The organism is Priestia endophytica, from assembly GCF_026790145.1.
In the GTDB taxonomy this organism is placed as follows: domain Bacteria; phylum Bacillota; class Bacilli; order Bacillales; family Bacillaceae_H; genus Bacillus_I; species Bacillus_I endophytica_A.
In genome coordinates this window covers 1-40,787 of the sequence record NZ_JALAMS010000021.1, presented here as the reverse complement: position 1 = coordinate 40,787, position 40,787 = coordinate 1, and the positions used below count along the sequence as shown (strand labels likewise).

At 34.2% G+C, this 40,787-nt stretch carries 45 protein-coding genes and 7 pseudogenes; 24 read left to right on the top strand and 28 right to left on the bottom strand.

The genetic code is table 11. The features are described from left to right. Positions 1-611: 611 nt before the first annotated feature. Positions 612-761 (bottom strand): YvrJ family protein, encoded by a 150-nt coding sequence (locus MOC86_RS17735; RefSeq protein ID WP_268585333.1) that lies wholly within the window; start codon positions 759-761, stop codon positions 612-614. A gap of 3,464 nt (positions 762-4,225) precedes the next feature. On the opposite strand from MOC86_RS17735, the gene MOC86_RS17730 reads away from it, so the two are divergent. The 4 genes from MOC86_RS17730 (at position 4,226) to MOC86_RS17715 (ending at position 7,610) form a co-directional block, all read left to right on the top strand. Beyond that, on the top strand, positions 4,226-5,014 hold the full coding sequence (locus MOC86_RS17730) for a hypothetical protein (protein ID WP_268585330.1): 789 nt from the start codon (positions 4,226-4,228) through the stop codon (positions 5,012-5,014). Between the two features lie 417 nt (positions 5,015-5,431). Further along, entirely contained in the window at positions 5,432-5,665 is a 234-nt protein-coding gene (locus MOC86_RS17725; protein WP_268585329.1) for a hypothetical protein, read from the top strand. A 1,292-nt stretch (positions 5,666-6,957) separates the two neighbouring features. Next, the gene (locus tag MOC86_RS17720) at positions 6,958-7,221 is read left to right on the top strand and encodes a hypothetical protein (protein WP_268585328.1); all 264 of its coding nucleotides are present in this window, start codon (positions 6,958-6,960) and stop codon (positions 7,219-7,221) included. A gap of 65 nt (positions 7,222-7,286) precedes the next feature. Continuing rightward, complete coding sequence (locus MOC86_RS17715; protein WP_268585327.1) at positions 7,287-7,610, top strand: hypothetical protein; 324 nt, start codon at positions 7,287-7,289, stop codon at positions 7,608-7,610. A gap of 120 nt (positions 7,611-7,730) precedes the next feature. Here the strand turns inward: MOC86_RS17715 and MOC86_RS17710 are convergent. After that, positions 7,731-8,252, bottom strand: a pseudogene (locus tag MOC86_RS17710) (DDE-type integrase/transposase/recombinase). Positions 8,253-8,713: 461 nt separating this feature from the next. Here MOC86_RS17710 and MOC86_RS17705 point away from each other — a divergent pair. Then, a complete protein-coding gene (locus MOC86_RS17705; protein ID WP_268585326.1) occupies positions 8,714-8,947 on the top strand; it encodes a hypothetical protein in 234 nt (77 codons plus the stop codon). Between the two features lie 276 nt (positions 8,948-9,223). Here the strand turns inward: MOC86_RS17705 and MOC86_RS17700 are convergent, their stop codons facing one another. Beyond that, positions 9,224-9,601, bottom strand: a complete 378-nt coding sequence (locus MOC86_RS17700; RefSeq protein ID WP_268585324.1) for a hypothetical protein — start codon at positions 9,599-9,601, stop codon at positions 9,224-9,226. A 516-nt stretch (positions 9,602-10,117) separates the two neighbouring features. Continuing rightward, positions 10,118-10,762: pseudogene (locus MOC86_RS17695) on the bottom strand (IS6 family transposase). 602 nt (positions 10,763-11,364) lie between these two features. On the opposite strand from MOC86_RS17695, the gene MOC86_RS17690 reads away from it, so the two are divergent. Then, positions 11,365-12,249 (top strand): hypothetical protein, encoded by an 885-nt coding sequence (locus tag MOC86_RS17690; protein WP_268585323.1) that lies wholly within the window; start codon positions 11,365-11,367, stop codon positions 12,247-12,249. A gap of 522 nt (positions 12,250-12,771) precedes the next feature. Here the strand turns inward: MOC86_RS17690 and MOC86_RS17685 are convergent. The 5 genes from MOC86_RS17685 to MOC86_RS17665 all read right to left on the bottom strand — a co-directional run bounded on the left by MOC86_RS17685 (position 12,772) and on the right by MOC86_RS17665 (position 16,352). Then, positions 12,772-13,806 (bottom strand): alpha/beta fold hydrolase, encoded by a 1,035-nt coding sequence (locus MOC86_RS17685; RefSeq protein ID WP_268585321.1) that lies wholly within the window; start codon positions 13,804-13,806, stop codon positions 12,772-12,774. Beyond that, a complete protein-coding gene (locus MOC86_RS17680) occupies positions 13,803-14,294 on the bottom strand; it encodes a hypothetical protein (protein WP_268585320.1) in 492 nt (163 codons plus the stop codon). Before MOC86_RS17680 ends, MOC86_RS17685 begins: the two co-directional genes overlap by 4 nt. Next, positions 14,281-15,048, bottom strand: a complete 768-nt coding sequence (locus MOC86_RS17675; protein WP_268585319.1) for a glucose 1-dehydrogenase — start codon at positions 15,046-15,048, stop codon at positions 14,281-14,283. Before MOC86_RS17675 ends, MOC86_RS17680 begins: the two co-directional genes overlap by 14 nt. Before the next feature lie 184 nt (positions 15,049-15,232). Further along, on the bottom strand, positions 15,233-15,571 hold the full coding sequence (locus MOC86_RS17670; protein ID WP_268585318.1) for a hypothetical protein: 339 nt from the start codon (positions 15,569-15,571) through the stop codon (positions 15,233-15,235). Positions 15,572-16,196: 625 nt separating this feature from the next. After that, entirely contained in the window at positions 16,197-16,352 is a 156-nt protein-coding gene (locus MOC86_RS17665) for a hypothetical protein (protein WP_268585317.1), read from the bottom strand. Between the two features lie 195 nt (positions 16,353-16,547). Between MOC86_RS17665 and MOC86_RS17660 the strand changes: the two are divergent. Further along, a pseudogene (locus tag MOC86_RS17660) lies at positions 16,548-16,907 on the top strand (transporter). A 432-nt stretch (positions 16,908-17,339) separates the two neighbouring features. Here the strand turns inward: MOC86_RS17660 and MOC86_RS17655 are convergent. After that, the gene (locus MOC86_RS17655) at positions 17,340-17,513 is read right to left on the bottom strand and encodes a hypothetical protein (protein ID WP_268585315.1); all 174 of its coding nucleotides are present in this window, start codon (positions 17,511-17,513) and stop codon (positions 17,340-17,342) included. A 407-nt stretch (positions 17,514-17,920) separates the two neighbouring features. On the opposite strand from MOC86_RS17655, the gene MOC86_RS17650 reads away from it, so the two are divergent. Next, complete coding sequence (locus MOC86_RS17650; protein ID WP_268585314.1) at positions 17,921-18,310, top strand: hypothetical protein; 390 nt, start codon at positions 17,921-17,923, stop codon at positions 18,308-18,310. 195 nt (positions 18,311-18,505) lie between these two features. Here the strand turns inward: MOC86_RS17650 and MOC86_RS17645 are convergent, their stop codons facing one another. The 3 genes from MOC86_RS17645 to MOC86_RS17635 form a co-directional block, all read right to left on the bottom strand. Continuing rightward, positions 18,506-18,658, bottom strand: a complete 153-nt coding sequence (locus tag MOC86_RS17645; RefSeq protein WP_268585312.1) for a hypothetical protein — start codon at positions 18,656-18,658, stop codon at positions 18,506-18,508. A gap of 294 nt (positions 18,659-18,952) precedes the next feature. Next, positions 18,953-19,708 carry a phosphatase PAP2 family protein gene (locus MOC86_RS17640; protein WP_268585311.1) on the bottom strand — a complete coding sequence of 252 codons (756 nt, stop codon included), beginning with the start codon at positions 19,706-19,708 and terminating at the stop codon, positions 18,953-18,955. A 507-nt stretch (positions 19,709-20,215) separates the two neighbouring features. Then, complete coding sequence (locus MOC86_RS17635) at positions 20,216-21,553, bottom strand: S8 family peptidase (RefSeq protein WP_268585310.1); 1,338 nt, start codon at positions 21,551-21,553, stop codon at positions 20,216-20,218. Positions 21,554-21,962: 409 nt separating this feature from the next. On the opposite strand from MOC86_RS17635, the gene MOC86_RS17630 reads away from it, so the two are divergent. The 3 genes from MOC86_RS17630 (at position 21,963) to MOC86_RS17620 (ending at position 23,319) form a co-directional block, all read left to right on the top strand. Next, complete coding sequence (locus MOC86_RS17630) at positions 21,963-22,199, top strand: spore coat protein (protein ID WP_268585309.1); 237 nt, start codon at positions 21,963-21,965, stop codon at positions 22,197-22,199. A gap of 137 nt (positions 22,200-22,336) precedes the next feature. Then, positions 22,337-22,870, top strand: coding sequence for a spore coat protein (locus MOC86_RS17625; RefSeq protein WP_268585307.1), 534 nt, complete (start codon positions 22,337-22,339; stop codon positions 22,868-22,870). Positions 22,871-22,893: 23 nt separating this feature from the next. After that, on the top strand, positions 22,894-23,319 hold the full coding sequence (locus MOC86_RS17620) for a spore coat protein (RefSeq protein WP_046218543.1): 426 nt from the start codon (positions 22,894-22,896) through the stop codon (positions 23,317-23,319). 341 nt (positions 23,320-23,660) lie between these two features. On the opposite strand, the pseudogene MOC86_RS27515 reads toward MOC86_RS17620, so the two are convergent. Next, positions 23,661-23,840 (bottom strand): annotated as a pseudogene (locus MOC86_RS27515) (hypothetical protein); the annotation flags it as partial. A 507-nt stretch (positions 23,841-24,347) separates the two neighbouring features. Here MOC86_RS27515 and MOC86_RS17615 point away from each other — a divergent pair. Beyond that, positions 24,348-24,542, top strand: coding sequence for a hypothetical protein (locus tag MOC86_RS17615; protein WP_268585305.1), 195 nt, complete (start codon positions 24,348-24,350; stop codon positions 24,540-24,542). Between the two features lie 574 nt (positions 24,543-25,116). Then, positions 25,117-25,783: pseudogene (locus MOC86_RS17610) on the top strand (IS6 family transposase). Between the two features lie 470 nt (positions 25,784-26,253). Here MOC86_RS17610 and MOC86_RS17605 read toward each other — a convergent pair. The 9 genes and pseudogenes from MOC86_RS17605 to MOC86_RS17570 form a co-directional block, all read right to left on the bottom strand. Next, a complete protein-coding gene (locus MOC86_RS17605) occupies positions 26,254-26,454 on the bottom strand; it encodes a hypothetical protein (protein ID WP_268585304.1) in 201 nt (66 codons plus the stop codon). A gap of 226 nt (positions 26,455-26,680) precedes the next feature. Further along, a complete protein-coding gene (locus MOC86_RS17600; protein WP_268585303.1) occupies positions 26,681-27,013 on the bottom strand; it encodes a hypothetical protein in 333 nt (110 codons plus the stop codon). Positions 27,014-27,166: 153 nt separating this feature from the next. Beyond that, positions 27,167-27,586, bottom strand: coding sequence for a hypothetical protein (locus MOC86_RS17595; protein WP_268585302.1), 420 nt, complete (start codon positions 27,584-27,586; stop codon positions 27,167-27,169). Continuing rightward, entirely contained in the window at positions 27,583-27,864 is a 282-nt protein-coding gene (locus MOC86_RS17590) for a hypothetical protein (RefSeq protein ID WP_268585301.1), read from the bottom strand. Before MOC86_RS17590 ends, MOC86_RS17595 begins: the two co-directional genes overlap by 4 nt. A 392-nt stretch (positions 27,865-28,256) precedes the next feature. Continuing rightward, on the bottom strand, positions 28,257-28,514 hold the full coding sequence (locus tag MOC86_RS17585) for a hypothetical protein (RefSeq protein WP_268585300.1): 258 nt from the start codon (positions 28,512-28,514) through the stop codon (positions 28,257-28,259). Positions 28,515-28,550: 36 nt separating this feature from the next. Then, entirely contained in the window at positions 28,551-28,733 is a 183-nt protein-coding gene (locus MOC86_RS27510) for an IS110 family transposase (protein WP_419146654.1), read from the bottom strand. 655 nt (positions 28,734-29,388) lie between these two features. Then, positions 29,389-29,761: pseudogene (locus tag MOC86_RS17575) on the bottom strand (MarR family transcriptional regulator); the annotation flags it as partial. A gap of 324 nt (positions 29,762-30,085) precedes the next feature. Continuing rightward, positions 30,086-30,157, bottom strand: coding sequence for a hypothetical protein (locus MOC86_RS27505; RefSeq protein WP_419146653.1), 72 nt, complete (start codon positions 30,155-30,157; stop codon positions 30,086-30,088). A gap of 38 nt (positions 30,158-30,195) precedes the next feature. Then, positions 30,196-30,588 carry a hypothetical protein gene (locus tag MOC86_RS17570; RefSeq protein WP_268585296.1) on the bottom strand — a complete coding sequence of 131 codons (393 nt, stop codon included), beginning with the start codon at positions 30,586-30,588 and terminating at the stop codon, positions 30,196-30,198. 173 nt (positions 30,589-30,761) lie between these two features. Here MOC86_RS17570 and MOC86_RS17565 point away from each other — a divergent pair, with 173 nt between their 5' ends. Further along, complete coding sequence (locus tag MOC86_RS17565; RefSeq protein WP_268585295.1) at positions 30,762-31,103, top strand: S-Ena type endospore appendage; 342 nt, start codon at positions 30,762-30,764, stop codon at positions 31,101-31,103. Between the two features lie 20 nt (positions 31,104-31,123). Here the strand turns inward: MOC86_RS17565 and MOC86_RS17560 are convergent, their stop codons facing one another. Beyond that, positions 31,124-31,375 carry a hypothetical protein gene (locus MOC86_RS17560; RefSeq protein WP_268585294.1) on the bottom strand — a complete coding sequence of 84 codons (252 nt, stop codon included), beginning with the start codon at positions 31,373-31,375 and terminating at the stop codon, positions 31,124-31,126. Between the two features lie 406 nt (positions 31,376-31,781). On the opposite strand from MOC86_RS17560, the gene MOC86_RS17555 reads away from it, so the two are divergent. After that, positions 31,782-31,967 (top strand): hypothetical protein, encoded by a 186-nt coding sequence (locus MOC86_RS17555; protein ID WP_268585292.1) that lies wholly within the window; start codon positions 31,782-31,784, stop codon positions 31,965-31,967. Positions 31,968-32,018: 51 nt separating this feature from the next. Next, complete coding sequence (locus MOC86_RS17550; protein ID WP_268585291.1) at positions 32,019-32,216, top strand: YjcZ family sporulation protein; 198 nt, start codon at positions 32,019-32,021, stop codon at positions 32,214-32,216. Positions 32,217-32,394: 178 nt separating this feature from the next. On the opposite strand, the gene MOC86_RS17545 is transcribed toward MOC86_RS17550, so the two are convergent. Further along, on the bottom strand, positions 32,395-32,598 hold the full coding sequence (locus MOC86_RS17545; protein WP_268585290.1) for a hypothetical protein: 204 nt from the start codon (positions 32,596-32,598) through the stop codon (positions 32,395-32,397). A gap of 259 nt (positions 32,599-32,857) precedes the next feature. Between MOC86_RS17545 and MOC86_RS17540 the strand changes: the two genes are divergently transcribed. From MOC86_RS17540 to MOC86_RS17520, 5 genes and pseudogenes are all read left to right on the top strand, one after another. Continuing rightward, a complete protein-coding gene (locus MOC86_RS17540) occupies positions 32,858-33,421 on the top strand; it encodes a LysM peptidoglycan-binding domain-containing protein (protein ID WP_268585289.1) in 564 nt (187 codons plus the stop codon). Positions 33,422-33,842: 421 nt separating this feature from the next. After that, on the top strand, positions 33,843-34,265 hold the full coding sequence (locus MOC86_RS17535; protein WP_326847736.1) for a hypothetical protein: 423 nt from the start codon (positions 33,843-33,845) through the stop codon (positions 34,263-34,265). A 307-nt stretch (positions 34,266-34,572) separates the two neighbouring features. Continuing rightward, positions 34,573-34,695: a hypothetical protein gene (locus tag MOC86_RS17530; RefSeq protein WP_268585288.1), complete on the top strand. Its 123-nt coding sequence runs from the start codon at positions 34,573-34,575 to the stop codon at positions 34,693-34,695. Then, positions 34,669-34,830, top strand: a pseudogene (locus MOC86_RS27385) (MarR family transcriptional regulator); the annotation flags it as partial. The gene MOC86_RS17530 and the pseudogene MOC86_RS27385, both read left to right, overlap by 27 nt. Positions 34,831-34,980: 150 nt before the next feature. Continuing rightward, positions 34,981-35,421, top strand: a complete 441-nt coding sequence (locus tag MOC86_RS17520) for a cell wall hydrolase (RefSeq protein ID WP_268585286.1) — start codon at positions 34,981-34,983, stop codon at positions 35,419-35,421. A 256-nt stretch (positions 35,422-35,677) separates the two neighbouring features. On the opposite strand, the gene MOC86_RS17515 is transcribed toward MOC86_RS17520, so the two are convergent. Then, positions 35,678-35,923 (bottom strand): PepSY domain-containing protein, encoded by a 246-nt coding sequence (locus tag MOC86_RS17515; protein WP_268585285.1) that lies wholly within the window; start codon positions 35,921-35,923, stop codon positions 35,678-35,680. A gap of 793 nt (positions 35,924-36,716) precedes the next feature. Here MOC86_RS17515 and MOC86_RS17510 point away from each other — a divergent pair. Next, positions 36,717-37,088 carry a hypothetical protein gene (locus tag MOC86_RS17510; protein WP_268585284.1) on the top strand — a complete coding sequence of 124 codons (372 nt, stop codon included), beginning with the start codon at positions 36,717-36,719 and terminating at the stop codon, positions 37,086-37,088. Positions 37,089-38,077: 989 nt separating this feature from the next. On the opposite strand, the gene MOC86_RS17505 is transcribed toward MOC86_RS17510, so the two are convergent. Next, positions 38,078-38,272, bottom strand: coding sequence for a hypothetical protein (locus MOC86_RS17505; RefSeq protein WP_268585283.1), 195 nt, complete (start codon positions 38,270-38,272; stop codon positions 38,078-38,080). A gap of 351 nt (positions 38,273-38,623) precedes the next feature. Between MOC86_RS17505 and MOC86_RS17500 the strand changes: the two genes are divergently transcribed. Further along, positions 38,624-39,037, top strand: a complete 414-nt coding sequence (locus MOC86_RS17500) for a hypothetical protein (RefSeq protein WP_268585282.1) — start codon at positions 38,624-38,626, stop codon at positions 39,035-39,037. 295 nt (positions 39,038-39,332) lie between these two features. Here the strand turns inward: MOC86_RS17500 and MOC86_RS17495 are convergent, their stop codons facing one another. Further along, a complete protein-coding gene (locus tag MOC86_RS17495) occupies positions 39,333-39,521 on the bottom strand; it encodes a hypothetical protein (RefSeq protein ID WP_268585281.1) in 189 nt (62 codons plus the stop codon). A 588-nt stretch (positions 39,522-40,109) separates the two neighbouring features. Between MOC86_RS17495 and MOC86_RS17490 the strand changes: the two genes are divergently transcribed. Then, positions 40,110-40,559, top strand: a complete 450-nt coding sequence (locus MOC86_RS17490) for an SgcJ/EcaC family oxidoreductase (RefSeq protein ID WP_268585280.1) — start codon at positions 40,110-40,112, stop codon at positions 40,557-40,559. Positions 40,560-40,787 lie beyond the last annotated feature (228 nt).

Sequence of the window (40,787 nt, the reverse complement as noted above, 5' to 3'; positions counted from 1 at the left end):
TCAAAAACGGGGGTCAGTCCCTTTTTATGTGTGATAATGTTATTTATTTTTGATGCAAAGGTTAGAGAACAAATAAGGGATTTTTGTATATACTTAATATCAATTAGTAGAGAAAGTGCCCTTTTTATTGACTAAAGGGAAATTTCATTTTATGTAATTTATACAGTAAGGGAATTAGGTGTGGAAGTAACTTCTCCCCAACTGATACATATAATAATAGTGCCTCCTGGAAGAATAAACAGTCATTTTCGTGAAGAGTTACTTTTATAGAGGAAGAGAAATAAGGATTCACGCTGTATAGCGTCTATTTTTTTATTTGAACAGAAGGTTATACATAGGCATTTGTCAACGATAGTCGAAAATTTAAGGAGTTAACAGACTAGTTTCAACCCAACTGACGAGGGATCCCTCTCAAAATTCCAGGGGATTGGGAGAGTTTCTGAAAAAATTCAATGGTCTTCCGTTGGTCGTCGTTTGGGGGCGAAACCCCAAGGTTTTTATTCGTAAGCGTGAATACAGTATAGTCGTATAAACATTGTAGACTGTATCTTTACTCAAAAGAGAAAAACTAACTTGAAGAGAGGCTAGTTTTTCTCATTACATAACTTTATTTATTCGTTGTCCTGTTTGTCCTGCTTTATTTCCATACTAGTAGCTATTTTACTAATAATTTCTGTTAAACGGTCTATTTTTTTTTCAAAGCGTAGCAAAAGATAAAAAGTAACAATAATAGGAAATCCAAAATTTCCAAAAAGGTTAATCCATTGTTCTATTTTGATTACCCCCTTTTAGGCACCTTTATTTTATATAATATGCAGGCCGAATAGAAGGGTTTGGACGTGTTTCAATACAGAAAAATTCTTTGGAATTAATTATTCCAAAGGATTACATTTCGATAATTTTCATTACGTGAACTAAACATATACAGTATATAGGTATAAAGATAGAAAAGACTATTTCATGTTTAAATGGCGAAGAAATTAAGAGTTAGTCTTTTCTATGCTAATACGCTTATTCTATCTATATAGAATAAGCATATTTTGAGATCCCACGACTTCCTCCGTAGTTTATCCATCAATATATGTAATGTTATTCAGTTTATGTTAAATAAGGTTATAAATATTATACAACTTTAAAATGGAAAAAGAACTCTATAACAAATAAAGGATTTGTGCATATACTTAATATCAAATATAGGTTACTCGAATATGAACCTTCCTCTTTTTATTATATTTAAAAAAGTTCGGTGCTTTTTAGGTACCGAACCTTTTTTTATACTTGTAAATAACATTATGGTGCGACAAGAAGTCGCTCTTATATACTTTTATATAGTGTGACTCACGCTACTAGTTTAGACGTAAAGACTATCCCCATTTAAAACTACGTGTCTGGTAACGGACTCGTGGGTTGTATGCGGAAACAGAGAGTCCGTGCAAGGCTCGAAGCACTGTCAGGGGAAGATGAGAAAGCGAATGCCGTTATCTCGAAAGGGAACAAGAAGGCAGGAAAGTGTATAACCGGACGGATACTACCATCCATATGGACAAACCAAAGAGACCGCACTTCTCGTTGGTCTCCCATAGATACATAGGGTTGTGCTTATCCTCTGACGAAGGAAGTGTACTGTTATGTATACCTCCATTTGGAACGTCGGTGTACGCGTTACTTACCTTTATGATGTGTGACGAAGATACGACAGTAAATGGATCTTGCAATCGGGGGGGCTGATCCGTATCCGTATGAGTTGAAAGGTCCACGTATGGTTCCTAGGCGAGTCAGGGCCAGGGGTACCCCTCGATTACCCGCCTAAACTAATTGTGAATAGAATATACATTGTCATCATAATCAAAGTTATTTCTGATTTCCTCTTATAAACTTTAAAAGTCGAGGATGGAATTAGAATAAAAAAGCAGGATTAAGCCTGCTCTGATTGTCTTAAGACAACGGGTCTTTAAGATCGTGCTAGTAAACAGTGATATAAATCAATATTTAGCATTAATAATGTTAGTAGTGTTAAAATTTTTGATTTTTAATTAATTAATACAAGAACATGAAATAGTTTTGAATATATTAAAAATATATACGAGGAACTGATTCAGCTTCCTTTCACATATATTTTAAAAATCAAGAAATTTGACCTCCCTCAATTTTCTTGATTTCAAAAAGTCCAGGAAAATCTCCTGGGCTTTTTGTGTGATTTTACGAAGTGTTTAAAAAAGGGCAATGAACTAGGACAAGTTTGTGATAGTGTGCATATAGTAGTGAATGAAAGAGGATTCACCAGTTTTCAACCCTTTCACCTACCTTTCCTTTTTTGATGTCCGGGAATAAGCAAAAACCATACTCTCCAGTCGAGGATATGGTTTTTGCCACAAAATCTTATATAGGGGTAGCATCAGGATTATGCGTTTTTTACAAGGTTAGGGATAAGAACCTTAATGTATCAACGTTTTCTATTGTATCAATAGGGTAAACCCTATTAGAACGGAGTCAATATTATGACCAACATGCTTTCACCATGTCCCGTAGGACTTGTCTCAAAGGTTGTTATCGTTAGAGAATCAGAAACATTTGCTCTTTATAACTGCTTATCGTTGTAAATTTGCAATTTCCTAATTGTACCCCTGTTTCAAATATAAGAAAAGTAATTTTTTTTCACCCCTTAAAAAAGCTCATTGAATTGCACTAATTCAATGAGCTTTTTCTTCTTATAATTTATATTATGGTGCGATGAGAAATCATTTTTATATAGTGTGGCTCACGCCACTAGTTTAGACATAAAAACTATCCCTGTCCAACACTGTATATCTAGTAACGGATTCGTCGATCGCATGCGGAAACAAGGAGTCCATGCACAGCTCGGAACACTGCTAGAGGAAGACGGGAAAGCGAATTCTGTTATACCAAAAGAGAATAAGGAAGCAGGAAACTGTATAACTGGACGGATACTATCGTCCTTACGGACAAATCCATAATAGATAGGCTGACTTCTCATTGGTCTCCCGTAGGAACATAAGGTTATGACTATCTTTTGACGAAAGAAACATACTGTTATGTATACCTCCATTTGGGGCGTCGGCGTACGCTTGACTTGCTGTTATGGCATGGGTATGGAAGCTAATAGTGTAAAGTGTGCTCATGAAAAAGTAGAAAGGAGAATACGAAAGAAACGACAAAAACGAATCGATCGAGAACACCTTAAAGAATAAGAGAACAGCCTTCAGGCTGTTAGATGGCTTTAGCCTATAGGGTGATGTAAGTTGTATTTAAGTATTTCCCACCTTTTATATTTGGTTGGTACATTTGGTTGGGATGAATCAATAAGAGATGTAAGATAAGAAGGAGTAATGTTTGTATGATGTTCTTATATTGTTAGACAGAGAATACGAGTGAGGATACTTGTTCCTTTTGTGTACCTCGAACAGTGCGAACAACCTTTTAGCCAACTAAAGTGGTTTCATACGTACGACTTGTTGGTGTTGCTTCGATTGGTTCGAAAAGAGCGTTCAAATGCATTTAATTCAGACGAAATTGATTAAGAAGGGTGCTGAGGAGGCTCAAATAGACCAGGAAACCATTTCCTTTTCCGAAGAGCAGTATTTGTATTCCAGGAAGTATGCGGTGTTCTAAAGGGAATTCTAATTGATGGAATGGGGGACAAATCCTATAGGACATAATGGGGCATGATTTATTTGCAATGTTGACTTTACTCCAATAGAGTTACCTTATCGATGAAATAGAAAACGTTGATATATTGAGATTCCTATCCTTAGTATTGTAAAAACGTATAATCTTGCCCCCATAGGGGATATACAGTTAGGACAGGGGACTTTAAAAAAGGTTATAGACTAGAACATAGTTTCTATGATATGCATAAAGTAATGGATGGTAGGGAATATATTATATTTCTAAACTCATCTATCTCCCTTTTCTATCGTTCGAAAATATTCAGATTCATGTTCCTTAGTTAAGGACATGTCCTCTGTTCCTTCTTGTCTGCTCTTTTGTATTAAAAAGGGATTACCAAATATCTTTACCATAGTGTTATTTACTCTACGATCTATGACAAGAACCTTGTCACTACCCCTGAAGGTGAATAACTATTTTTTAAATAGGCTGCATTTGTTGACGGAAGAATATGACTCTTTACCACCGGAAGAAGGAACTTTATGGTCATCTTACATAAAATGAATTTATATTAATATTTTTCTATGGGGGTTATATGATGTCGAGACTAAAAAGATTTGATGGTTATGTACAAAATAGGGATGTGCAAAAATGGGTAGATACACAAGCTGATATTAGTAAGAGTATAAATAATTTAGTTTCCCATATGATAAAAATTTTTGGTTACAGAGATATTATGGACTATGATGTGCAGGAGGCTTTATTCCGTAAAGCTTTTAATAGTTCACATATAGAAAAAGGAAATGGAAACCCTGATTCTGATCATGACCTTGATCATGCTTCTAGAAGGGAACTTAATACATTGATAATTGGAAAGGCGGAATCGGGAAAAACCACAATATTAAGGAAGTTGATTCATGAGGGAAAAGATGATTTCAAAATTATTATTTCAAATCGGGATGAATGTAAAATAGAATTGGAAAGTTTAGAATCAGAAGGTTATACAATTGCCATAGAGGGAACCCATTTGCAGGACCCCGATATCCCTTTTTCAGAAAAAGTTAGAATAGCAAGTAATATTTCTATTGAGAAGAACAAGATTCTTTATATTGGTACAAATATTCTTAAGGATGGATTTGATCCTCAGCTATTTCGGGAATTCTTTGATCAAGTAATTATGAAAAATGAGGATACAAAAAAAGTGGAAAAAGTGAGAGTCTATTTGGATGACTTAGATATCCTCCTCCATAGCGCTATACCCATTAATATGATTGCAGATAAGGATAAATATAATTGTATTGTTTATGGAACATTACAATCAGTAAAAGATCTTAATCCAGATTTACTTACAGGATATAAAATTATCAAATCAGAAAAAAATGGATGATTTCCCTAAGGAAATGACTAGACTTTCTCAAAGTAAAAACCCCCAATCAACATGGTCAAACAGTTGCATCTGTTGTTGAATGTAGAAAGGAGGGTAGGTATCTAAAAGACGCCTTCCTCTTTTTATTACTGATAATATAAAATCATATAAATTAAAAATGTATAGCCTATATAGAGACTGAAAGGGGAAAAATTACTTTCTCGATGTGGGGGAATATCATAAATTAACCAATATATGATATTCCCCCACAATATATAACTTTCGACAATCGGATCTCCTTAACATTATTTCGGAAGATATTCACGTCAGTTATTTACATATTTTGAGTATATTAATTAAATAATCCAGTCCTCGATTAGATAGTGTGAATAAGTATATATAGTAATCATTATCTAAGAGAAGGGAGTTTTTTATACTATGGGTAAACGTAATGATGATTGCAAGAAGCACGATCATGGACCTATGTTCGATTTACTAAAAACACTAAATCCTGGTACAGATATTGAGGATGTTTTTATTAATGGTAAAGAGGAAGATGTAGATGCTTTTGCATCCTTTGACCCTCAGACAGGTCTTGTTACTTTTTCAAAATGCAATGGTGAAATTCTAGTTGTGGATTTTCGTAGAATTGATGCTCTTGAATTCAACTAATGGGAATGATAAAGAGGAAAAGCCTAGTGTATGCGCTTAGCTTTTCGTTGAATTTAAGTCAATATTTTAAACACAAATAAGTTAAATTGTAATGGGGATGTGTAGGGTATGTCGCTTGACTGAAGAGGTAACCCACCCTTTCATAAGGCACATAGTCTACCATGCTCATTTATAAGGATACATATCCCTTTTTATTCATTTTAGTGAAATATGCGAGGACTTAATTACATTGTGCCCATGAAACTATACTAACTTCATGTTATTAAATAGATTTTATCTATATCAACAATAAGTAAGTCGAAGTCTTTGAGAAGAAAAGTTGATATACTGTTAAGTAAGTTATAATTAATAAATTGTTCGGTATCGACATTATTCCCAGAAATATTAATTTTTTAACTTTTTTCCCTAGAGGTAAATTATACATTAAGCAACTCATGGGACTCTTTAAATTTTTAAGCCTTAGACTTACCTCCATTTGTTCTATGGAAGGTATCTTTACTACCTGGATCATACGGAACTTGTTTCCTTACAAATTTAATTAGAAAACCAAAATAAATATAATCCATACACATTAAATTATCCTTCTTCATGCCGATCACGCACCTTTTTTAAGGGTAATAGTATTAGTATATCCAGGTTTGAGGGATTACTCGCAAATTCTCTAGAGTCCTTCTTGCACCAGAATCATAGATTGTTGCCTTTGAATTGTGAATTTTTAAAAATATTACAATTGTTTAAATCGTAATCCGAAAAGGTCCTAGGGAAATACCCTAGGACCTTCCTGACTCCAGTTTCGTATTCAATTAGTTCTAATAATCTACTTACAAGACTAACTTTCCCCACAATTATAATATATGCAAAATACTTTTGTTTTCTACTGAATCTTTAATAAAAACATACATGATCTTCCACGAACCTTCTTATTTATCCTATTTCCTATAATTACTATATTATTCTCTATACCTCCTTTAGTCTACCGTTTTTTGTATAATGAGCCATGTTTATTTTTTATGCTAATTACTATTGAGGGATTCTCAAATTTATAAATATATTTTTCCCATATCGAGTAGGCATTGGTAATAACTCTATAAATATTAGGGGGTATTCCTCTTGGTATAGGTGTACCTATGTTATTGAATTAATCATCTCTAAGGGGATTACTATTATTCTATTCCTCCTTGTTTTCTAATAAATACAAAAATCCATATTTGCCTTAGAGAGTTTGTCTATTCCTCTATGTATCCTCTTGAATATAGTATCCTGTAGGATTTCAAATGAAGGGAGGCGGAAAGATGAGTAACGATAATAATCTCAAAAACTATAGCCATCCAAAAGCAAATGTAGGGTCTGAAAATGAGTTAGATAATGAAAATAAATTTAAAAATGAAAATCATAACATAAATATCGTCAAACTCACGGATAGTGGAAACTCCAATGTGGATTTTAACATCGATGTTAATTCTGACTCAACTGCAAGAGTTCGCTCACGTGCCGAATCTGACCAAGATCTAAATCAAAATCAAGATATGGAAGTTGAAGCGGAACTAGAAGATTAATATAGGATAGGTGGTTTCCCTATCCTATATTAGTTACATCTTCCTTATTAAAGTGGGGATATGAAATGGATCATTTAAATAGTAGTTATCTTTTAGCAAATACGAAAAATAACTATCCAATTGATAATTTATTAAATCAATCACAAATTAACCGTAGTGGAAATTCAGATGTGGATGTTACAGTGGGAGTTGAAATTGACACAACACCTATTGCATTTGCAATGCTTTATTCCTTATTGGCTTCTAAACAAATGTCAACTGAGGAATTTGAATTAGCTATTCAAAGATTGAAATCATTGAATAATGGGCGACAACCATTCCACTACGGGAGGGGTATAAATAATATTGATAAAGCTAGATTTTTTTATCCAAGGGATAGAATGAGATAAGTAAATAACTAGTAAACTAGTTATTTACTTATCTTTCATATGTTACATATTATATATCCCTCCTCCTTGATATTTTAATCAATTTATATTAATTCCATGTACTTGGTTTCGCTACAAGTATTACATTTGTTTGGAAGAGGTATATAGATTCCTAGTAGAATTTGTCCCTATGCAGTAGACAGCTATTTCACATAGTTGGTAGATGAATGTCATTTGATTTTGGAAAAACTTTTCCTGTAAAACAAGTTACTCTTTTTCCCCCATACATCGCCTCTATTCTAGAAATAATGAATATAGCTGTGTGAAATCATTTAAACCCTAACATCGAATGAACCTGCTTTTTAATAAACCAGTGATTCTGTTCTACGATATTATTGAGATATTTAACTTGTCTTATCTAGACGCCTATCGGCATCCTTTTTTCTCCCTCCAGTTCTTGAATAGCTATGGGATAGGCTGGATTTTTACCCACCGTTATGATACACAGTGTAGAAATATGAAAAAAAGTCAAAACCTTCTTAAAAAGGCGTTTGGTTGCCTACCTATCCCTTACTTTACTTAGATAAAAATCAATTGTATTTCCTCCATCATTTCCAGCAATTCACGAAAACTTAGGTTGTGCCGTAGGTACCATCTAAAGATTAATAAAGTAACATCAGGATAATAGTGCCTCTACTTAAATAAATTATCCTTTTCCATACTGATTAATAAACCCTTTTGAGGGTAGTGATATCAGTATGTCCAAGATTTACAGATTAGTTACAAGTGTTTTAAAGTTTTTGCACCGGCCTCCTTTCTATTGCTGATAATGTAGAATGATGTGAATTAAAAATTAGCCTATACGGGAGACTGAAAGGGGAAAAATTACTTTCTCGATGTGAGGGTAGAATCTAGTAATTTCATCACCAAGTAATCAATACATGATATTTTTCCACAATATATAACTTTCGACAATCGGATTTCTTTAACATTATTTCGAAGGATATTCATACTAGTTATTTACATATTTTAAGCATATTAATTAAATCATCCAGTCCTCGATTAGATAGTTTGAATAAGTATATATAGTAACCATTATCTAAGAGAAGGGAGTTTTTTATACTATGGGTAAATGTAATGATGATTGCAAGAAGCACGATCATGGACCTATGTTCGATTTACTAAAAACACTAAATCCTGGTACAGATATTGAGGATGTTTTTATTAATGGTAAAGAGGAAGGTGTAGATGCTTTTGCATCCTTTAATCCTCAAACAGGTCTTGTTACTTTTTCAAAACGCAATGGTGAAATTCTAGTTGTGGATTTTCGTAGAATTGATGCTCTTGAATTCAACTAATGAGAATGATAAAGAGGAAGAGCCTAGTGTATGCGCTTAGCCTTTCGTTGAATTTAAGTCAATATTTTAAACACAAATAAGTTAAATTGTAATGGGGATGTGTAGGGTATGTCGCTTGACTGAAGAGGTAATCCACCCTTTCATAACGCGCATAGTCTACCATGCTCATTCATAAGGATACGTATCCCTTTTATTCATTTTAGTGAAATATGCAAGGACTTAACTAAGATGCGTTCATGAGACATAATCCACTATGTTTTTAAGAAAGAAATTGAGTTAAATTGTTATTGAATAGATTTTATCTGTATCAACAATAAATAAGTCGAAATCTTTGAGAAGAAAAGTTGATACATTGTTAAGTAAGTTATAATTAATGAATCGTTCGGTATCCACATTATTCCCAGAAATATTAATTTTTTTGACTTTTTTCCCTGGAGGTAAATTATACATTAAGTAACTCATGGGACTTTTTAAATTTTTAAGTCTTAGACTTACTTCTATTTGTTCCATAGAAGGGAGATAATTTTGCTCTTGAATCAAATTATGTTGTTCATATAACTGTTGTTGTATCTTATCTATTTGGTTTTGGTTAGTGTAATAATAATTTTGGTATTCCTTACCTGTAGGTTGTTTTTGATTAAGCCAGACATTCATAGAATTACTCCTTCATTAAAAACAATATATGAAATATATACCATATACATAAACTACACCAAATGGGTTTGAAAAATGGTCTGAAACATTCAATTATCCTTATTGCTAAAATATTTGGTGTTGGGACAGGACATAACCCCAAGATACATACAATGATATTTATACCTAAACAACGAGAGGAAGAATCATGTGATTATCTAAGAATTCCCCCCTTGAAGATTAAGAAGGTCCGTCCTTAAGTGGAATTAAAAACACATATACACTTATCTATATGTATTTGTTGGGTCGATGTTACACGTTATAATATGACAATAGGTAAGGCTAACCCCCTGTTTAATCCGTTAGTGTTACCCTTTCCTCTGTCTCACATCATACGTGCCACTTTCGTGGTGGTTATTGGGATAAAGGTAGCAACCGTCGTCTTTAGGGTCAAACGTTCAATTATTGAAATTATGGTTCTAGTACATACACTACTCTCCAGAAACATAAAGTGTTAGTTTACTTTAAACTCTTGGCTTATGAAGCTAATCCAAACAGTTTATGGATGAATTCTCTTTGATTTTGAACAGACTTCACCTTATGGTGAACTTGTTTCTTTTTCAGCATATGTATCGCTTCTATGCCATTTAGTATGTAAATGGCTGTATGGAATGATTTCAATCCCAACATAGAACGAACATGCTTCCTGATAAAACGATGATCCTGTTCCACTATATTATTAAGGTATCTAACTTGCCTTAATTGTATGCCTTCAAGCATATGTTTCTCTTCTTTTGACCCTTAGATTGATACGGGATAGGTAAGGTTTTTATCTACGGTTATAACGCGGGGTTTGGACATGTATGAAAGACCCCAGACTTTCTTGAAAAGGTGCTTGTTTGTTTCTCAATTCATTTAGACAAAAATCAATCGTATTCCCTTCTGAATCCACTGTACGATATAAGTACATCTATTTGCCTCTTTTATTGATATAGGTTTCAACGGCTCTCCACGAGTCTTTTAGTGACTTAAGGTGGTGCCCCTTACACCTCCTTCTAATTGAGGTCTATACTGATGAACCTAATGCATAATGGTTGTGTAAGCAATGGATAATCCTCGCTCATCCATCATTTCCACTAAATCATGAAAATTGGGGTTGTACCGTAGGTACCATCCTATCATTAATAAAATAACATCCGGTTGATGATATTCCCATTTAAATAAATTATCCTTCTCCTTCCCACTCTCTATGAAATACTATTTTTATATTTTTCGTAGTTTGCTTGGAGGATAATATATTAGATAAAGCTACCTTAGGTTGTATATAGGTAGAAGGAGATAATCAACTATTACTTGAAAATATTAAGAATATAAAAGAAAAGAAGAAAAAAATGAAGGGATTTCCCGGAGATTATTCTGAAAATAAGTATATAATACGACAAACTTTACCCTTAAAAATCATTTGACACAGTAAAAATTTAACTTGTAATATACCCCATAACCATTTAAAATAGATATCAAATAAATGAACGGACAATAAAAAGAGAGCCAAGACTATAGTGGTGAGGTGGCAGCCTCCCATCTACGGTCAATGTGAACACACCACATCAACACTAATCCGGACTCTCTTGAAAACACATTTTTGTATGTTGCTATTTTACAATGTACAGGGATGTTTTTCAAGAGTAAATTCTCGGTTTTTTCGTCTAATATTAGAAGACGTTGTTGATGTTCACATCGATAACGTCTTTTTCTTGTTCCGAAACCAAAGGAGAGCAACTATTATGGCGAAAAGTAAAATTGATGTAGTTATTGACAAAATTGACAAATCTGAATATGCAACATTTCAATCAATGGAGGAATTACGCGAAGCTGTAAATGTACATGTACATACTATTCAGGATAGTGATCTACGTCCAAGCACGAAACGCAAGTTAATCAGTTTATTAGATTACTTGCGTGACCATTCGCGTGTTTACTTTGGTCTTTCTTTTAGAAGAAGAAGCATTATTGCTGAACATTTTGGAGTCAATAAGGCAGATACAGTAGGTGAATGGCTTAAACGACTTTCTGATATGGGTATAGTACGTATCATACCAACCAAACGGTCACGCGACATGAAACAGACGGTTAATTTAGTGCAAATCTTACCTCCACCACAACCGACAAATGGAAGTAAACAGGTACAAGAAAAAGAGAAAATCGAGCACCTTGAAGACAATACTCTTATTAAGACAAATACTAAAGATCATAATATACGTAAAGAAGATACATACGAGGAAGTTTATCCATCATACATACCTCATCAATTTATTATGCGTGTAAAACCATTGTTTCCTAACGTAAAGAAAGCATATGAGTTATTTGGTAAAGTAAGATTAGCTTATTTAAAGTCAACTGTTGAGAAACCTTTAGAAGAGTTAGAGTCTATTATCCTTACAGCTATTTCTGATGCTGTTTCTGCGCTGAAGTTGCGTCGTATAAAGAAAGGTTATTCTTACGAGGCTTTAAAGGGCTATCTCTATGGAACTGCTCATCGGTTATTCCTAGAAGAGAAACGCCGTGAGAGTGTACGTAAGGATCCAACATTACTTATTAATTTCTTGAACACCAAACCCAAGAAAAGTATATTAGTCAAAAAAATAGAATCGCTCAGTATCCCTTGGTGACTATACTTATTGTATAGTTTTTGAGATTATTAATTTTATAATTTAATATTAGGGTTATATATTTTAGCTGGTTCCGATGTAATTACTCCAAGAAATTGTAGTGAATCCTTAAACCTTAGATATACTGCTAACTGATACTACTAATTTCAAAAGGTGTAACCGGTACAGAAAGGGAAATTTTATTTAAAGGGAAACGTTATTACTTGGATATTATCTTATTTAGGTTTTCATCTAAGATAATCAATATATGAGGCAGCCAAGTACTTTTTCAAAAAACTAGGCTGCTCCATATATTTGTATCCCTTTTGTTATAACCATAGATCGGAACCTAGCCTACTTCTTAGCGATTCAGGACTTTTTTAAAAGAGCATACCTGGGGGTATCCAAATGTGATAAGTTAAATATCTCAATGCTATATTATTAGGATAATATAACGGTTACGTTCTATATTAGGGGGTGGGTCATATGAAATGATTACTCCTATATACTAGTGGGGTCCTCCCAAAGCTTATTTAGGAAATCCTAAGATCTATCAGAAAGCCAATTTTGTAGAACATCGGGCATTCGTCCTTTTAAAGCTAAAGAAACATGGCCACCTTTCAGATGTTTATATGTTTTATCTTTAACAAACACTTTATCCATGATCGGTTGGGAAAGTTCATCTGGAACTAGACGGTCTTCGCTTGTGGAAATAACTAGTAAATTAGCTGTTATATTTTCAAGGTATACACTTTTCCCTTTTATTTGTAAATCACCATTGATTAATTTATTTCCCGCAACGAGATCTAAAAGATTTCGCAAAAGTGCTCCCGAAAAGGGAATATGATCATTTGTCCATTTATTAAATAATTTCCACCTTACAACATATTGAGTTTCATGTGCCTGTCTAAGTAACGAAAAATATTGGCTAAAATAAATCGGTGAAGTTACTAACCGTATCCCATATTTTATATATTCAGCTGGAATGATACCCCAAATATCGATTAATGGGTTTAAATCCAACTCTCCTTTTTGAATTGCCTGGATCCATTTGTCAAATACGGGGGGGCGGCTCATATCTATGGGAGTTGTTAATAGTACTAAATTCCGAATCGATTCTTGGAACAGAGCAGCATAAATAGCAGAGAGAGTCCCACCTAAACAATAGCCAATCATCGATATTTCAGACACACGGGAGTTACGAAGAGCACGCTTTACAGCTTGTTGGAGATAGTCAACAATATAATCTTCAAGTGTCAAATCTTTATCTTCATATTGTGGTGAACCCCAATCCAATAGATAAACGTCATATCCGTTTGAAATAAAACCTTCAACTAGGCTTGTTCCGGGGGTCAAGTCTAAAATATATGGTTGATTCACAAGCGAATATACATGGAAAACAGGGATATTATATTTCTTACAAGGGGAAGGATAATACCATAAAACAGCTTTGTTTTTCTTCCATACGGGGATTCTTTTTGTTCCTCCCTGATTTGTAGCAATGTTTGTTATACCTACAATATTGTTCCATCGCTTTTTTTCCTTTTCCAATTTTATTACATTGTCCCTTTCCGTCATCTTTTATTTCCATCCTTTCTTTCCCCGTCCTTCCCAATTTCCTTTGTATCTGATAAGGTAGATTCTGTTCCTTTTTCATCCCCTCCGCCTAACTGTTCATTCACCTGGTGGTGATTTAAATTTAACTCCAGCAATCTTTCATTTAGATCGACCAATCGCCAAATATGCTCCTCCAACATATCAATTTTTTCTTGTGTATCAATTATTAGCCTAGCCGTATTTGCTAGATCGCTTTTCGTGGGGATATTTAACAATCCTGCGAATGACTCTTGTTTTTGTTGGATACCTGAAATGAATTGGGTAAATAGGGGTATGAGGAGGGAGGACAATTGGATTAACCATTCTTTATTGATAGATTGCTGAATATAATCATTAGCTTGATTCTCGAACCTAAAACCTTTAACCTTTAGTTGTTTGTAAAATTCATCAAAATCAAATGTTTTAAGCCAACTTTTATTTATATTAATGTTGATATTAGAGTGTCGCACTCAAACCACCATCCACAACTAGAACCTGGCCTGTTACATAATTAGAGGCATTTGAGGAGAGAAATATAGCCGCCCCTTTTAAGTCTTCATCAGATCCAAATCTCCTTGAAGGTATTCTTTTAATAACATGGTTGCTAACATTCCCTAATGCCTTCGTTAGCCTTGTAGGAAAAAATCCAGGTGCAATAGCATTAACTTGCACATTATGAGGGGCCAACTTTGAGGATAAGTCCCTTGTTAGGGAAATGATAGCCCCTTTACTCGTAGAATAGGAACATGCATCCATGAAGGAATCCTGTTGTCCAAGAATGCCAGCTACAGAGGAAATGTTTATAATTTTTCCGGACTTTTGCTTTTTCATAACTTTCCCGACTTCTTGTGAAAATAAAAAGACACCCTTTACATTGACTTCCATCACTTTATCCCATTTATCAGCAGGCATCTCTAAAAATGGTGCCATCCAGGAGGTCCCACTATTATTAATTAAGATATCAATGTTTCCAAACTCCTTCTTTGTTTCGTATACAACATTTTGAATTTCCTCAATATTTGTCACATCACATTTCAGCGCAAGTGAATCCGTTCCGATATCCCTGATTTGCTTACTTGTTTCCTGACAGGCCTCAATCTTTCTGGAACATACTACCACATTTGCCCCGACTTCTGCCAATGCAATAGCCATCTGTTTCCCTAATCCTGTTCCACCACCTGTAATAATTGCCGTTTTATTTGTCAAATCAAATAACTTATGCATTGTTTATCCCCTTTCAAAGGTAGTTTTATGGCATAAAAGTTTGAGTCATATTGGACTGCACTCCTATATCAAGGAAGGGGGCATGATTCAATATGACTCATTTGGGAATCTATAAATATATTGGAAAGTTACCCTCATTAAATCCTGACAATATAATAATTTCTAGTAAGAACGTAATAGAGAGTTAGGGCGCGGGTGTTTCTTCCTGACAAATATTTAGATCTGGAAGCGCTGCACAGAGTAACGGCGTTATCAGATCCAATAATAGATTTAATAAATCTGTCAGGCTGAGATCTAAGCCGATTGAAAATGTAAGCGTCCCGAGTGGAGTTGTTAAAGAAATAGTTAGACCGAGGTCTTCCTCCTGTTGGGCAGTTACATTTTGCGTTTCTGTCGAATCTGTGTTCAAGGAAATATTTGCATTGTCAGGTAATATAGTTAAAATATCCTTGAATCGTTTTAATAGATTGATTTGTGCATCAGTGAATTTACCCAGATTGGCCATAAGAACTTTTTTTGCCAATTTAATCCCTCCTCCCCATAAGCATTTATATATTCTATTTTTAAAACTATCTATTGTTGTGGGTAAATAGGAGAGCGTTAAAAAAATATACTATTAACTTATATTATATGGGTATATAACTTGCTTTACTTTATTCTATTATCCTCCTTTTTCCCTCTGATTATCATCAGATAAACGGAATTTCTATTGATGGATTGGTCATATATGGAATATTTAATGTAGCGTTTGATTAATCTGTTATTTTCTATAATTCAATTAGAATTTGCGTATCTTTGTTCATCTGATTGGTTCCTAGTCACCGTTCTCTTTTTTCCTTTGCTCGATACTTTTGACAAATATCCATAACCTTCTCGCATGGAAAACGAAGTTTATGTTTGTCCATGTACTTACTCTTGAAGGTAGTGATCAATCTCTTCGCCTAACGTAATCATAAGTCATTTCGTTATCACACTTCTTCGACTTCCCCAATTATTTTGCACAACGTTCGATTAAAGTATTGAATGGAATCCGAATACTTTCGCATCATTTAGATGTTCTCATTAATTAAGTTTTCGGGATGAAGTTCTCAATCGGTTTGTTCACGAAAGAAAGCCAAATCTTCAATTTGTTCTTTTAAAAACTCTTTTCATGAGATTATTTTTTCTTTCGCCATCTCCTCAATTCTCTTTACATACCTCGCAATACTTGTATTATGTTCTACTGCTAAGAAACGCAATTTCTTATGCAATTCTTCTGGGATATCACACGTAAGACGACGATTTCCTTCTTTAACCCTCCTCATATACTCTCCATTTCAGATAACGTAATTAAGTTGCAACGTTGCTTATAATTAATTGATTTTAAAGAATATAAATTCCATAGTTAATCAAAAAAGGACTAGAAATCTCTACATCACCTATATTTATTCGCCCAAACAATTTAGTTATATTCCCCATAGAGTATGAAAGAGTGATTAAAATTGGGAGATGAGAACAAAATGGACATAAATTATACTGATTTCTATTCATATGAACGATTCCTTGGCCCTCAAATGCCTTCAACTCCACCTAGACCACCAGGAGGATTACCTACATTAAATCCACAACAGGCTCCAACAGCTCCTCCACCATTATTCACGCCAGTACAGCAAAGTGCTACTCCTTTTGCTGTGGATCCAGGTGCCATTTCATTATGTTTGTTCCGAAACACATTTATATGGCTTAGGAATGGGGCTAGCTTCTGATTTTTCCCTGTTTTTATAGGTCCTAGATCAGTTGCTGGTTTTAGATGGAACGGGAGATTCTGGACTATTTTTGGCATTGATACAAGACAAATTGTATCGTTTACTTGTTTTTAAAACATAATAAGTAGAAAAATCTTTATTTTTTCTAGGCCTATCCCCTAAATAAGAGGGTAAAAAAATAGTTAGGATTGAAGTTTCAAAAAAGAAACATGCTCTTTATAGTGAATGAAGAGACGTTTCTTTTTTTATTTGCATGTTCAGTTATATAAATAGATTTTCTCATAAGCTATATAAGATAGCTTAAAACCTTATAAGGTATATACTCCATTAAGTCGAGTAAGGAGGGGGACCCACTACCCCTTCCCTACCAAGAACCGTGCAAGTCCCTTTCAAGACACATCGGCTCGAGACTCCCATTGTAGGTCCATTTGCTGTTGTATCTTCATCACATGCCGTAACGGCAAGTCAAACATACGCGACGCCTCAAATGGGGATATACATAACAGTACGTTTCTTTTGTCAAAAGATAGCCACAACCTTATGTATCTATGAGAGACCAACGGGAAGTGGGCTCCCTTTCGGATCTGTCCGTAAAGATGATAGTGTCCATCCAGTTATACAGTTTCCTGCTTCCTTATTCTCTTTTGGTATAACAGAATTCGCTTTCCCGTCTTCCTCTAGCAGTGTTCCGAGCTGTGCATGGACTCCTTGTTTCCGCATGCGATCGACGAATCCGTTACTAGATATACAGTGTTGGACAGGGATAGTTTTTATGTCTAAACTAGTAGCGTGAGCCACATTATATAGAAGAGACTTCTTGTCGCACCATAAAATAAATTATAAACATAAAAAGGGATTAGGTACTTAAAAAGCACCCAACCCTCTTTTGTACATAACAAGATAACTTTTTGTTTCTTCTAGTATATTTCCTAATTAGTAAAAATTATTTTTACCAGAAATAAATAGACAAAGCTATTTATTAAGATAGTTTTGATTATCCATGCTTTTTTAGGAATATATTTATGTTTTTAGAAAAAAAGGGTTTTTGACTCATAATACTCATCCAATCTTTTCTCTAACAATCTCATATGATAATACATAATGGATTTCAGGAGGTGAAAATATCTATGTATGAATATGATTATGATAGAAAAGACTATTATGATGATAAATATGATAAGCATAAAAAAATGAAATGTTATTATGAAGAGCTAGAGAATCATCCTGAATATAATGATTATTATGGAAAATATGATCGTAAACATCATGACAAACATGATAAATATAGAAACATAAAGTGTTACTGGGAGGAGTCAGAGAATCATCATAAGTATGATGACAAATATGACAAATATGACAAATATGACAAATATGACAAATATGACAAATATGATCATAAACATCATGACAAAAAGGATCATGACGACTATAAGGATGAAAAAAGGAAATTTGTTTTAGAAGGTTATATTTACTATAAAGAAGATCGCGATTGTGACTGCAAAAAAAGATATTATTAAATCAATTATGCTGTGAATCATCTCCCAGTACGTCTAAAAAGAGGTTGACCCAAAAGTTCACTTTTAGTAGACTTTTAGATCAACCTTTTTTACTTTTTTTAGAATACTAGTATCAGTATGTCCAAGTTTTGGAGGTTACTTGCAGATATTTTGAGATTTTTGCACCAGAACCTTCAGAAAATTTGTGATGTAATATTAACGATTTTTACAACAAGAATGATTTACTTTTTTATGATCATCTTCAAAACATTCTTGGACAAGTTTGTTGAAGGCTTTTTTTAAAGTTAATTTTGCTTCACGTGGGTATTGATGTCCTCTTTTGCACTTTTCCATATAACATCTGCTCATTTTAATCACTCCTTCTATACTTCTCTATATATGATATGGAGTAGATAAGAGAATGATTGTATACTTGTCCCACTATTTAGCCCTTTTTATATACATAGTAACCTTCTATGGAAAGTTATTCAGACCGTAAAAAAATAAAATCATCAATGGAAATGGCAGGTATATTCAAAATCCGGGCGTTTACATCTTTGAATATCTAATCATATTTTTGAATTTTAATAATTTATATATATCAAATTTTGTAATGATAAATATTTTCTCTGATTGACTATTTCATAGGGGATTTGTAATGTTTTATGAGTATCTATTTGATATAGAATGGAATGGATTAAATAAAGTGACTATTTTTATAAAAATGCCTGCAATGCTTTTAGGGATAGTGTTTCTCTTTTTCATCCTCATGAAAACCTTATAAATTGTAAAACCAATTGTTAATAGAATTCCCCCGGCAGTGAAGCCTGCTAAAACATCACTTGGATAGTGAACACCAAGATAGATTCGACTAATACCAATCAGCATAACTAAAGAAAATATAAGTAATGAACTTGTTGTTTTTAGTAAACCGTCCTCATTAGAAACAAAAAGGCAAACGAGCATACCATAAAATATAAGGGAAACCATTGAATGACCACTTGGAAAGCTATACCCCCTTTCCTCAATCAATCGATAAGTAGTTGGTCTTTGCCTTTTGAAAATCCACTTTAACAACAGATTAATAAGTCCTCCAATCCCTACGAAAAGGATTAGAAACATAGTCTTCCATTTTTGTTTTTTGAAAATCATAATTATACCCAAAATAGCCACCCCCGTTAAAATAGTCTTGGGTGAACCGAGGGAAGTGATTATTTTCATCAATTTTGTAAGTTCTGGATTGATACTAGACTGAACCCAACTAGTAACTGTTGTATCAAAAGTCTCTAATTCACATTTGATTAACTTATCTATAAGGTTTACAAAAATTACGGTAAAAAAGATAGTGAAGAATAATGAAGTTTTTACTGTATTAGATTTCGGGGAAAGAATTTTACGAAGAGTTATCAATGCAGCCATCCTCCTTTCTTTTTAAAAATAGCATTTTAACCAATAGTTTTTATACGATTTATTCCTAATAGCGTGCTTGATTCTCACAATACCAGCGTGAAAATTTCATTTAAGGTGATCAGGATATAAACAAACAGCCAAGCACTTTTTCAAGAAACTTGACTGCCTCATATCTTTGTATCCCTTGTGTTATAACCTTAGATCGGAACCGAGCCCATTTCTTAGCAATTCGGAATTTTTTAAAAACTATACCTGAAGGTATCCAAGTGAGATAAATTAAGTTTCTCAATGTTGTTATTAGAATAAGACTAACGGGTCATTAAGAATAGGGGTAAATGGAGTGATATTAAAACCACGCATATGATAAAGAGGCCAAGTTTATTCGCTAGTGGAGTTTGGTCCAAGATAAAGTTGAACTTATACATAATCTGTCATTGAAGCATCTGTGTAAATTTTATTCCCCTATCAAATTATTTTTGAATTAGAACCCCTAACATGACATAGTTCTTGTTTGGTTTACATGGGAATAGAATTGTCAGCATTAATATAACCTGATCCATATATATTAGGATCTCGTTCTCCCCATAAAGTGGCACCATTTCTTAAAAGCTCTTTTACTTCATTTGGCGTGGTGTCCGGATTAGCCTGCAAAATTAAGGCTACAACCCCTGCACATATCGGTGTTGCCATCGAAGTACCCGATAAGGTCACATAATTAGAATCTACTCGGTTAGATTTTTGTAACTTATCTAGGTAGGAATTAGGTGATCTTAATGAGACAATATTAACACCTGGGGCTAAAATATCAGGTTTTGTTACTCCATACGGTGTAGGACCTCTACTTGAAAAGTTTGCTACATCGTCATCTTCCCTTGTTTCTGCTGTGTCTCGATCATCTAAAGCTCCAACAGTAATAACCTGATCACTGATGCCTGGACTCGCAATTGTCCCCTCGTCCGGCCCATCATTACCTGCTGCTACACAAACAACTATTCCGCTATTCCATGCTAACTCCACATATTGAACCATAGGGTCATCATTTTCTCTCTCATATGCTGTCGGGGCACTACCCAATGACATACTAATAATATCGATTTTAGGGGTGTTATTAGGATCTTCATTGTATTTAATGCACCAATCAATCCCTTCCATGACTGTCTCTAATGATCCGGATCCCATTTTATCCAACACTTTGACACCTATTACATTCGCTTTAGGTGCGGGCCCCATATACTTCCCTGAAGAGGCTGATCCGTTACCCACTGCATCCCCAGCACAGTGGGTCCCATGTCCGTTATCATCATAAGGTTCCGTTTGTTGGTTGACAAAATCAACAAAGTTTACAATTCTACCTTGGAGATCCTGGTGGGGGTGAATTCCGGTATCAATAACTGCTACAGTCACTCCCTCACCTGTTAGTGTTGTTTCATTTCTCACGACATTTTTTGCATTAACAGATGGAACGGCCACATCTAGCAATGCCTGAACTTCACGATTTAAGTATACCCTTTTTATACAGGTACAACTATTGAGTATTTCTTCTAATGCCAAAGGTGATATTTCTGCACTTATACATGATACTAGTGGAAACTCTTTTCTGACTTTGCACCCAAAATGCTTTCTAGTAATTTTGTTCACCTCAGTAAAGGCTGTCCTAAAGGGGGTTTCACTTTCCTCAAATTCCACAACCAACTGTAACTTCTTTGTTTTTTTCATCCATCCCTCTAGTACATTATGCAAAAAACAGGGAGTCCATTTAAAAGGTTTATAAAAATTTAATAGTATTTCACGTAACGGACGATCTAACTTATGGGCATTTTTTCGTACCATTGTAACCATTGAGTAACCAAACATCGTTTCACCTCTATTAATTTGTAGATTTCATAATAATCTATGAAATTGATGTTAAGAGAGGAACGGCGTTTGGCTAACTATCTTATCAAGAGTGTTTTTATAATAATCACCATTTTCCAATGTGTATGCAAATTTTCTACTATAATGATCAGAACAATAAAGTACTAAAATGGGAAAGGATCTGTAGTTTCTCAATTTTTTAATTCAAATTATTATTTGGTTTCCCTCCTTTAAGGAAATCAGGCTTATATCCAAATTTGTCCTTCCCTGTTCCCAAAATCATCCCCATTGCTTTTTTATATCATAGATCTAAAGTTCTAAGGATTATAGACAACTACATAGAGTATCTAATATCTATATAGTTGCATACCATAGTATGAAGCATATCAAAGAAAGGTGGGTAAGATATATGAGCGATTCATCAAAACAACAATCATCCAAGCAACAGGAAAATATGGTACCCGATAAGATTGTAGATTTAATGGTTGGTAATATCTTAAGAAAGAATGGCGTTAAAACTGAGGATGTGAAAAAGAACTTATCGGATGAACAGAAACAAATGCTGAAGGAATTGGTCGAGGACTTGAAGGAACAAGTTGATCAATTCAGTAAAGGGAAAAAAAAGTCCACTAAGTCAAGTGAATAGAATTATACAAAGAAAACATCTATGAATAGGTGTTTTCTTTATTTTTGAAAATAGTTAAATGCGCTAGTGAATATGCACAGTCTCACTAGACACAAAATCCATATGCTATCCTATACTATAGAAAAAGGAGTGTTAATATGGCATCATCATCTTCTTGGCATTACCGTACTGATCATTCACCTAGCCCGAAACGTCGCCACTTTTACAAAGATGGGTATAGATCAAATTACGATCCTAAGATTAAAGATAATGAAGATAGTAACATCAATCAAGCTGATTCTTTTGAAAACGACTATGATGCAACTGTTTTACAGGATGGAGGGCTATTCTCATCCATGGATCAAGAATCGGATGAAATAATCTGGGTAAAGGATTCCTGTAATATCACAGTGACCTCTACGGATACACAAGCTGGAGTTTCCCTCCAAGTGGGTTTACAGTTAGCGATTGCGTTGGTCCTTAGCATTACAATTGGTGATACAGAACGGGGCGAGTCTGTGGCACAAGAGCTTCTACAGTACTTCAACAGTGATCAAACCAATAAACAGAAAATTCTTATTTGTAATTCCAAAGACGCTACAGTAACAACTACAGACACAGATTTGGCAATCAATATCCAAGTTCTGTTACAGGTACTAGTAGCATTGGTAGTCATAATTGATATTTTATAAAAAAAACAAAAGAGGTGAATAATATGACAACAGATAAAAAATGGCGTGCTTTAGATCATTGCGATGACCCCAACGATAAGACTGTACTTCAAGAGGGGGACCAGGTCGTCTCCAATAAACAGGGATCATTTGAATGGATTATAATTAAAGATTCCGAAGGTGTCGACGTCACAAGCACTGATACCCAGGCAGCTGTCTCCTTACAAGTCGGAATTCAGGTTGCAATTGCAGTTGTTCTTAGTATTACCATCGGGGATACTAATCGGGCCAACGAGGTCGTCGAGGACCTCAAGCAAATTATCAAAACTAGACAAAGTAATTCTCAAAAAACAATTATAGAGGGGTCTAAAAATGTTGAGATTACTACAACCGATACAGACCTAGCTATTAATATACAATTGTTAATTAAAATTCTCGTGGCTATCGTTGTTAGACTAGACATTCTTTAGTCAAGGTATTGAAGTAGGAATCTAAGGGAAGTGGATGTAAATATACGTTAATTATTGAGGGAACCAGGATAAATAAACAATAAAATTCTTAATCACTTTCGTATAAAATATATTCGCTATAGTATGTGAAGTATCGACATTTATACCAAAGGAAAACCGCAGGATTTTTTAATTCCTATTACTCATTTAAGTGAAATTAGTAGGATCCATTAATAATAGCCTGTGAGTAAACTTAATTAAGTTTATCGGCTCCCTCTTTAAAGAGAGAAGAGAGGTAAAAAGGCTTTCCTACAAGACGGAGAAGGCCTTTTTCGTTACATAATAGAAGGAGTAGCTAGAGATCAGGGATTTTGTACACCTATAATGGATAGGGTATATAGATTAATAGTGACATTTGCCCCTGTGAAATATTTACTTTTTCTATTTTGGTCTTTGAGATTCTTTAAGGAATGTTGAAACGGTCTCATAGTTAATTCATCTAATTGCACACTATTTTTATGAGGAGCACAAATCGTAGCAAATCCTTTGAACAATTCTTACGGGGTACCCGTATTCAATCGCTTGAATCCAGGTGCTGTTTTCGCCATAACATTCCTCATCCCCTTCAAATACAAGTCACTCATTCGAATGACTTGTATACAGTTTAAAGGATGTAAATTCCACTTTCAATATTTTTCTTAGAAGAGGTTACAACAGTGCAAACAATAATCTTTTTATTTACTCCACACATTTGCATACGAAAGGTTAGTATAAATATACTTTACTACGTAAGGGTGCGGTCTTCGACACTCGTACGGCTTATGCCGCATCTATGCTTACCTATGAGATTTCGCTCCCCAAACGCTGACCAACGGAAGCCCGTTGGATTGCTTCAAAAGCTTCCCAAATCCCCTCATTTGAGGGTTCAGGTGTAATGTGTCTCCCTCCCTTAAATTCTTAACCTCACGGTCTTACGATTTACCGTTGAAAGACAATGTCATTTTGACCATGCTCCCAAAATAAATTAGAAAGTGAGAGGAGATGATGGAATGGGGAAAATGGTGAAGAAAACGTGGATCATTACAGAAGATGAGAAGGACCAACATTTTGTTAATGCTATAAACAGAATTCTAGAAAATGTCGAATCCCTGAGAGGGAGCGCAATGAAAGCAGAGAATGAGAATGTTGAAGAATTCTACACAAAGATTTTGAAAGATTTGAGGCTGCTCAAAGTTTATAAATAAAAGCCTACACTTCAAAGGGAGCTTTTATATTTACTCCTGGTAGCTCCTGTTATGTAAACTAATTCTCGGCATTCCTAAACTAACTGTAAAATAATTATGCTTTCTTAATTTATTGTTAGGAACTAGATAAGCATTCCTCTTTTTATATACAATAAACATATATAAAGTATATATGCTTATTTCCAAGTCAAAAAAAGTAAATTAATGAGCAGGATTGTAATTTTAAGAGAAACATATCTTTTTTACTAAAGATTTGTTTCTTTTCATTTCAGAATCACAAGCATGAATAATGCTTAATACTTTGAGAAAACTACACATAAACTCCTTATAAAACCAGAAAAATCATACCTTTACCGTTTGATAGGACTTTTCTGATTTCCCCCTTTTAGATTAATGATTTATTTTAACTAGTTTTCTTGAAAGTAACTTTAAATACCAAGGAAGAAGAGTCTAAAGACTATAAAGTAAACAGGTATTCCGTACGATTCTGATGCGAAAATCTCAAAATATCTGCAAGTAACCTCCAAAACTTGAACATACTGATACTAGTATTCTAAAAAAGAACGTAATCAGTATGGAAAGGCAAAATCTATTCAAGGGGAAACATTATCAACCTAACCTTATTTTATTAACCGTCAGATGGTACCTACGGTACAACCTCAGTTTTCGTGATGTAGTCGAAATGATGGAAGAACGCGGACTATCTATTGCTCATACAACTATCATGCGCTGAGTTCATCATTATGGTCCTGAATTAGATAGGCGAGTGCGAGGTCATCTTAAGCCAACTAATGATTCTTGGCGAGTCGATGAGACATATGTGAAAGTCAAAGGTCAATGGATGTATCTATATTGTGCAGGTGATTCAGAAGGAAATACGATTGATTTCTATTTAAGCGAAACAAGGAACCATTAGGCTGCAAAGCGCTTTTTCAAGAAAACTTTGCAGTCTTTTCATGTTTCAAAACCTCGTGTTATCACAGTAGATAAGAACCCATCCTATCCTAGGGCGATTGAAGAAGTAGAGAGAGAAAAAGATGCCTGTAGGTATCCAACTAAGGCAGGTAAAATACCTTAATAACATTGTGGAACAAGATCATCGTTTTATTAAACAGAGGGTTCGTTCGGTGTTAGGATTGAAATCTTTTCGTACAAATAAATCTATTCTTTCAGGAATAGAAGCTATGTATATCATTAAAAAAGGACAACTTGCTTTGTGGGATAAGTCTGTCCAAAACTAAGTGAAGTTCATTCGTAAATTATTTGGAATGGCTGCATAAAAACAGGCTCTATTAGGAATCTATATACCTCTTTCAAATAAATGCAATCTCTGCACCAAAACCCTTCGCATTATTGCTCTCAATATCTGAATTCCCCTTAAATAAGAGCCCCTTCTTAACCAAAGAATTAATCACTGTACTAGTATTTTGCCTAGCAATACCAATCAATTTAGCGATTTCCAAAATATTAGAAGGAACAGGATTCTTAGCTTTAATATCAAGAACAAACAATTACTTGAGAAAGCTATATAAGGTGCAACACTCATAAAAAAAACTTTTCCCCTATCTGTCAGACCATTATTCCCATACGGAAATTGAAGGCTCTCTTACATTGATGGTACAAACCTCACCTTCGATTGAGGGTTTTTTTAAGTACCTATGTAATGTTCTTGTTCAGTTACTTTACTTAGCAAACTAACTGCTCCATCTATCTAATTAATTGGTATACCACTATGTTCTAAATAATATTGAATTTTTTCCAAGTTCAAGTTTCTTTCTCTAGCATTCTTAGAAGCTCTTGAAGGACCTTTAATAATAGCCTGTTGCCCCTCTGGAAGTGCCTTAAATTCTTCTTCCTTCTCTTTACGTTTCCGTTCTCGCTCTAATTGTCTTTGTTCGAAAACATTTTCCAACGTTTAATCCTCCTCAAGGTATGGAAGGAATTAAACCCTTATGATAGAATACAAATATAATCATGTTAATAAGGGTTTACCCCTTCTATAGTTTTCATTGAAAAGCCCTCAAGTTTTCGCCGACTCGGAGGGCTTTTCTCATGCCTTCTTTTCGTACTCTTTAATCTTTTGATCAATACTTAGTAATAGTTTATCATTAATTGTTTTCGGCTTGTACCCCATTCTATCAATCAGAATTTCCTCCAGAACCCTTGCGCTTTGTATAATACAAATAATGCTCTTCGGCAAAGGAAATGGTTTCCTGGTCCATCTGAGCCTCCTGGGCGCCTCTCTTAATCAATCTCATCTGATTAAACGCGTCTGAACGATCTTTTCGAACCAACCGCAGCAACACCAACAAGTCATACGTATGAAACCACTTTAGTTGGCTAAAAGGTTGTTCGCGCTGTTCGAGGTACACAAAGTTCTTTCGTTCGGGTCTCCGTTCATCTAAAGGAGTACCACAAAACGAACATACTCCTTCACTACTATTTTCTGTCTGACAATACAAGCATGTCATACTTGTTACTCCTTCTCATCTTTCATTTTTCCATACCAACCAAATCGACCAACCAAATTAAAGAGATAAATATATACGAATACAAGCTATATTCATAACAAGGTGCATATAGGCTATAGCCACCCAACAGCCTGAAGGCTGTTCTCCTTTTAATTATTTAAGGTGTTCTCGATTTAGTCGTTTTTGTCGGTGCTTTTGAATGCGCTTTTCTACTTCTTCATGCGCATACTTGATCTCATCCAGTTCCATAGTACCGGTTGTAATAATGCCCTTATAACCTTCATGGAAGTATAGTCCATTCATCAATTCGAGTAAAACTTGTGCATACTTATCGGTTTGATTCACACCTAATCGAATCTTTTTTAATTCCTCTCGCAAGACATCATGAAGGTTTTGACTCACGGTTTCACTAATGATTTCCAGTGACCATTCTTTCTTTTTTTCAGCCCGATACTTTTGACAAATATCCATAATGGCCTCGCTTGGAAAACGAAGTTTATGTTCCGCCATATAGTCTTGAAGGTACTGATCCGTTTCTTCGTCTAAGGTAATCATTCGTCGTTTGGTACTCATAGCTCTTCAATCTCCCCTACTACATTCTCAATACTGTGATGTAATTTTTCTAAAGACTTTGCATTCCATTCCATATAATGCACGCACTTACTCATCATCTGAATGTTCTTATCAATGAGGTTTTCCAAGTGAAGTTCTCGATTACTTTGTTCACGAAAGAAAGCTATCATTTCAAGTTGTCTACTTAAAAATTCTTGTCGGGAGATACCTTTTTCTTTAGCTAGTTCATCAATTCTTTGTACCACCACTGGGTTGATATTCCGTAACAATATATTCATCAAATTCTCCTTTTTTATGAATTGGAAAAAATCTTGAACAACTGATAGAAGAGCATAAGGGGTTTTTGCTATCATAGGAGGATGATAGGCTAGGCAAAGCCCAGCAGAACGGCATTCCTATCTTAAAAAGTGTGATATCATGAAAATTACAAGTCTGTCGACCTGCTGCCGATATACTGTTGATGTACTGTCGATATGAAGTCCCCTCAGCGTCCCTTCATTGTCGACATCATGGGTATATACGTCCCTTCAACGTCCCCTCAACTTTTACGAAAAACGCATACGTTCTTGACCCGTTCCATCATTAAAAAATGTGGAAATAGGTGTACAACTATGAGTCACTTTTTCGTACAATTCAACAGCTGCTTTCATTGAAGAAACCTCTAACTTCCTTAAGGTTTTTCTTCTGATTTTTTTAATGGTTTCTTCTTCTCTATGTAAAATCTTTGCTGTTTCACGCACACTACATTGATCCAAAGCAAACTCAAAAACTTTTCATTCAGCTCTTGTAAATTGATTAAAAAAAGTTGTTCCTTTAATCGAATATAGTCCTCTTTCATGGCTTGTAAGTCAGCCATTTCATTGATTAATTCATTAGCAATACGCAACACATTTTCAATTCCAATCAATAACTTTTCAGTCTGTTCCATGATTAAACCCTCCTATTTTTTTGAGGGCAACCCATGCTATAATGTGAATGGGTGTAGAATCTTTTGATTCTGCATGGGGTGCTTTCCTGAGCTAGATTCTCGCAAATTTAATCCCGCGTATTTTAAAATTTGGCGTGGATTTTCAAAGTTCTTAATATCACCTAACTCAGAATAGAGTTCAATAACCGTTACGATCCCAATCCCAGGTACAGTCAGCATTTCAGCAATACCTGGAAGGGTCAGAACGAGGGCTTCCAAGTCTTCTTCTAGTGCATGTATTTCTTCTTTCAGCATTTTATATCGTTTGATATTCGTGGCTATTTCTCGTTGTGCCATCTGTAATCCGACGGTTAATCCTACTGAACGTCCAGCAGCTTCTTGAAGTCGTTGTATTCGTTTGAAACTTGGTCGCTTCACATCTCCGTGAGTAGACCATATCTCGGCCACCCTCTCGGGTGTCGTTTGATTCAGTTGAACTGGGAGAGGAATGTTCTCTAGTGTAGCTAATGCCATCTTTCCACGATTATCTTGTGCACGAGCAACATGCTTAAATTTAGCAATGTCTACTCCTACAATCAGTGTGTGGGGTGTAACTTGATTTAACTTTTCGTTTTGAGTACAATTCATAAGAGTCCTCCTTGAATGATGAACTGAAGTCATGGCCATGACCTTCTGCATCATATCAAGGGGACTTTTTTATTTCAAGACACCAAATAATTTCAAACAGGAATGCTAGTTAACATAGTTCTCATTAATTAGAGCGTGAGAGTAAAACGGGTATATATAGGTTTTAAAACGTTGTTATATCAATGATTTAAAGCAGTTTTCATAGTTAGCGAATTAGATAACTATGAAAATCTAAAAAAAGTAGCCCTTAAAAAAGAGCTACTGGAAATTTTTTGAATAGTGGTTTGGGATTTGCAAATAAAGCTTTTAGAGTTGTTTCTACATTATCCCGTTCTCCAATATATAATATTTGGATTAATAAACAAAGCATATGTGCGAGCATTAGTACCTTCTGTTCTATGTCCCTGGGCTTTGACAATAACTCCTTTTTCAACAAGACCATTTACTATTCTACTAATCTTTGGAGCACTAGTTTTAAGTCTTTGAGCTAAAGCCTTTTGGGTGAGTGGAACAGCACTCCTAGAATGAATATTATCAACTAGGCAGTTACTTTTAAATTGCATAAAGCGTTGAACACGTAGTAAGAAAAGCATTTCCTCATCAGTAAAATAGTCGTTTTCTTAATGAGTTTCGCTACAACATAAAAAGAGAAGTCCATTGGAGGTGACTTCTCTTTTCCGGATAGAACTCAATTGGAAGCGATATATGAGATATCCCTATATCATATGCATTGATTCATAAATTGCTACCATTTCCTTTATAAAATAATCTTTAAATCTTCAATTGCAATATCCTATTTCAAAGTTGAAATGTAAAGGTTGCATAAGTTGTGCAACCTTTACATTAAAAAGGCCCCACGGGGTAGGAGACCATGGGGAGCAAAGAAAAGAGTTTTTAATGTCATCCTTATCACTTTATGCTACTATGTAAAAAACTTTCTGACATTATTTCCAAAACTTCCACCATTTTTTATTAGATTGTTTTGCAGATGCGAGTAATTTTTGTATGTCATGCATTTCTCTCATAGTATTCATTAAACTTTGATCTCTTTGCTCTAACTTTGTTGCCATATATTCATCACGTTTTTGGGGCTATTGTAACAGTTCTTTATTAAATTCCAATTGTTGTTTTTTAAAGTCCTCGAACTCTTTAAGTAACCTTTGATTGTCCTCATATATCTTTTTGTGTCATGCTTTGACATATCCATCCCTGAATCCATTGATACAACTACATTTATTGCATCCTCTAACGACATATTAGGGTGCTTTGTTAACTCTATAATTTTACGTAAAACTATAACATCTTTATCAAAAAAGCCTCTATGCCCTAAATCATTTTTATGTATATGATAACCAGATTTCTCTAATAATTGTGAGTACTTTCTGACTGTAGTATTTTGTATACCCAAAAGAAATGAAACTTTTTTTGCAGAGTAAATTTTATTCATGTTTATATCATCTGACATATCCTTTGCTATATTAAAGATTCTATCATAGAAACATTGCTAATAGATTATTCTTTTCTTAACCAAATAAAGCATATAGTACATATACATTAGAAAGAACCTTTTTACATAAGTATAGTAGATAACAATGTAATCATTTGTTTAGGAGGAATAAGATGATGAACCAATTAGAAGATTACTACGATAAGTCGTTATGTGCTATAAACGATATAGTCAGCTTTACCATCAACTTAGGAGATACAGGAGGGGATATTTTACCTATTTGGAATAATGACACTAATTCTATCATCAATAGTACCATTATTATAGAAAATAAAGGATCTAATACCGGATCTCCTAAGGCTGCTCTTATTGTGAACCGGATTCCCGTAAAGGGGTTTATGGTTAACCCAAACACAGTTAGGACTATTACAATGGACAATATAAAATCTATCGGGCTTATTGGAACTGGAATTGCGAATATCAAATTTGCTTTCTCTTTAAACTATAAATTTTAATACGATAAGCAAATAAGCTTTTACGGAAGTAAAAGCTTATTTGCTGCCTCCATCACTTTTTTAAAATCCTCAGTAGAGCAAGGAAAAGCAGGATTAACTTTCCCCCCCGCACCAATGTGATCACTATATATCATTTCAATTTTTAGGACATTATGAAAAGAATCACGGAACCTTTGTTGACCTAGAGATACTTTATAAAAGGTATCTTCAGGATAAGGACTACTTGCTGGGACTAGTATATACTCATGTGGATAATAAATCTTTGGACACACATACTTTCCCCTCTCATACTTTTATATACTAAGAGTATTCCGGTAATTTAAAATGTATGCCTTACACACCTTTCATAGTTACAGTAGAAACTCAGGCCCTTAATACGATCTTGTTTGGTTTATAGATAAACTGAATACTATTCTATATACTGAACAAGCTACTCATAATGCGATATAGTATCACCCTATGACATCTAATTTTTCTGTTTTTTATACTGTATACCATATACACTTTTAGTTAACATAATCGTTATTATTAACATTTATATATTTAAAAATAAAGTCTTAAAGCTAAATTTAGTTTAAACACCTAAAATCAGGCTCATTTTTCTAGGTATAAGTCTATATCTCTTCTCCTTGTAAACATATAGTAGTGTATTGAAGAAAAGCAAAGGGAGAGATTAGCTTGTACAATCATTATCAAGCTGAAATAAACCCTAACGATCTTCAACAATTTCATCATGATGATACTTTTTATAGACAGCAATCACAGTACTATTCACAGATTTATCCTTATCCTCGTTCTCTTCGCTGTCGCTGGGTCCGTCGTTGTTATCCAAGAGATGACTTCTACACTGATGGCTATGACTGACTACTAATATAGATAATCACGAGACTTTACAAACGAAAGGAAGATGTGAAAATGTATAATAATGTAAACGAACCATTTCCTTCTGGGGAGAATGTCCCTTTCTCACCTGCTATATCTCACGGACATATAGCTCCTGTTTATGGATATGGTGTTCACCATCGCAGATGTGATAATTTCGAGATTATAGTAGTACTGTTTATTTTATTAATCATTATTGGGGCATGTACTTTCTGTGATTATAAGGGATGACCTAATCATAGGATCCATTCACCTTCAAAAACTCCTGTGCCTGAATCAGGAGTTTTTCTCTTTTTAAGCTGTATACGATATACAATTTTAGTTAACATAATGTCGTTTATCGGCCATGAAAGAGGTTGAGTCTCTTTTTGGGTACCCAACCTCTTTTGTGTTATCTCCATCATTTTGATTAGGCATTCCCTGATACGTCTCTTCTTTTCTCCTTCCAGTTTTTATAGACAAAATCAATACATTCTTCCATCGCAGTCGTTCGACTACACTCCATATTCCTTGCCATCTCATCTAATGGCTGCATCGATTCCTTCTTGATTTTTAACGTCATTCTTTGTCGATTCCGAGATATATAAGATGAATTTTTAGATTGGTTAGCCATCCTCGTCCCCTCCTAGGGTTAGAGATTCAAGGAAGAGATTGATTTCTCCTTTAAAGATGGGTACCCATCTTTAAAAGGTTGGGTACCTGGAGGGCGCCCAACCTTTTTTTCTTGTTACCATAATCCCTAGTTAAGCCAAAGTAACAAGTACCTCTTTGACCAGCTATGTAGTCGCTTGGAACACGGGAATCAGCCCCCTTTATCAACTTAGTTTTTCCTTCATAGAATATATAACCATATTCTCTAGGAGATGATGAACATGCCTGTTTCGTGTCCAAATGGAAGAATTTACGTTGTACAGCCAGGTGACACACTTCGCTCCATCGCAAGTCATTTCGGTACCACTTTAAATGACCTTATATACGCAAATCCGCAAATCCAAAATCCGGATGTTATCATACCGGGCCAAACCATCTGCATTCCGACAGTAATGACAGGGATTCGTTTGCCCTGCAGCCTCATTTTAAAACCTATTGATAATAGGTTTGCTAATGCAATTGGGGTAAGTTTGGTTCATAAAACAAGGACACCGTCAGGAGAAAAAACGAGTATTGATGTCCTTGCTCATGGGCTGCCCAATCCGTCTTCGCTAGGTAATTTTGACAGCTATGAAGGGTTTGCCCAAGTCCCAAACATTATCAGTTGGCGCTTTAGGCTCTATCCTACCCCTGAACAAGATGCACCGACATGGGCAGGGAGGTTCGATTATATTACGGCAAGATTAACTCCGAATACACAAGTACAGGTGAGACTCAGCAACTCAATGACAAACCAATTAGGCCCAGAAATATTACAAGGTACCTTAAATAATTGTGTTTCGTGATAAATAATATGTTCTGCAGTTTGTGGAAATCATTGTTTACAACACCTAGATGAACAATCGCAAAGATGTGGTCAAAAATGCCATGCCTTTGCTATGGATGCATAATTGAAGAGGGATCATGGAAAGAGGAGCAAACAATTTGCTCCTCTTTTTAAGGAAAATCTGCAGGATCATATGAATACTTTATACAAAACTAGTTGACATAGTCTACATTATCACCAGTAAAAAACATTATCCTCTAAGCAACCTGTTATATTTAATTTCACATGATGTCATTTAAATATAATTTTTTTCCTTTTTATTCATTTGGCTGAATAAAGCAAGTTCTCTATTTCATACAGGTCTATAGAAAGGGAACAAGACTACCTTATAACTTGTTCCCTCATTTTTAGTATTGTTCAAATCAAAGGGGGGACTTTTTATGTCATTTGAAAGTGGAAAAAATAATAAAGAAAGAAAATATAACTACGGTGAGAAAAACAACAATCAAAATAAAAATGATAAAAAAAAGACACGAGTCCTTGAAGCACCCGTGCGTATCGATGTAGATGAAGTAGAAGATCCTTTATTTGAGGAATTACAAGGGTTGATCGGAGAATCGATTTTAATCGTTACAGACTCGGATCAGCTCCAATTATTTGGTCAAGTGTTTAGACCTATATTTTGTGGTACTATTCTTGCTATTGAGCAAGGGCTCATCACTTTATTCCCGGTCAACATTAAAATGGTTACCGATCCATTCTTTGAGTTTCCAACACCCTTAAGTATCCCCTTTGAAAAAATCGCCCACTTCACACCTAATTTTGATTGTAATGCGAGAATACCGCTTGCTTACATAATCTAATCATACGTTGAATGAAAAAATAATATGAAACGATTCACCAATTCTAAGCATAGTGCATATAATAAAGGGAAATTCTCTATAAATCACCGCAATTGAGTCGTTTTGAAGAGAGAGGTACCTCCAGCTTTCTCTTTCTAAAATGTATACGAAATACAAATTTAATTTACATAATCTTTGTTACAGGAACAAAAAACCTTTGGAAATAATACTTCTAAAGGTTTTTTCAGTATCAGAACCTGTCCGAACTCTTTTCCTTGAATGATATACTCTACTAGCATAAGTATCTTTTATAAAAGGAAGAAAGTTCATGACTATAACAAATGGGAATCAGCACGAAATAGAAGAAATATTGCCACAAATGCCTTCCTATTTCGTCCAAAATGTCGGGCAAAAGGATGATCATCGAATTCAACGTTTTTTACAGTTTTAAAGTAATTATATTGTTGATGATATTCACTCCAGAAGTGCTGTTCCTATGTCTCAAAAACAGATTGCTGAAAAGCTTAAAACAGATAAATCTAAAGTTAGTCGCATTGTAAATAAACTAGTTGATAAAGGCGTCATTGATAATTAGAAGCTATTGTAAAAAGTAAAGGAAACTAACGGTATAAGGTACCGAATACTGATGTTATTTACTAATTATACCAATTGGATGTAACCACTCGACATTTTTGTAGGCTGTTTTTAATACAATCCTTAGTAGAGGTGATGAAAAGTGACGAGAGTAAAATATAGAGATAGTGACATTGATTTAATTGCAAGGATGATGCGGGCAGAAGCAGTGGCTGAAGGGCGACTAGGGATGCTTATGGTTGGGAATGTCATTGTAAATCGAACAGTAGTTGATTGTTTAGATTTTAAGGATGTAAGAACCATACGGGATGTAATTTTTCAAGTTCAAGGTGGAAATTACTCTTTTGAAGCAGTACAAAAAGGTAATTTATTTTATAATCCAGCAAGAAACGTAGAGAGAAAATTGGCACGACAAGTAGTAAGGTATTGGAGACAACATCCTTCTAAGTATGCTCTTTGGTATTTTAATCCGTATGCTCCGTGTCCACCTACATGGTATGATCAACCATTTGCAGGCCAATATAAACAACATTGTTATTATGAGCCACAGGCTAATACATGCGAAAGTGCTTATAGATATTAAAGAAAGCTCGGCGACAGTTGTTACCTGTTCTTCAAATAACTTGGCATTTAATATACATATGTTCATCCTTATAAAGGTTTCCAACCCCCCCATCATTACCACAATTAGTTATTCGGAAATATTGCCTGATTGCTGAACGAGTTTTCAAGAATCATATGTATAATTTATACATTTTTAGTTATCATAATGTACGTTATAAGAAGATATAAACAAACGAGAATGTTATATACAACATTCTCGTTTCTGACTTAAATACTCAATCGAAGTCATTTTCCTCTTCGATTTTCAAAACTCTTCCTGTCCTACCATTTATCTTAACTTCATATACTCTGTTTTGTGATGTCAAAATAAAGATTTCATACACTAAAGTACCGTTTTCCATATCCATATCTACATGTAAGATTTGCCCTGGGACTCTTTGAAGAGCAATTTGTTGTGCTTGTTGAATAGAAATTCGTTGTCTGTATATGGGAGTTGTATAGGGACTATAATGTTCATGCATTAGAAATACCTCCTGATTTATAATATTATTTTCTACCCTATGTAGAGGACAAAACAACTATGAGCATGTGCATTACGTTAACTTTTTACACAAACAAAAATAGCGCCCAATTATTGGACGCTATTTTTATTTAAAAGTAAATATCGTACTATTAAGTTGATTGAATTTTTGTTATGCTAACAGCAATTAATTCTTATGCAAATAAAAAAGGACATCCTTTATATGTCCTGTTCCCTTGTATCAGCCCCACCTACGCTAAATACTATGACAGCCACTCATGCCATCCAACCTACTATCATTATAACTGAAAACGCTTACAAAGTAAAGGGGCTTTTTAAAATTTATTATTCATTTTCAGTTAACATAATGAGTGTTATAAGAAGTAAAGGAACCTTTGTTTGAGGTTCCTTTACTGAAACAAGTACTTACTTTAAGAAGAGAATAGCAATTTTCTAAAACAATACATATATATAAATCAATCCCACACAATAACGAATTGAACCAAGGTGAAAAAAGAGAGGTTATCTGTAGGGCCTCTCTTTTTTATCTTGGAATATAAAAAAACAACCTCTCAATAAACAATAAATCATTTACGATATGAATAGCATATGCATTATTAGTTTACATAATCCATCTTATCCGTATTGAAAAAGGATCTTCAAGTTGCAAAATCATTTTTTCGTTGGAACCTAATAAATAAGGACATTTACTTCTTCTAAGGACAAACTATAAAATGTTATAATTTTACAAGTTTGTGCTTTTAAAAAATTATAACAATAAGGAGCAAGCAAAAATGAAAATAAAAAAGATTTTTATGTCCTTAGTTTTAGCGTTCATAATGGTTATTTCTGTGTATGGAGAAGTATCCGCAGCATCTAAAACTGTATATTTAAACGGTTCTGGACCAGTATATTCAGGTTGGATAAAAGGTAAAGGTAAAATGACTATAGCTGTTACTAATTATAATAATTTAAATGTAGGCTATGATGTATTTGATACCAAGGGGAACGTTATTGCTAATGGTACAATTACGGATAAGTATGCTATTGGTAGAAAAATCCAAAGTAATGGTCGCTCTTACCGAATACGATTACGTTGTCAAGAGCCTTGGTGGAATGATACAAAATGTTGGGCGGAAGCATCGATTTACGATGTAAAGGGGTAGCCTCAGGATTTTGACAATTTACAACGTTAAGGATAAAAACGCTGTTATTATCGCATGCATACTATATACAAATCCAGTTAACATAATGTCAATTATCGGCAAAAAAGGGTTGGGTACCTTTTAGATACCCAACCCCTTTTTCCTTAGCATTGTCGGGTATAACCAACATCATTTAGCAAGTAATATAGACTTAGCGTATGTTTTCAGCTTTTTGTTGATAGGATCCAACTCTCAACTACAATTCCTAAAATCACCACATTAAAACGTGGACATTTTCATGAGTTTCTTTCATATATTAATATAAGGAGAAAAAAGGAGGGGCGAGTACAAATTAATTAAATCACTTAACCCCACTTAAACGTTTTTTGAAATCGTTGATTGATTGGTAATACCTTTCAACGGCAGCCGAATTATTAACAATAATTCCACAACTTGGACACTGAATATTTGCATTCCTAGCAACAATTTTCTCAGATTTGATCTTAAATGTCTTTTTACAATATCTACACTCAAGAATGGTGAATATATCAAGCATTTATATTCCCTCCTATCGCCCCTTATATAAATTGTATTCGACCAGAAAAAGAAAAATAACGTATTAAGACATTTATTGGCTAACGAAAGATCAAGTTTCCAGTTCAGGTATAAGAAATTCACCAAACCTGGAAAGGTTTTAATTTATCATAATCTCTTAAAACGTTAAAAAATAAAATGAATAAATTTTAATGTTTTGAGCAAACTACTCAAGATACGTAAAGTATCACCCTTAAAACCTAGAAACATAACAGAAAAACCTACTGACTCCAAGCAGTAGGTTTTTTATACTGTATACCATATACAACCTTAGTTAACATAATGATTGTTACTGGAAGTATTAAGAAAAGCATACAAGTACTTTTATAATACATGCTTAACGTAAAGAACCCGAATAGAAGTATTAAAATCCTATTCGGGTTCTTTGTATGGATGAGCATTGTTTTACGAGTGTTTTACGAGTTTTGCGTAAGACCTTTCTTTTTTCTCCTCAGTATCGTAGTAATAATAAATAGGGACCCAGCTATAATAATTAAAGTAATCTTCCATTCTTGCAAAGCCTCTACTCCAAGCGTTGAAGCTATTAATCCTAAAACTGCTAAGAAAAACATTATTTCTAGAAATAATACTAAAGCCTTCATTCGAATCATCCCTTCTTTTTCTCCTTCATAATATCCCATCTTATAATCCATACGGACAGATTGTATAAAAGTTCCACATATAATGTCTCTATAAGTATATCCTTTAAGAAACAGCGTATATCATATTCATTTTTAGTTTACATAATCTACATTATCGCCAGTAAAAAACATTAGCCTCCTAGCAACCTGTTATATTTAATTTCACATGATGCCATTTCAATGTAATTTTTTCCCTTTATATTCATTTGGCTGAATAAAACAAGTTCTCTATTTCATACAGGTCTATAGAAAGGGAACAAGACTATCTTATAACTTGTTCTCTCATCTTCAGTATTGTTCAAAACAAAGGGAGGACTTTTTATGTCATTTGAAAGTGGAAAAAATAATAAAGAAAGAAAATATAACTATGATGAGAAAAACAACAATCAAAATAAAAAGGATAAAAAAAAGGCACGAGTCCTAGAAGGACCCATGCGTATCGATGTAGATGAAGTAGAAGATCCCTTACTTGAAGAATTACAAGGGTTAATCGGGGAATCAATTTTAATCGTTACAGAATCTGATCAGCTTAACTTATTTGGTCAAGCATTTAGACCTATATTTTGTGGTACTGTCCTTGCTGTTGAACAAGGAGCTGTCACTTTATTCCCTGTCAATATCAAGATGGTCACTGCTCCATTTTTTCAGTTTCCAATACCCTTAAGTATCCCCTTAGAAAAAATCGCACACTTCACACCTAATTTTGATTGTAATGCGAGAATACCGCTTACATAATCGTTATTTGAGGAAGTAAAGAAAGTACAAATCCGTTATTGACCACTAATATTTAGCTTTTTCTCAATTGTTTTCTTACGAAAAAAAGATAAATTTAGTCCTGCAATTCTAATGACGAATTGCTATTTAATTGAGAGTGAGAGCAAACTTAGTATTTACAAGATAAAAAACCTTATTATATCAAGCGTTTATAGCAGTTTTCGTTGTTGCCGGATTAAGAAACAACGAAATACATAAAAAATAGCCCTAAAAAAAGGGCTGTTGGAAAATCTAGGAACATGCACGACTTTATTTACTATGCAGGAAGAAGTGAGCCAAGTAGATCGATAATAGCCTGTACAACGGATCCTAAGAAACCGAGCAGTGCAGTAACTACTCCTTGTAAGGCATCTCCGAGTAGGGAAACAAGCGCACTAATCAAATCAATCAAACTTGTTAGAAGAGCTTGAATAAGTTGAATCAAATTGTCTATCATACTATTCACCCCGCTTCCTCATATGGAATATACTATATTTTATTCAAATAAAGACGAAGGCGAAATGGACAAGTATCTAATTATAAAAGAAACCGATTATTTTCTCTCATTTAGCATATATGGAATAATATGAAAATCGAAAAACCCCCATTCTTTGGAAATTATCATCTTTAGATGAATTTTTAGCCTCCAGGCTAATGATTTTTTCTACGAAAAAAAGATAAAATTAGTCTTGCAATTCTATCGACGAATTGCTATTTAAATAGAGTGAGAAGGGCCAAGTTAAAGAATGTTATTATATCAACGTTTATAAAAGGTAGGGTGTACGAAAAAAGCGACACCTAAAAAATGTAAGATATAACAATTAAAAAAAAGCAAGAGGCAATAAAAAAAGGATCTACAATTATAGATCCTTTTTTTATCTTATTTAACATTGTTTCAATCAATCTAAAGTATAATTAAATATAAGGAATTTGTTGGAATATATAATCTCTTAAAATTAATAAAATATAGATATCAAGTTACTTATTGAAAGTTTTTTTAACAATACTTTCTTTTACTATGATTGAAGAATATAAAATAGGAAGGAGAAATAATATGTCTAAAAACTCCAATATTAACAATTTCAAAGAAGAACAACAGCAAGAAATTAAAGCTATTTACGAAATAATCGCTGAAATGGAATCTGCATTTAATCAACATGATGCAGATAAATTAGATCGTAATTTTACTCAAAACGCCTCATGGGTCAATGTTATGGGATCTCGTCTATCTAGCTGGAAACAAATCAATGAAACACACAAAATTCTCTTAGAAGGCCCACTCAGTAACTCATATGCACGTTACAAGGTTGAAAACATCCAATTTCTTCGCCCAGAAGTAGCTATTGCACACATTCTCCAATATCCTACAACCTCTGAAGGAAAAGTGATAGAAAACCAGCAATGTAGCCTAGCTATCTATGTGATGGTTAAAGAACAAGAGACATGGCAAATTGCTGCAGGACAAAATACATTTATCCAAGAAACCCCTAAAGTTGATTCGTAATTCAAAATATAAGTGTATACCCTATACATCCTTAGTTAACATAATCTACCTTACAGGTAGAAATAATAACAATTCCAAGCACAGAGCATATAATAAAAGTAAGTTCCATAAATACGTCAAAATAGGGTTGTCACGAAAGAAAAAACAGAGAAGTCCCGTAGCAACTTCTCTGTTTTTTGACGTTTTAATGAATACCTTATGCATTATTAGTTTAGTCGGGTAAGCAGG

What these genes read in the sequence shown, in the direction of transcription:
- MOC86_RS17730 (WP_268585330.1), top strand. Translation starts at nt 4,226, where the DNA reads ATGTCGAGACTAAAAAGATTTGATGGTTATGTACAAAATAGGGATGTG.
- MOC86_RS17725 (WP_268585329.1), top strand. Translation starts at nt 5,432, where the DNA reads ATGGGTAAACGTAATGATGATTGCAAGAAGCACGATCATGGACCTATG.
- MOC86_RS17720 (WP_268585328.1), top strand. Translation starts at nt 6,958, where the DNA reads ATGAGTAACGATAATAATCTCAAAAACTATAGCCATCCAAAAGCAAAT.
- MOC86_RS17715 (WP_268585327.1), top strand. Translation starts at nt 7,287, where the DNA reads ATGGATCATTTAAATAGTAGTTATCTTTTAGCAAATACGAAAAATAAC.
- MOC86_RS17705 (WP_268585326.1), top strand. Translation starts at nt 8,714, where the DNA reads ATGGGTAAATGTAATGATGATTGCAAGAAGCACGATCATGGACCTATG.
- MOC86_RS17700 (WP_268585324.1), bottom strand. Translation starts at nt 9,601, where the DNA reads ATGAATGTCTGGCTTAATCAAAAACAACCTACAGGTAAGGAATACCAA.
- MOC86_RS17690 (WP_268585323.1), top strand. Translation starts at nt 11,365, where the DNA reads ATGGCGAAAAGTAAAATTGATGTAGTTATTGACAAAATTGACAAATCT.
- MOC86_RS17685 (WP_268585321.1), bottom strand. Translation starts at nt 13,806, where the DNA reads ATGACGGAAAGGGACAATGTAATAAAATTGGAAAAGGAAAAAAAGCGA.
- MOC86_RS17675 (WP_268585319.1), bottom strand. Translation starts at nt 15,048, where the DNA reads ATGCATAAGTTATTTGATTTGACAAATAAAACGGCAATTATTACAGGT.
- MOC86_RS17665 (WP_268585317.1), bottom strand. Translation starts at nt 16,352, where the DNA reads ATGAGGAGGGTTAAAGAAGGAAATCGTCGTCTTACGTGTGATATCCCA.
- MOC86_RS17655 (WP_268585315.1), bottom strand. Translation starts at nt 17,513, where the DNA reads ATGCGGAAACAAGGAGTCCATGCACAGCTCGGAACACTGCTAGAGGAA.
- MOC86_RS17650 (WP_268585314.1), top strand. Translation starts at nt 17,921, where the DNA reads ATGTATGAATATGATTATGATAGAAAAGACTATTATGATGATAAATAT.
- MOC86_RS17645 (WP_268585312.1), bottom strand. Translation starts at nt 18,658, where the DNA reads ATGAGCAGATGTTATATGGAAAAGTGCAAAAGAGGACATCAATACCCA.
- MOC86_RS17640 (WP_268585311.1), bottom strand. Translation starts at nt 19,708, where the DNA reads ATGGCTGCATTGATAACTCTTCGTAAAATTCTTTCCCCGAAATCTAAT.
- MOC86_RS17635 (WP_268585310.1), bottom strand. Translation starts at nt 21,553, where the DNA reads ATGTTTGGTTACTCAATGGTTACAATGGTACGAAAAAATGCCCATAAG.
- MOC86_RS17630 (WP_268585309.1), top strand. Translation starts at nt 21,963, where the DNA reads ATGAGCGATTCATCAAAACAACAATCATCCAAGCAACAGGAAAATATG.
- MOC86_RS17625 (WP_268585307.1), top strand. Translation starts at nt 22,337, where the DNA reads ATGGCATCATCATCTTCTTGGCATTACCGTACTGATCATTCACCTAGC.
- MOC86_RS17620 (WP_046218543.1), top strand. Translation starts at nt 22,894, where the DNA reads ATGACAACAGATAAAAAATGGCGTGCTTTAGATCATTGCGATGACCCC.
- MOC86_RS17615 (WP_268585305.1), top strand. Translation starts at nt 24,348, where the DNA reads ATGGGGAAAATGGTGAAGAAAACGTGGATCATTACAGAAGATGAGAAG.
- MOC86_RS17600 (WP_268585303.1), bottom strand. Translation starts at nt 27,013, where the DNA reads ATGACATGCTTGTATTGTCAGACAGAAAATAGTAGTGAAGGAGTATGT.
- MOC86_RS17595 (WP_268585302.1), bottom strand. Translation starts at nt 27,586, where the DNA reads ATGAGTACCAAACGACGAATGATTACCTTAGACGAAGAAACGGATCAG.
- MOC86_RS17590 (WP_268585301.1), bottom strand. Translation starts at nt 27,864, where the DNA reads ATGAATATATTGTTACGGAATATCAACCCAGTGGTGGTACAAAGAATT.
- MOC86_RS17585 (WP_268585300.1), bottom strand. Translation starts at nt 28,514, where the DNA reads ATGGAACAGACTGAAAAGTTATTGATTGGAATTGAAAATGTGTTGCGT.
- MOC86_RS27510 (WP_419146654.1), bottom strand. Translation starts at nt 28,733, where the DNA reads ATGCTGACTGTACCTGGGATTGGGATCGTAACGGTTATTGAACTCTAT.
- MOC86_RS17570 (WP_268585296.1), bottom strand. Translation starts at nt 30,588, where the DNA reads ATGAATAAAATTTACTCTGCAAAAAAAGTTTCATTTCTTTTGGGTATA.
- MOC86_RS17565 (WP_268585295.1), top strand. Translation starts at nt 30,762, where the DNA reads ATGATGAACCAATTAGAAGATTACTACGATAAGTCGTTATGTGCTATA.
- MOC86_RS17550 (WP_268585291.1), top strand. Translation starts at nt 32,019, where the DNA reads ATGTATAATAATGTAAACGAACCATTTCCTTCTGGGGAGAATGTCCCT.
- MOC86_RS17545 (WP_268585290.1), bottom strand. Translation starts at nt 32,598, where the DNA reads ATGGCTAACCAATCTAAAAATTCATCTTATATATCTCGGAATCGACAA.
- MOC86_RS17540 (WP_268585289.1), top strand. Translation starts at nt 32,858, where the DNA reads ATGCCTGTTTCGTGTCCAAATGGAAGAATTTACGTTGTACAGCCAGGT.
- MOC86_RS17535 (WP_326847736.1), top strand. Translation starts at nt 33,843, where the DNA reads ATGTCATTTGAAAGTGGAAAAAATAATAAAGAAAGAAAATATAACTAC.
- MOC86_RS17530 (WP_268585288.1), top strand. Translation starts at nt 34,573, where the DNA reads ATGACTATAACAAATGGGAATCAGCACGAAATAGAAGAAATATTGCCA.
- MOC86_RS17515 (WP_268585285.1), bottom strand. Translation starts at nt 35,923, where the DNA reads ATGCATGAACATTATAGTCCCTATACAACTCCCATATACAGACAACGA.
- MOC86_RS17510 (WP_268585284.1), top strand. Translation starts at nt 36,717, where the DNA reads ATGAAAATAAAAAAGATTTTTATGTCCTTAGTTTTAGCGTTCATAATG.
- MOC86_RS17505 (WP_268585283.1), bottom strand. Translation starts at nt 38,272, where the DNA reads ATGATTCGAATGAAGGCTTTAGTATTATTTCTAGAAATAATGTTTTTC.
- MOC86_RS17500 (WP_268585282.1), top strand. Translation starts at nt 38,624, where the DNA reads ATGTCATTTGAAAGTGGAAAAAATAATAAAGAAAGAAAATATAACTAT.
- MOC86_RS17490 (WP_268585280.1), top strand. Translation starts at nt 40,110, where the DNA reads ATGTCTAAAAACTCCAATATTAACAATTTCAAAGAAGAACAACAGCAA.